Origin of the sequence: Rheinheimera hassiensis (assembly GCF_022436675.1) — a bacterium.
GTDB classification, from domain to species: Bacteria; Pseudomonadota; Gammaproteobacteria; order Enterobacterales; family Alteromonadaceae; genus Alishewanella; species Alishewanella hassiensis.
The window spans coordinates 115,344-173,014 of sequence record NZ_JAKUJZ010000001.1 but is presented as its reverse complement, the minus strand read 5'-3'; the positions used below and the strand labels follow the sequence as shown (position 1 = coordinate 173,014).

Below are 57,671 nucleotides of genomic sequence, written 5' to 3'. Positions count from 1 at the left end.
CACACAGTTTTCAGCTTGTTTTTTACCTTTGTTCATTGCTTCTACCGCAGCCTGCGCGCCGCTTTGCAGCACCTGGATCATCGCCTGAATTTCCTGGGTAGATGCCTGAGTTTTACTGGCCAGCGACCGAACTTCGTCTGCTACTACCGCAAAGCCGCGGCCTTGCTCACCTGCACGGGCTGCTTCAATAGCTGCATTTAATGCTAGCAGGTTAGTTTGCTCAGCAATGCCACGTATTACATCCAAAATGCTACCGATAGAGGCGCTGTCTTTGTGTAATTTGTTGATAACAACGGATGCCTGCTCAACTTCGTGTGACAACTGCAGAATAATAGTTTTATTTTCCAGAGAGATACCTTTAACGCGTTCAGCTTCATTGTCGGCGTTCTTAATTTCAGCTACCGCATCGTTAGAGCTCTGTAATACACCTTGTGCTGTGCTGCTCATCTCCGTTGTGGCGGTTGCAGCTTGGGTAACCTGGGATTTCTGCTCACGGATCGCTTGGGTGGTTTGTACAGTGATCGCTGACGTTTGCTCAGAAGCTGCTGCTAACTGAGTAGAGCGCGAGATAATGCCCTGAATTAGCTGCTGCAGGTTAGCAATAACCTTGTTGCAGTTACGGGCCAGTTCACCGAACTCGTCTTTGGCACTGTCATCCAGTTTTTGTGTCATATCACCGGAAGCCACCACACCAAGGATCTGATTTACCTTAGCCAGTGGAATAGAAATACTGCGCACCGTCACTGTTGCAATAACAACTGAAACAATAATTGAGATCAATACTACGGTAAAAATCAGTGTAATAGCATTAGATACACCTGAAGCTGAGTCTTGCTGGATAGTTTCTGCCGCTGTGCTGGCCTGGTTTAACAAGCCAGCAAGGCTGGCCATAGCACTGGCAGTTTGTTGTTCGGCTGAGGCAAGCAACGCTGTTGCTTCTGCAGTACTTTGTAGACGGCGGGTTTTTAGTTCTACAATGCTGCCACTACCAGCGAGCAGTTTGTTAATTTCAGCAAACTTTTCTGCCAAATCATCAATCAGGTTTACCTGGCCTGCTGTTTCTGTCTTAATTGTTTCGAACTGATCATTAAGCTCTTTCAGCCGAAACGCAATTTCGTTACTGATAGTATTGGCAGTGGTGTCTGATGTAGTACGGTTTAAATCAACCACATTGCTAATCAGGGTGTTTATACCCGTTTCAATGGAGGTTGCAGCTTGATAGGAACGTGGAAAACGGCGTTGAACATCGCGCACGTCGGTGAAATCCAGAATCAATGACGCCATATCATCCGCATGAGTTTCCAAGTCAGACAGGTTACTGTCAATATTGTCACGCAAGGTTAAATTATTTTCCAGCTGCTGAAATAACTGCGTGGTTACCGGCGTGAAATTACTATAGGCTTCGTTTACTGTTTCAGCCGCTCTTCTCAGCGTAGCCTCATTTTGTACTGCAGCACTCAAATTTTTTGCCGCTTGCCCATAACGCTGTTGTTCTTCAGAGAACAATTTACGTAAAGAAGATACTTCTTCCAGTGATGTAGAGTAAAACGCTTGCAGACTTTGTTTGCTCATTACCACGAAACCGCTTTGCATTAGCGCGCTTTGTTCCAGAGCAGGTATAGAAACTTCGTTTACTTCTGCAGTTGATGCGCTGATATTGTTCAAACTTACATAAGATGTTGTACCTATGATTAATAGGAGTAGCGAAATGATGCCAAACCCACCAATCACCCGTAATGCTACGGTTAACTTCATAATAACTCCCATTTTTTGTTTTTTTATGCAACGTAGTTCAAATTGCAAAACTTAACAATTCCGGACAACACCGTTAAATATACAGGTTCCGTGGAATGCCTGCCACACTATAACGTTGTTGCGTATCAATACAATATGCAGTCAATGCATTACCCCAGACACAACCGGTGTCAAGTGCATGAATATTTGCTACCGGACTATAACCATTTAATGCTGCCCAGTGGCCAAAGAACAGTTCAGGGTGGGTTTTTGTGCGCCAGAATTCATACCAGGGTACCAGTTGCGTCTGGTTCTTGGGGTGTCCTTTCTCTTTCAGTTCAAGCGAGCCATCTTGACGACAAAAGCGCATCCGGGTGCAGCTGTTAATAGTGAAGCGCCAACGCTGTTCGTCTGATATTGCCTCGCTGTAACGTTCGGGTTTGTTGCCGTACATACTGCTTAATAGTGCTAGCGGGTCGTTTTGCAGTATCTGTTGCACTGCTGTTGTGGCGATAATAGCATCGTCCAGTTGCCATTCCGGTGCCAGGCCGGCATGAACCATCATAAAACGCCGATCATCACTAAAGTGCAGCAACGGTTGCTGGCATAACCACTGCACCAGTTCATCCCGCTGCGGGCTGTCCAGTAATGACTGCAACTTATCCTGCGGTTTAACCGTGCTCAGGCCATAATGGCAGGCAATAAAATGCAGATCGTGGTTGCCGAGTACTGTAACGGCTTTGACGCCTAACCCTTTAACAAAAGTAAGGCATTCTAATGACTGCGGGCCTCTGGCAATCAGATCTCCACAAAACCAGAGCTGATCCTGCAGTGGGTTGTAACTGACATGTTCAAGCAAGCGCTGTAACGCATCATAGCAGCCTTGCAAATCGCCAATGACATAAGTGGCCATTAGTTAAGAATGTTTGGCATAGCCAGACGAAACAGTGGGATAGTGGCGTGAAAGCGCTCCTGCTGCGTTGTTATCATTTCATAGTGCCCCTGCATGGTGCCAACCGGAGTTTCCAGCACTGCACCGCTGGTATAACGATAACTGCCGCCCGGCGCCAGATGGGGCTGCTCACCAATAACACCTTCACCTTCTACTTCGGTTTGTTTGCCATTGGCGTCTGTAATTAGCCAGTAACGCCTTAGGAGTTGTATTGGTTCACTACTGTGATTGCGGATGGTAATGGTATAGGCGAACACATAACGTTCTGCTACCGGATCTGATTGTGCAGCGATATAGTAGGTTTCAACTTCTACCGGTACGTTAAAATGTGATGTCATACTGCGGTTTCCTGCTGTTGCAACCATTGGGCTACACTTACAAAATCGGCCACTGCAAGTTGTTCCGGGCGCAGGCCTGGATTCAGCCCTAACTGTTCTAATTGTTCTGCGCTGGCAAAATTACTAAAGCAATTACGAATTGTCTTGCGCCGCTGGTTAAATGCTTCCAGACAAACCCGGTTTAGCACCTCTGCGGGCACGGCTGCGCGTTCAGCTACTGCCCGGGGCAGCAAACGTACCACGGCAGAATCTACTTTAGGTGCCGGTTTAAATGCGCCTGGCCCTACTTCAACTACTGGCATAGCTTCACAGTAGTACTGAGTCATTACACTTAAACGACCAAATGCTTTGCTGCCATGCACGGCTGTCATACGCTGAACCACTTCTTTTTGCAGCATAAAGTGCATGTTTTCGATAAGGTCTGCGTATTGAAACAGATGAAATAGCAACGGCGTGGAGATGTTGTAAGGTAAATTACCGAAAATTTTCAGTTTTTTTCCTTCTTGCGCCAATGAAGTAAAATCAAATTTCATTGCATCAGCCTGATGTACGGTTAACTTACTGGCCAGCGTTGGGTGCTGAACCAGACGCTCAGCTAAGTCTCTGTCCAGTTCGATAACAGTCAGATGGCCAGCTGCTTCGGCGACGGGCTCTGTCAGTGCGCCCAAGCCAGGGCCAATCTCAACCAGCAGATCGTTGGGTTTAGGCGCGATGGCTTTAACAATGCGGCCAATTACCTGAGGGTCGTGCAGGAAGTTCTGGCCAAAACGCTTACGGGCGCGGTGGCCTAAATGTACATTATCAGTCATGTAGAGTCGTCGTTTTATTGGCCAGTGTAATAGCCTGATTAACTGCGTGAAATAAACTGCCGGCATCGGCTTTGCCGGTACCGGCTAAATCCAGTGCGGTACCGTGATCAACCGAAGTTCGGATTAACGGTAAGCCAAGACTGATATTAACAGAACGGCCAAAGCCCATATGTTTGAGTACCGGTAAGCCCTGGTCATGGTACATCGCCAGCACCGCATCGGCATGATCAAGATATTTACTCTGAAACAGTGTATCAGCCGGTAACGGCCCAATCAGCTGCATGCCTTCTGCCCGCAGTTCATTGAGGGTGGGGATAATAATGTCCAGTTCTTCTCTACCAAGGTGGCCATCCTCTCCGGCGTGGGGGTTAAGGCCACAGACGTAGATCCTGGGTTCAGCAATAGCAAATTTTTGCTGTAAATCCTGATGCAGTATTGTCAGAACTTTCAGTAAACGTTCTCTGGTAATGGCTTTTGCCACATAGGCTAACGGAATATGCGTGGTGGCCAGTGCAACGCGCAGGCCTTCGGTTGCCAGCATCATGACCACATAAGGGGTGTTAGATTGCAAAGCAAAGAACTCAGTATGGCCGCTAAAAGGAATGCCAGCCTGATTAATAATGCCTTTGTGCACCGGGCCGGTAACAATAGCAGCAAACTCACTACTTATGCATTTTTCGCCGGCGAAGGTTAACGTATTAACCACATAACGGCCATTAACAACGTTAAGCGTGCCGGGAATAACCGGCTCTGACAGCGCAAAGTCCACGACTGTTAGTGTGCCAGCCTGTTGTGGCCTGGGAGCCGCTGAAGCGTCGTAAGGTATGATACTCAGCGCCAGCCCGAGTTGGGCGGCGCGTTCGCTTAACAATGCTGCATTGGCACACACAACCAGCTCTACCGGCCACGCCTGCTGGGCAAGGGTGATAACTAAATCTGGCCCTATACCGGCCGGCTCACCCGGTGTAATGCCAATTCGCAGTGTCATCAGCCCTCTGACCTTACTTCAATATGTGCATCTGAACGAAGTTCGCGCAAAAAGTTAGCCGACTCTTCGTTGTAGCGGCGGTTGAAAATCATCCGGTATACCTGCTGGCGCTTTTTATCGGCGGTGGCGTCTACAGTACGTTTCTCAAGTACCTGGGCAATATGCCAGCCGTGTTCGGTTCTGAAGGGTTCGCTTATTTCATTAACCTGCAAACGGTTTAACGTATCGCGAAATGCCGGTACAAACACATCCGGTTCGCTCCAGCCCAGATCGCCACCATTGAGTTTTGAACCTGGATCTTCAGAGTGCTGTTTGGCTAATTCGGCAAAGTCTGCTTCGCCGGTGCGCAGCTTAGCAGCAAACTCGGTTAGCATAGTGCGGGCACGATCTTCGCTCAGAATAATTGATGGTTTAATTAAGATGTGCCGTGATTTAACTTCGCTAATTTCTGCAACATTTTCGCCGCGTATGTCAAAAATAGTCAGGATATGAAAGCCTGCACCCGAGCGTAACGGGCCAACAACATCGGTTTTTTTGCGGCCACGAATAGCTTCTGAGAACAAGGTGGGCATTTCATTAATATTCATCCAGCCTAAATCGCCACCTTCAAGGGCATTGGCTCCTGATGATGAAGCAATGGCTATACGTTTGAAATCACTGCCAGTGCGCAGCAACTCCATGACTTTGTCTGCCCGCTCTTTAGCGTCGTTAATGTCGTCTGAGGTAGCCTGGCTTGGAATTGCAATCAGGATATGCCCCAAATTGTATTGCTCATTGCTGGCGCCTTGTTCTTCCATCAGTTTAAGCAGGCTATCTACTTCCTGCGGGCTGATGTAAACCCGGCGCTGTACGTTGGCTCTGACTACTTCGCCGGTAATCATTTCTTCACGCAAACGCTCACGAAAACGCTCGTAGTTACCTTCTTCTGCAATCACCTGTTGGCGAAAAGCATCAAGCGACAGGTTTTCGCCTTGTGCGATGTTTCGAATGGTGTCGTCAAGTTGGGCATCACTTATCTGTAAACCCATACGCTGAGCCATCTGCAATTGCAGGTTGGTCATAATTAAACGTTCTGATGCCTGGGTACGCAGCGCTGCATCAGATGGCAGGGTTTGCCCCTGGCTGGCGGCATTACGCTTTACCCGCTCAACGATATCTGTAATGTCGCTTTCAAGCACCACGCTGTTATCAACAATAACGGCTACCCGGTCTATTTCACGCTCAGCAGCCATGCTGCTGCAGCTGAAACCGCATAATAAGGCGGTACAGATAAGTTGTGATAACTTCATAAATTCCTACATCAATTAGTTAATAAGTATGGCTTGCGGTAACTGAAAATACCGTTAGACAGCATGTCGGTTACACCGAAGCCAGCACTGTCACCAAAGCCTTTAAGGACGAATTGTAATCCAATGCTGCTATCCAGCCTGCTGGTGCCATTAATAGCATCAACCGGTAGTTCAAGATCAGTCAGTACCTGACGTCGGGCAACTAAACGCACAGCCCAGCAGCATGATTCGTATTGCACACCAAAACTGGCGTCTATCATACGATTATTTGTCACATCCCGATAGTAAGTACCTACCAGTTGCCAGTTGTCACTTACTGGCATAGTTCCCAGCACGCCCATTTGTTGGATTTCCTGACCTGAGACTGCCCGACTGTACCTATGGTTCAACTGGAACAGGCTTTTACCACTGCCACGGTAATCCAGCGAGGCATTGCTTTTAATTAACTGATCGCTGTCGATATCGTACTGCACGGCTGTGCTGAAATACCATTTACTGAACCAGTGCCAAATCATCTCGGCAGCCAGCATAGATTCTGTTGATGTCAGATCGTCAACGGTTTCTGTTTTGTCAGGTTGTGGTTTGGGATCTGACAGAAAGAAAATCTGGCCCAGGCTAAAACGAAATAACTCGTTATCGATATTATCGTAAAAACGGGTAGTCCAGCCTACTGTAAGCTGGTTTGCTTCGTTAATCCGATCCAGGCCAGAATAGCGGTTTTCCCGGAATAAGCCGTAGTAGTCATCCTGCAGACGGGTAGTGTCATACAAACCGATATTACTCTGATCGCGGTAGGGGATATACAGATACTGGATCTGTGGTTCAAACGTATGCAGGGCCGGTTCGCCAAACCATTCGTATTCGCGCTCAAAATTTACGCGGGAATGCAAACGTACCTTAGGTATGGTACGGGTGACGCTACTGCTGATGTAATCGATATTGTTATCATCAAAGTCTTGCTGGTAATAGGTATACATCAGACTGGCTTGAGCCGTAAGCTCCAGTGCTGGTGTGATAAACGGAATTTCAATACCAGGCTCGATATGCAGGCGATCGGCATTGCTGATTTGCGCTGTACTGTTTTCAAAATGAGCGTATTGCGCCTGCCAGTTAAAATTAACATTGGGTAACAGGCTGTAAGGCTTGGCTGAACTCAGGCTGAGTTCGGGCAAGGTACTGTAAGCATTACTATAATTACCCAGCACCTCAAAGCCCTGCACTTTAAGGTGCGAATGCACCTGAGTACCGTAATAACTTAACGCGGCCTGGCGCAGCAACTGGGTATCGCTTTGGTTGCTGTAGTCTGAGCCCAGTTCGGTTAAATAGGCATCGTCGCTGACGTCGGTAAAGTCAATGTAGCCTCTGATCTCTGATGTAAAATCGCTTAAATGGCTAAGGTGTCCCAGATAACGGCTGCCAAAGTCGGATGGCTTGTCATTGTCAGAGTGTAAATATTCCAGCTGTAAATTACCGCGGTGTTGCTCGGTCAGATAACGAAACTCTGATTTGAGCTGAGTGCCGCGTTTACTCATATAACGCGGTGTCAGCGTCATATCATAGTTTTCAGCCAGATTAATATAATACGGCTGCTCAAGATCCAAACCTAAGCGCTGCGAGTTACCGATTTTGGGTAGTAAAAGGCCGCTACGTCTGTTCTCGTTGACCGGGAAGGTCAGATAAGGCAGATAAAATACCGGAATATCTTTAATTTTAAACACGGCATTGCGGGCTTCGCCCCAGCCTTCGCTTTCTTCAATGCGGATCTCGCTGGCATGCAATGCCCAGCTATTATCGTCAACCGGGCAGGTAGTAAATAATGCGCTGTCTAATGTCAGCACCTGCTCTGTTGCAGTAAGCTCAGCAGCATAGCCGCGGCCAGCCTGTTCTAAAAACCGGTAGTTGGCATCATTAAGGCTGGCTTTATCATTAATAAGATCGGCGCTAAATTCTGAGCCGCTTACCTGAATGGAACTGTTAAAGTACTCGATTCCCCCTGCAGCTAACACCGTTTGTTGGCTGCTACTAAAATTCGCTTTGGGAGCAATTAACAAGGTATCACGATAACTTATTTCAACATTGCCGATAAACTCAGCAGTTTGATTGCCAGATAGATTGACAGTTTCAGAACTGATGCGGATTGCCGGGTCCTTCGCATTTAGCTGGTTAAATGCTACCGGGGGCTGGACTGGCAAATAACACATAGCCGCTTGCGAAGTCTGAGCATGGCTGTCAAAGCAGGCAGCACCAACCGGAACGAAAAAAAACAGCGCTAAACCATGCTTCATGCAGCTACTCTTGCCTTACGTAAAGGTTAACATTATCAGGTGTACAAAGGACTTGCTATGATAAATCAATTTTAGAAATCCTGCTAATCCGATATAGTGCAATCAGTCGATAATCTCGTTGTGACAAAAGGGTTTGATTGTGTGGGGTAAAATTCTCGGGGCCTTGTTTGGTTTGGCATTACTGAAACTGCCTGGCCTGTTGATTGGTGTGATTATTGGCCATTGGTTTGATCGTGCTTTTAAACAGCAATTTGAGAAAAATGGCGGCTTTAGCGGGCTGTTTAACGACAATCTCGACGAACAGGCATTATTTCGCTATACCACTTTTGCGACTATGGGGCACGTTGCTAAAGCCACCGGAGTTGTGACGTCTGCTCATATCAGCCAGGCCACGCAGTTTATGAATCAGCTTGGTTTAACGCCAGCACAACAAAAAGAAGCTCAGGCTGCATTTCGTGACGGTAAGGCGGTGAGTTTTCCATTGCAACCGCAGCTAAACAGTTTTTATCAGGCGTACCGGCGTCGCCGGGATGTATTACAACTTTTTGTCGAAATTCAGATTAACACAGCCTGTGTCAACGGCCAGATGACCGCAGAGCAATATGCTTTACTGCAACAGGTTGCCGGACATTTAAACTTTAGCAGTGTGCAGCTGGATGCATTAATTATGGCATTTCAGGCGCAGAGCCGTTTTGCCGGACGTAATCAACCTGCCAACAGCACAAGGCACAGCCTGGCAGATGCCTATAAAGTGCTTGATGTAGTTGAGTCAGCCAGTGATGCTGTATTAAAGAAAGCCTACCGTAAGCTCATGGCACAGCACCATCCGGATAAGCTAATGGCACAGGGGGTGCCAGCAGATATGCTGGAAGTAGCAAAACGCAGAACACAGGATATTCAGGCGGCTTATGAATTGATCAAGCAACAACGAAACCGCAATAAACTATAAGCCGACTGATGTAAGCCAACCATATATTTCCTGCAATACCCACTCTTGCTCATCGTTGTGATAGCCTGAACCGACAATTTGGCGTTGGCGGTAAATGGCTTTGAGCTGCTTTTTCGCCAGTTGCTGGCGCAGTTTTAACTGGCTGCTAACATAGTCGTTGTCGTATTGATGATTAATATCCAGAGTCGGGATCTGGTGAGAGGCCATAGCTTTGGCCAACTGTCGGTTCAGTTCCTGATCAGGCAAGTAGGCACCCAGCATAATAAATGCGGCAGGTTCTTGCAGTTGTTTGTCGGCATATAAACGATTGAGTACCGCAGCGCTGCTGCCTTGTGCTATCACTATACTAACACCAGGCTGTTGCTCGGCTGTACGTTGCACCGCTTCCATTCTGTCTTTCAGGCTCAGCTGATACTGTTGCAGGCTGTCTTCAGTCAGTGGGTGCTCAGGGTAAGAAGGGGGCATAACTGCCAACGTGTGCCAGCCGTAGTCCGTTAGTTGCTGGCGCAAATGGTCAATATGTTTTGGGCTTGCAGCATGCTGTGACCAGTCAGGAATTAATATTGCAGTACCTTTGGTAAAGCTGGTCATACTCTCACGTTGCAGCAATAAAAAAGTGCTGCCATTTACTGTTTGCTCTATCTGCTCATAAGCGGGTAACTGTCGGTTTAAATCTGCTGTTAGGGCCTGTTCGGGCGTTATTGTACTGGCATAACCGCTAGCTGCCATGCCAAACATTGCAATCCGTAGTCCAAAAAGTAGGTAAGGCATAGCCTGATCTTATTTGCGGCGAATAATCCGTTATCGGCTGTTCGCGATAACTCTTTAACAGCTTCACTCTTGTTAGTAGGTTGGTTCCTGCGCGAGGGTGTGAGTTTGAGCCTGTACATATTTGGCGAAGGTATAAAGAATTTGCGATTTATAGTCGAACTTTATATAAGTTGCATGCTGTTCCAGCACCTGCACAGCCGCTGCTGAAGGCAGAATAAAACAGAATTTTGTCGCTTTAAACTCTACCAGCGCCCGGGCCATTTCCTGCAGTTGTTCATTCTCTGCCAGCCGGGCAGTCTCTGTCTCTGAATTACAGACGTGCGAGTTTTCCATCAGGTTAACAATAACAGGAGCTTGTTCCGCGAATGTGGCAAAACAGCTGAAGATACTGACACAACACCACACACGAAGTGGCCGATAATACTTTGACATAACAGACTCCAGACCTTAAAAAGCGGTACTTCACTCCCTGTTGCAGCTTTTAGGCAATAAAGACAGACTGGCTGTCATATCACTGTGGCATTACCAGCGCACGGCGACATGCTAGCACAGCTTTTTTACAAGGTGCAGCCTGTTTTTTACTAAGTGGGCGACAAAATAAAAAAGCCGCTGATTTACAGCGGCTTTTTTCTGAAAAAATTTAAATTAACGCAGTACTGGCTCTTTAATCGTTGCCGTTACTTTAGCTTCAATGCGCTGGTTAGCGGCATGTGCAGCAGGTGTATTACCTTCAACGCGTGGTCTGGTTTCACCGTAGCCTACTGAAGTAATACGTGAAGGCGCAATGTTAAATTTACTTTTCAGCATATCAGCTACAGATTTAGCACGACGCTCAGATAAACGCATGTTGTAATCGTCCTGACCGATGCTGGAAGCGTGGCCTTCAATCATCACTGTTGATTCTGGGAAACGTTGCATAAATGCACCCAGGCCTTCTACATCAGAGATCTGGTTTGCTGGAATAGCGGCAGAATCGAATGCGAAGCGAACTTCGATGTCAACGTCGCCAACAGCAGCCATTTTCTCTTCGAAAATGCTACAACCAGTTGCATCTACTTTATGGTTAGCAGGAGTGTTTGCACACTTGTCTGCAGTATCTGGCACGCCGTCACCATCAGAATCTACTGGTGCAGCCTGAACTGGTGCAACTGGTGCAGGAGCCGGAGTTGGTGCCGCTTTTGCTGCCGCAGAACCAAATGCGTAAGTCATACCCAGTTTGATACCCGCATCGCCGTATGTTTCGTCAATGCCCTGATAACGGTTAGCTTCAGCATATAAAGCGAAGTTTTGATTGAAGAAATGTTTGTAGCCTAAACCCACATTAAATGCAGTGGTATTTTGAGCTGCATCAAAACGCTTTAAACCACCTACCAGATAAACAGAAGACCACTGTGGCAAATGATACATTACATCTAAACCATAACGGTTACCGTTAACATCTGAACCGTCCAGCTTTGATTGCATTTCCATGCGGGCATATTCTGCACGGATGGCCCACTGTTCAGTCAGGTAATAACCTAACTCAACACCGTAGCCCCAATCTTTCTCCATGTAATTCCAATCTGGAGATTCAGTTTTGTCAGTATCCGGCATGTAATACTCGCCGAATAAAGAACCAAATACGCGCTCTTTCAGATCAGCTGTCGTTACAGTATCTGCATTAACTGCAAAGCTGAACAATGGTAAAGCTGCTGCTACAGCCAGAAAAGTTTTATTAAGTTTCATCCATATCTCCTTAGACTACACTGACACTTTTAACAATTAAGTTATTATGCGTTGGTTTTTGATTTTTTGTAGATAGAAATTAATTTCTATTAACTAACAATCTTATTTGTATTTGCATATGATATACCACTTATATGAACCGTGGGTTAATAAATACAGTAATATCTTATTAAAAAGGACTTTTAGTAATAAAGTGTAACCTTCGCCCCGTTACAGGGTGGGTTAGTATCAATTTTTCGGCATGTAATTGCAGCCTGCCTTCTGCATCACCATAAAATTTATCGCCAAGAATAGGGTGTTGCAGCCATTGCAGGTGCACCCGTAACTGATGCGAACGACCGGTCACCGGGGTTAATTTTAGCCGGCTGCAATGCTCTTCACGCTGTAATACCTGATAATGTGTCAATGATGCCTTACCATGTTCAAAGCAGACTTTTTGCTTTGGCCTGTTTGGCCAGTCACAGATTAACGGCAGGTTTATACTGCCGCTGTCAGCTTCAACCTGCCCACTAACGCGCGCAATATAATGTTTTTCAGTTTCACGTTGTTGAAACTGGCGGTTAAGTTCGCGCTGGCTGTCGGCTGTCAGCGCCATAACAACAATACCTGATGTTGCCATATCCAGTCGGTGTACTATCCGCACCCCGGGCCAGACTAATCGTGCGCGGTATTCCAGGCTGTCTTTGTGCTCTGCTGCTTTGCCTGGCACTGTCAGCAAGCCGCTGGGCTTATTAAACACCACCAGCGCCTCATCCTGATACAAAATATCCAGATAAGGCGACATCGGTGGCTTGTACTCCAGCAACATAATTAATCGTGGCTGACAACAATAAGGCGGATGGCATCAAGCTTCAGCCGTGCTTTACTGATGTAATGTGTTAGTTGCTGTTGTTGCTGAGCCAAAGCATCAATTTCGTCTTGTCTTACAGACGGGTTGTATTTACGCAAGGCAGTGAGGCGCTGCTGTTGTTCGTTCAGTGCTTGCTCTGCAGTGTGTTGTGCAGCCTGCATAATATCTGCTAATTGTTGTTCTGCCATCGTTGAGGCATTGGCAATTAACGGATGAATTAAGCTTTGCAGCGCACCCGCCAGCTTGCTGCCGGTCTGGCGACCAACAGGTTTCAGTTGTTTATTTAATTGCTCGAAGCTGACTTTAGCCGACAGATTGTTGGCGCTTTTATCCAGCAATAAACGCAGCGGTGTTGCCGGTAAATAGCGGTTAAGTTGTAAAGCAGCTGGGGCACTGGCTTCAACAATAAAAATAAACTCCAGCAAATAACTGCCAACCGGCAGGGCTTTATTAGCCAGGAGCGCCACTGAGCTGCTGCCATGCATTTCGGTGGTTAAAATATCCAGCGTACCGCGCACCATCGGGTGATCCCAGCTTAGCAACTGGATATCTTCTTCGGCCAGTGCGGTAGCGCGATCAAAGGTAATGGTAATGCCGTCATCATTCAGCATCGGATAGCTGGCGCAGTGCATGTGCTCTGACTGAGTAAGAATAATACTGGTGTCGCTGCGATCTTCCTGGTTAATACCCAACATGTCCCAGGCTTTAAACATTAGCATCGGCAGGGCAGTGTCGTTGTCCTGCGCTGCCAGCGCTGTTACCAGTGTCTTGGCAGCAGCGCCGCCGCCGGAGTTTATTTCCAGCAGTTGATCCCGGCCTTGTTCCAGCTGTTGTTTTAGCTGTTGGTTAAACTGACTGGTTTGGGCGATAAGCTGGTGCAATGCATTGTCGTCTGCATTTTGTGTTGCCAGCAGCGGTAGTAGCTGTGGCGCAAACTGCTCAAATACCGTACGGCCGGTTTGGCATGTATGCTCCAGCGCATTTAGCCCCTGCTGATACCAATCGAGTAGTACCTGCTGGGCATGGCCGCTAAAATACGGCAGGTGGATCTGAATATCTTCCCGCTGGCCGATACGGTCCAGACGGCCAATGCGCTGCTCAAGTAAATCCGGATTTAGCGGCAGGTCAAACAACACCAGATGATGGGCAAACTGGAAGTTACGCCCTTCGCTGCCTATTTCTGAGCACAGCAGCAACTGGGCGCTGTATTCTTCCTGGGCAAAGTAGGCGGCAGCTTTATCACGCTCCAGTATGCTCATACCTTCATGAAATACTGCCGCACGGATACCTTCGCGTACCCGCACGGCCTCTTCGAGGGCAATGGCAGTTTGCGGCCTGGCACATATCAATAAAAATTTATCGTGTTTATGTTGTTTCAGTAATTGCAGCAGTTGCTCTACCCTGGGGTCAAACTGCCACCAGTTGCTCTGTGCATCTAACTGCTGAAACACTTGCTCCGGAAACAGGTTGGCATTAATCCGATCTGCCTCTGTCAGTGTCGGGTTCAGGCTGAAATGTACTTTTAAAGCATTCTGATATTGCTCCGGCAAGCTAAGCGGGTAAAGCCGTGCCTGGCGCTTGGGGAAGCCTTTTACACCGGCGCGGCTGTTACGGAATAAAATCCGGCCGGTACCGTGACGGTCCAGCAACTGGGCCAGTAATTGTTGCCGCGCTGTGTTTTGTTGTTCTGTATCGCTGCTGGCATCGGTTAGTGAGGCCAGTTCAGCAGTAATATCGCTTTCATTAAGCACCTGCTGCAGTGCCTGAGCTTCAGCCTGGCTCAGGTTGCGCTGCGCTAACAGTGGTTTGGCGACGGCAGCAATATGCTGATAGCTTTGTTCTTCCTGCAAAAATGTGTTGTAGCTGTGAAAACGTGCCGGGTCGAGTAATTTTAGCCGGGCAAAGTGGCTTTCATGGCCCAATTGATCAGGGGTGGCGGTAAGCAGAATTAGTCCTGCTGTATTGGCTGCCAGTTCACTTACGCGCTGATATTCTTCGCTTGGTGCCTGTTCATGCCATTGCAGGTGGTGAGCTTCGTCAACTACTAATAAATCCCACTGGCTTTGTGTGGCTAACTGATGCCAGCGCGGATGATTTTTCAGAAATGCCAGGCTGCATAATACCAGTTGTTCGGTATCAAACGGATTAGGGTTATCCAGCAGTGACTGCTCGCAGCGCTCCTGATCAAAAACAGCAAAGTGCAGATTAAAGCGGCGCAGCATTTCTACCAGCCACTGATGCTGCAATGAGTCGGGCACCACTATCATCACCCGGCTGGCTAAGCCGCTGATAATTTGCTGATGAATGATAAAACCGGCTTCAATGGTTTTGCCAAGGCCAACTTCGTCGGCCAGCAGTACCCTCGGTGCGTGGCGCTGTGCCACTTCGTTGGCAATATGCAGCTGATGCGCAATTAAGCTGACGCGTGGGCCGGATAAACCCCGTAACGGGTTCTTTTGCTGCAAATGCAGCTGTTGCCACGCCTGATAGCGCAGGGTAAACCAGTCAAAGCGGTCAATCTGGCCGGCGAACAGGCGGTCTTGTGGTTGGTTAAAGCTGATAAAGTGATCAAGAAAGGTTTCACGCAGCTCTGTGTAGCTGCCGTCATCCAGCCTGCTGCCGCAATATACCAGCGTGTCGTGCAACGGTTTGATAGCACTGATCTGCAGTTTAAAACCTTCAGCGCTGGCGACTTCGTCACCGATATTAAATTGTACCCGGGTTAATGGCGCTTCGGCCTGGGCATAAAGCCGGGTTTCTCCGCTGGCGGGAAACAGCAATGTTACATTACGGCCTTCCAGCGCGACTATGGTGCCTAACCCTAAATCGGATTCTGTGTCACTAATCCAGCGTTGTCCCAGAGCAAACTTCATCTTGTACCCTATCAGCTAAAACGGGGGCGCTATGGTACTAGGAATCGTGCTTTGCTGCATCTGTATTCGCATTAAATAGCACAGAGTATTTTGTCATCTATTTGACATACCATAACGGCACAGTAAGAGTGGCTAAAGTTACAGTAATTTTTTGCATAAGCTGCGGCAAAGTTTATCAGTTGCACTATGCTTGTTTTATGACAGTGGTAAGGACCAGTGTCAGGCGAAGAGGAGCCCCGTATGGCGCGAAGAAAAAGTAAAGAAAAAAAAATCTACGTTCTAGACACCAATATCCTGCTACACGAACCTTTTGCCTTCCTTAACTTCCAAGAACACGATGTTGTAATACCGATGACGGTGCTGGAAGAACTTGATCATATCAAAGACCGCAACAAAGACGTCAGCCGTGATGCCCGTGTCGCCATTCGTGCGCTGGAAGATGTGTTAAAAGATGCGTCGCCGGATCAGATGCTGCAAGGTGTGGCTATGCCGCGTCAGGGTGAACAAAAACAGGGCGGCCACCTGTTTATTGTTAATGATCACCACATCACTGATGAAATCCCCGGTTTACCCGGCGGCGAAAATGATCACTTAATTATAAATACTGCGCTCTACCTGCAGCGGGAAAAAAGCCCGACTAAGGTAATTTTGGTTACCAAAGACATCAATATGCGGCTCAAAGCCAAAGGAGCCGGTTTAAAACTGGTAGAAGATTATCGTACTGACCAGCTGATTGATGATGTCCGTTTTTTATATAAAGGCTATTACAAATTTCCCGGTGATTTCTGGAGTCAGGTAGGTGAGTGCCGAACCGAGAACGAAGGCCGTGAAACCTATCATTATGTTAGCCGCAGTATATTACCCAATGCTTATCTTAACGAATACCTGATTGATGAAGTGGAAGGCTTTGCCGGTAAGGTGGTTGCTATAACAGACAAAGAGATCCGTATTATTGATTTTGGTTATGAGCGCTTAATGCACCGTCATGCCTGGGGTATTCACCCAAAAAACATTTATCAGGCGATGGCCATGCAGGCTTTACTCGACCCACAGATGGATTTAGTCATTCTGACTGGCCCTGCCGGTTGCGGTAAAACCTTAATTGCGCTGGCAGCTGCGCTGGAGCTGGTAATAGAAAAAGGCATGTATGATAAGGTTATTGTTACGCGCAACACTCCGGAGATTGCCGAGTCTATCGGTTTTTTACCCGGTACAGAGGAGGAAAAAATGGCGCCCTGGCTGGCTGCGATTACCGACTCTCTGGAGGTGCTGCACAAAACCGACGAGCATCCGCATGCCAGCGTAAATTACATTATGGAAAAAGCCAACATTCAGTTTAAGTCAGTTAATTTTATGCGTGGGCGTAGTATTCAGAATGCGATCGTTATTCTGGATGAATGTCAGAATTTAAGCGCAGCACAATTAAAAACCATTATTACCCGTTGCGGTGAAGGAACAAAACTGATTTGTTCCGGTAATTTATCGCAGATTGACAGTAACTATTTAACGGCAGTAACATCAGGATTAACTTATATAGTTGAACGATTCAAGAACTTTGAAGGCAGTACCACCATTAACTTAAATGGTGTGGTACGCAGCCGTCTGGCGTCTTTTGCAGAAGCTAATTTGTAAGCTGGTTATGTTGTTTATGAAAAGCCTGGTTGACTAATTATGTAGTTCAACTAGGCTTTTTTTGTTCTTATTACCCTAAGGTCCATCCGGACATGCAAAGGAGTTGCATGAAAAACCCTGTTTACACCGAATATAAACGCAGTAGCCTGCTGGGAGGATTGCTGGTGCTGGCTCTGTCGCTATTGGGCGCCACCGGGCATTATTTGCTGACGATTGACAGCAAAGTCGTGCATAGCAAAAGTCTGCTGGATAATGCAGTACAGCAGTTAGACAGTACCTTGCTGCCGTTGATGGGGTTTGCTGAGGCACTGCGGCGCAATGCACAGATTAAACTGCAATTACCTGCCATACAAAGTGATGACAGCCTGCCGGTGTTATCGGTTAACACGACTGATACTGAGCAACTACCGCTTTACGGCGAAAATGCGGCGCTTAATCTGGAGCTACAGATGTTGTTGCGGTTACAGCCTTATTTTGAGCTGGCTGGTGAAACGCAGCCGGTTGTCAAAGGGCTGTATTATATTTCGGAGCAGGGTTTTGCTTACAACGGCGCCTCAAAATGGCCGGATTACCTGGCCGAGCAATTGTTAAAATGGCGGCAGGACACCGCACAAACTTTAAGCTTTGAACGTGACTTAGTGTTCTATTCGCATTTTTCGCCACAGCAGGCAGCAATGATGGTGCCACTGAGTTATCAGGATAAAAAGCTGGGCAGCTTTTTATACATAGTGGCAACCGACTCTTTGCTGGCACCGGTGCACAGCCAGTATCCGCAGTTGGATTTTATGTTGCTGGCTCAGTCTGGCGATCTGGTAGGCGGCGCGGGCAATATAAAACGTCCGCAGCGTGCCGATGAGCATATGTTGCAGATTCAGCGTTTAAGCAGTACTCCCTGGTCACTGGCAGTGCTGGAATATAAGACCAATGTGTTTGCAGCCGGCCTGCAGACCTTTTTCTGGCACTGGCTGGGGTATTTACTGCTGCTTGGGGCGCTGTTGGTGGCGTTACAACTGCGTTATAAAAAACGCACTTTGTCTGCTGTAGGTCGCTTAATCGTGCACATTGACCGGCTGGCTGCGGGCCAGCCCCATGGAGTGCGGCATATTCCACAAGGCTGGACAGAGGTATTCGATAAGGTGTACCAGCTACATGACAGCAAAAAGCCGGATTCAGAGTAAACGATAACCAAACTGACCACTGCGGGTATACATAATATAATCCTGGCTTATCGTACCGGGGGAGAACAGTGCCGGGCCGGTAGGGTCTACCAGTAAATACTCTTTGCCCTCTATGGTGGCTTTATCGTCAGTGCCGGTAACCGGCAATTGTACTGCCAGCATGGCGTGCTGTGGTAAGTACACAATAGCCAGTTTTACATCCGGTAACAGCATACGGATCAGTGCAGCAAGTAACACCGTTTTACTGTCGCAGTCACCACGGTTATCCTGCAACACTCTTAGCGGTGGGCTAAAAGTATTGCCGGTGGAATTTCGGCGATCAGATAAATCCTGATAAGGCAGTTGCTGTAACCAACTACTAATGTATGCCACCGTATCCCGGCTGGCCGTGTTAACCAGTTTCTCATGCAAGGCTTTGGCGACGGGCAACAGGTCTTTCAGGCTGTCCTGCATCAGCCGCTGGTGGTCGGGCACAATAACAGGGCCGCTCCAGGGCAGGCTCAGCTGATAATAATAAGCTTGCTGCAGATAAAACTGGCTGCGCTCAGTAGTAAGTTGGCTTAGCTCCTGCTGCAGCTGTGGCAATAGTGTGTTATCGGCACTGGCGATCTGATAACTCAGCGCATTTCTGTCTGGCTGGCGTATCAGGCGGGCGTTTGGATATTTTGCCATATGCATTTGCAGATCCCGCCATAAATACTGCTGCATAACGCTGGTTTGGAAACGGCGAAACTGGCGGAAGTGGTTGCTTAACGTAGGTTGTGCGATGCTAAAGTTCAGTTGCTGTGCCTGCCCGGCCACACTGAAACGGTAATTAAAATGTGCCTGTCCGTCATCCTGTTGCAGTGAAAAACGTAACGTATCTGCCGCCAGTAGTGGCGGCAGCAGCATAAAAAACAACAGGATAAATTTCATTTAGCTCCGCTGACGTAATGCCCGATAACGTTGCCCAGACAACAAGCATAATACCAGCAGCAACAAGATACCAGTGGCACCGCCTGATGCTTCAACCGTTGTGCTGCTGCCGATGTAGCTGTCTCTGTTGTAATCTTCCAGTGGAATGTAATCAAGGTTTGCGTCATCAAAACCAGAAATCTCTGCCAGCAGGTAACCGGTTGCGGCGTCAAACAGACGGACAGTCAGGAAATAGTCGTCTGGTGCAAAGCGGGTCTCCAGCACGGTATCAATTGCCAGCCAGTCGTCAGGGCTTTGGCCGTACAATTCAAATATACTGCTGGTGTAATATACCCGCTCATCGCCATAGGTGGGCAGCAGGGTAAATTCAGCAAATACCTGTTGATACGACACTGAAGTATCAGCATCCAGTTCAACTTCCAGTCTATGGTAATAACCGTTGTCATTAAGATCGCCGCTGATAAACACATCAACACTGTGAAACCAGACATGGCTTTGGTAAGCCTGGGTCGTTACTTTGGTCTCTTTCATGCTTTTTAACAGCGGTTTGTGTTCACTACGCCGTTCAGTGGTAGTGCTGTCAGCACTGCTGGCTTCGATTGGTACAGCAAACCACAACAGCAGGCAACTTAGCAGGCTTAAGCTGATATTTTTCATAACGGTATCTCCTTATGCTTTGTTACTATTACAAGCTGGCGGGATGAATTTTGGCTGAACTTCAACGTAAAGGATGTGTAAAGCAATGAGACTGGTTCGCACTGTAGTGGCCGAGGGCAGCATAAATGCAATTGATTTACTTAGCCTTCGTGTGCCTGAGTTGTCAAAAGGCCGTCTGAAAGATGCAATGGCCAAAGGCGCGGTACTGCTAAGCGGCAAACCACAAAAACGGCTGCGCCGGGCCCAAACTGCCTTACAAACAGGGCAACAATTACAACTGCACTATGATGACGAGTTATTGCAACGCAGTTGTGAACCAGCGCAGCTAATCAGCGATCAGCAGCAGTACAGTGTATGGTTTAAGCCTGCAGGGATGTTGTCGCAGGGTAACGAGTGGGGCGACCATTTGTCGCTGCTACGTGCTGTTGAGCAACATTTTGCCGCGAAACGCCAGGTGTTTTTACTGCACCGGCTGGACCGCGAAGCCAGTGGTCTGGTTATTGTTGCCCATAGTAAAAATGCAGCGGCGGCATTTAGCAAGCTGATTGCCGGGCATAAAATCAGCAAACAATATGTTATCCGGGTGAAGGGGCAGCTGTCTGACAGCTTATTGCAGCAGGGCGAAATCAGTTTGCCGCTGGACGACAAAGCTTGCCTTACCCGGTTCCAGTTATTGCAGTTTGAAGCGCTGACGCAACAAAGTTGGCTGGAGGTTGATCTTATCAGCGGTCGTAAGCATCAGATCCGCCGGCACTTTGCCGCGGTTGGCCATCCGGTAATGGGCGATCCGCAATACGGCCAGGGTAATAAAGATGCCACTGGTTTAGCATTACAGGCGGTTACGCTTAGCTTTAGCTGCCCGTTGCGGCACAAAAGCCAACGTTTTGGTGTGCCGCCAGAGCTCAGGTTGCACCGTTCAGCAACGCAATAACCGTTTAGCTCTTCAGATGAGCTCGTCGGCAACACTGGCAGGCAGTAGCGTGTTATTGCAGCTAAGTTCAATACTTCCCAGCCGGATAGCATTGAGTAAGTCTTGCCTTACCATATTGCTGTGCCATTCACAGGCTCTGGCTGCTTTACCGTGTAGTGCCAGTAACCACAGTTGTTGCTGTGGCGGCGAAGTAGCCGCCAGGGCCCAGCTTAGCCAGAAGGCTTCCGGCAGGGCGTTAAGTTCTGCCAGTTGCCAGGGTGTATCTGACAACTGCGGTAAAGCCAGGCGTAAACTGATAAAAGCCTGGTTGGCAAAACGCTCCGGCAGTAAAGCCTGCAGCTGTGCCGACAGCTGTTGTTGCAACGCTTTGGCGGTATCGTCGTCGGTATGCAAAGCAAGCCATAGCACATCGTCGTTAACGCAGCTGGCGGTTAGCTGCGCGCAATCCAATTGCTGCATGAAGGTGTGCACTGCCTGCTGCAAACGTTGTGCACCAAATTGTAATTTAAGCTCTGTTACTGCTGCTGGCGCAAACGCTAAGAGGTGTAGTGTTGTTTTTGCCGACTGATGTTGTGTACGCTGACAAAAGTTGTGCCAGTCGGCAGAGGCCAGGCTTACTGTGCTTTGGCTGACAGGTTTGCGCCACTTACGCCACACTAACGCTGGTATCGCTGCCAGAACCAGCAGCAGTACAGCCAGCATCAGGAAATGGTTATAGCGCTGTTGTTGCTGCAATTGCTGTTGCAGTTGTGCCAGTTCAGTCTGGTGCTGGCTTGCCGCAGCAACCTGGCTTAAGCCGTTATTAATTAAATCCAGCTGCAGTTTATTTTGCTCGGCAAATTGCTCGAAGCGCTGGGTACTGGCTTGCTGCATGCTGGTGTAGGCCAGTTGCCAGTTACCCTGTTGTGCCGCCAGTTTAGACGCGAGCTCGTTGTAGCGGTATTGCAGGTAAGCTGCCAACTGTGAAATATGTGGTAGCAGCTCTGCCAGCAACGCGTTTGCCTCTGCATATTGGTGACGCTGAAATAATAACTCGGCCAGAGCTAAGCTGCTCTCATGTAGGTAAGTTTGCAGGTTTTGCTGGCGAAATAACTGTAAGGCATCATTAAAAAACTGTAGAGCCTGCTCATCTTCTTTTTGCAACACCGCCAGCCGGCCAAGACCCTGCATGGCCATACCCACCCGGAGTAAATCATCTTGCTGTCTGGCCAGTGTCAGCGCTTCGTGCAAATATTGGCTGGCTTGCTCTGCGGTATTAATATCTTCCAGATAGGTTTCGCCGATAAACAACAGGGTATAGGTATAGCTGGAATGCTGCTGCAGTTGCTGGTAGCGCTGTTTTGCCTGCAATAAGTGAGATAGCGCATTTTTGTGGTCTTCAATTTTGCGGTACGCCATACCAAGACGAAAGTGAATGGAGGCCAGCGCTTCGTTATCCTGCAGCACAGTGGCCAGTTGCAGCGCCAGATTAAGATTCTGGTAAGCCTGATTATAGGCATTGTTCTGCAGCGCCAGCCGGCCCAGCATAATGCGGGCTTTTAGTTCAGCTTCAGGCTGTTGTCCGGTTAATGCCAGTGTCAGGCTGCGCTCGGCATAAGGAATGGCTTTTTGCACATGACCCAGCTGGTTGTAAGCCTGAGCAAAATTTTGCAGCACATCGCTGTACAGTTGCAGGCTGAAAGGATCGGTTTCGTCTTGCAGTATTAGTTCTGCCCGTTCCAGCTGGGTAATTGCGATGGCTGTGTCGCGGTATAAAATGCCATAAATTTGCGCTTTTAATAAGTATGCCTGAGCCTGCAAATATGCAGGAGCTGAGCTTTGCAGTACGTGTTCTGCAGCGTCCATGGCAGCTTCTTTATTACGCAACCGCAACTGTGTCAAACCCAGCACCAGCCAGTCTTCACTACTGAAAGACGCAGTTGGCTGCGACAGTAGCTTATTGCTGACGTGTTCGGCATTGCTGCTGGCTTCATTCAGGCGCAACTGTAAGTGCTCAGAAGCCTGTGCTGTAGAGGGCAGCGCTAGGGATAGCAGAGCTACAGACAGCAGGGCGTTACGTATTAGCATAATAATAACTGTTTTTATTTTTATCGCAGTTTAGCCTTATTTCACCCTGGCAGCTACACCTGATGCCGTGGGCTGCCTTGTGTAAATGCCTTTATGTTATCGGCAAGTTGTAACACCATGCGCTGGCGTGCTTCGGCGCTGGCCCAGGCCATATGTGGTGTAATCAACAGGTTGGGTAAATTGGCGCGGATCAGTATATTGTCTGGCGCAGGTGGCTCTAGTGTCACCACATCCAGCGCAGCGCCGCCCAGAGTACCGTTTTGCAGGGCATCAAGCAGGGCGGCCTCATCAATCAGGCCGCCACGGGCGGTATTGATCAGCAGCGCTCTGGGTTTAACTGCGGCAAAAACCTCAGCGTTAAACAGTTTTGTGGTGGCAGTTGTCAGCGGGCAGTGCAGCGATATTACATCGGCCAGCGCCAGCGCGTCGGTAAATGGTACTCTGCCCGGGCGGCAAGACACTGCGCCTGGCTGCTCGGCAATAATCAGCTGCATACCAAATGCTTGTGCCAGGGCTGCACTGGCCAGGCCCAGAGCGCCGTAGCCCACTACGACAAAGTTTTTATTCGCTAATTCAGTTACCGGGTAATCCAGCAGGCAAAAGTGTTTACTCTGGCTCCATTTACCGTCAAGCACAGCCTGATGGTATTGCTGAACTTTGTTGGTAAGTTGGAGTAACAGCGCAAAAACATGTTGTGGCACAGCAGTGTCGGCATAGCCCCGCACGTTACAGACGGTAATGCCCAGCTGGCGGGCCGCTGCAACATCGACATTATTTACCCCGGTGGCGGCTACGCAAATCAGTTTTAAGCCGGGTAACGCCTGCAGCATGGTGGCGGTCAGCTCTACTTTATTGACGATGGCAATACTGGCTTGCTGCAACCTGCTGACTACCTGCTGCGGCGTGGTGTACGGATAGCACTGCAGGGCTGTGGTGCTGCTGCGTAACGGCGATAAGTCGGCATCGCCCATAGAGTCTGCATCAAGAAAAACCATATTATGCATAATATTGTCCTGTTAAAGCGGCCGGTGTTATTGTTCCGCCGCGTTATACCAGCGCTTGGGCGAGCGGTAAACTGTTATGGTTCTGAATTATGCTAAAGTCGCATACCAACAAAACCTTTCTTATAGTGTGGGTCGAGCATGTTTCCAATGCGTTTTCAGCCGTTTATTTTTGCTTTTATTATGTCTGGCTTTATGGCGTTCCTGATGTCAGGCATTTTGACATTTATTAATCTGGGCTGGTTTGACGCTTTTATCGGTGCCTGGCTTAAAGCCTATTTATATGCCCATACCTGTGCTTTTCCGCTGGTATTTATTTTTGCACCGCTAAGCCGCAAGATCACTGCAAAGCTGGTTAAAGCGGATACCCGCGCTGTTTAACAGTATGCAGCATTATTTAACGGTTTGAGCATTAAGCCAGTGCGGATGGTGGCTACTATATTGCTGTAGCCAGGTAGCAAAGGCGTCGGCATGCAGTGGGCGGGAAAAATAATAACCCTGCACTTTATCGCAACCACATTGTTGCAGTTTTGCCAGCCCGGCCTGATTCTCCAGACCTTCAGCTGTAACAACAAAGCCCAGGCTATGTGCCAGCTGGGTTGTCGCTGCAACAATCAGAGCATCATTGCTATTGTGTTCAATATCTTTAACAAAAGCGCGGTCAATTTTAATTTCATGCACCGGTAATTGTTTCAGATAAGCCAAAGACGACTGCCCGGTACCAAAGTCGTCAATCGCCAGCGTAATGCCCAGGCTACGGATGCGCTGTAACTGCGCTATTACCGTTGCTGCATCCTGCATAATGGCGCTTTCGGTAACTTCCAGCGCTAATGCTGCAGCGCTTAACTTGTATTGCTGCAGTTGAGCATTGATATTGTCAGCTAAAGCCGGGTTTAGCAGATCCTGTACCGACAGATTTACGGCTATTTGCAGCCGTAGCCCTTGCTGCCACCATTTTGCTGTTTGCGCTATGACGTGCTGTAACATCCAATCCGAAATCAGCCTGATATTGCCGGAATGCTCCGCCAGCCGGATAAACTCATCCGGAGCAATAGGGCCCAGTTTGGGGTGTTGCCAGCGGATCAATGCCTCTGCACTGTGGCATTGCTGTGAGGCAAGATCCATTTTGGGCTGATATACGGCATAAAACTGGCCATTGTGCAGGGCTTCAGGCAGGTCGCGGATCAGCATCAGCTCTCGCTGGTGGCTTTCATCCTGGCCTTGCAGATATATAGCAGTGCGTTGTGGTGCCAGCCGGGCATTATCCAGCGCAATATCGACTCTGCGCAGGGCGTCATTAACACTGCTTTGCTGGCTAAAGAAATGATAAATACCAATGCAAATTTTCAGGTTGATTTGAGAGTTATCTAACTGATAACCCTCTCCCAAAGCCGCCAGCTTGGCCCGCACCTGGCCTTCGGTTAGTAAGGTATTATATACCAGTAAAAACTCATCGCCGCCCAGCCGTGCCAGCATTGCCGGTGTTTCAGGACCCAGTTGTAGCCGCCGGGCCAGCTGCTGCAACAAAATATCGCCGTTGCTAAACCCCAGCACGTCATTAATATGCTTAAACTGCTTAATGTTAATTTGTAGCAGGCTACCGTCGCTGCTGGCCAGCAGGTTTGGCAGTAAACGCTCGACAGCGTTGCGGTTATATAAGCCCGTCAGTGAGTCATGCTCGGCATTAAACTGCAATTGTTGTTCACGCTGGCGGATATCGTGCTGCATGGCACTGAGCGTGCGGCTAAGCAACGCTACTTCGTCTTTACCGCGCACCGGAATAGTTTCGTCAAACCCTTGGCCTATACGTCTGGCAAAGTAGCTTAGCGCTTTTAGTGGCTGGGTAATGCTGCGGGCAAAAATAATACCTGCCAGTAAGGTTAGCGACAACGCCGCACCGAAAATAAGCAGCAACTGGTGCCGGAACTGCTGATAGCTGCTAAGCCAGCGCTGGTTAGATAAATGCTGCACAGCCCATAACTGCTGTTGTTGATCCAGCGGCAGCGCCAGCGAAATGTAATCTTGCTGTGGGTTGCTGTGCGCCACACCCGCATCGTCTATCAGTTTATCAAGTAATGCAGGTAGCTGCTGTTGATAAGTGGCATCAAGCGTAGAAGTATATAACTGATAACCTTGCGCCTGTTCGGCCACAAAGCTGATATCCAGATCAGTTATGCCGCGGATCTGTTTGGCTAAGGTACTATCAAGCGGAAAACCCATGCCAACCCAGGCAATTAACGCTGGCGCTCTTACCGGGGCCAATACCAGTTGATAGGGTTGGCCAGCCAGATGCAAAATATCGTTTACCGGCGCAGTGCTATTGCCCTGTGTTTGTTGAAACAGTGGCGCTATATCGGCGGCCGTAATTGCGGTATCCGAGCTGGCCAGCAAAGCACCGTCGGGCGACAACAGTAAGGTAAGGCTGGCATTAATGCGGCTGCCATGGTTAGCCAGCACCGATTTTATGGTTTCCTGCTCTGCAGTGGCAACAGCACGACGAAAGCCAAAATCGGTAGCCAGAATTTGCACGCTGCTGCTTAACTGGCCAGCTCTGTTATTCAGTGCTTCACGTAGTACTTTACTGGCCACGCTCAGAATTTGCATGGCCTGTAACTCACTGTCGCGTTTCATGGCGCTAAGCGTAGCCAACCCGGTTGCTGTTGCCAGCAGGCTTAACAATACCAACAAAATGAGTATAAGTTTGGTGCGTAAAGAGCTGAATGTCATCAGGGCTTAACTATGTTTATTAAAACAACAATAAAGCTTAGCAAAGCAGCACGCCGAACAGGGGCGCGAAAAGGCAAGAATAAGGCATAATGCTGGATACCAAATTGGAAATTTTATCAACAATAGCAATAAGCCAGAGCAGGCTCAAATAAAAACTGGTAGCAAAGTAATGCTAATGAGACGGACAGATATTAAATGAAGACAGGATTAGGCATTCAACTGGCGTTGTTACTGCCGGTTATTATATTACTTTATAGCCCTGCCGCCACAGCTGCTGATATTTGCCAGCAAGCCAGGCAGCAGCAACGGCCTTGTGTGGCACTGGTGCTGGGCGGCGGTGGTGCCCGTGGTGGCGCGCATCTGGGGGTGATCGAACAACTGGAGCGCCAGCAAATACCGGTTGATCTGGTAGTAGGCACCAGTATTGGTGCCTTTATTGGTGGCTTGTATGCCAGCGGCCATAGTGCCAGCGAAATTGCTGCCCGGCTGGAAAACACCCCCTGGGCTGATGGCTTTCGTGACCGCGTATATCGCGATGAAATGCCGCTGCGGCGTAAACATAAAAGCGACGACTTACCGGTAAATCTGGATTTGGGGGTATCAGAAGAGGGGGTGCGCTTGCCCAAGGGTATTTTAAGCGGTCAGGCGCTGGCAGAAATTCTTAACGGCACCTTTGGCCCCTTTGCTAACCTGAAGCATTTTGATGACTTACCGGTACCTTTTCGCGCAGTGGCAACAGATTTACTTACCCAGGAAGAAGTTATTCTCAGCGATGGCAGCCTGGTGCAAGCCGTTCAGGCTTCAATGAGTCTGCCCGGTGTGGTGCGGCCGCTGGAGCTTAACGGTAAGTTGCTGGTAGATGGTGGTGTGGTAAACAACCTGCCAATCAGTGTGGCGCGGCAACTGGGGGTAGACCGAATTATTGCTGTAAGTATCGATTCGCCGCTGTTGCGCCGCGAGCAGATGGAATCTGCATTTAGCGTGACTGAACAGCTAACCAGTTTTTTGGTGCGGGCCGGGGTGCAGCAGCAAATGCAATTGCTGACCGAGCGTGATCTGCTGTTGCAACCGGATCTGGTCAATATCAGCATGCTGGATTTTGGCAATATTGCCCAGGCTGTGCAGTCGGGGCGGCAAAGTGCTATCCGCTTTGTGCAGGCACTGGCCGATTTTAGCCAGCCGCAAAAAGTCTATCGCGAATGGTTCAGCCGGTTTGACCAGGCCGACGCCGCCGCCATTAAAATTGACAATATTGCCCTGCAAAATGATTCCCGCCTCAGTGACGAGCTGTTGCTGGCGCGGCTGGAGTTACAACCGGGCGATTTTTATACTGAGCGCAGTATCCGCCGTGGCTTGCGCCAGATGTATGGCCTGGACACTTTTGAGCGTATTACCCAGCAGCTTACCGTCGATGATAACGGTGAAACCCTGTTAACAGTGCGGGCCGAAGAGAAAAGCTGGGGGCCGGGATATATGAACTTTCGTCTGATGTTTGAAGATGATTTTCGCAATAACCATCAATACCAGCTGGCCGCAGGTTATACCCGCAGTAATTTGTCACCCTGGGGGGCAGAGTGGCACTCTGAACTGGCGCTTGGCAGCAATAAATACCTGCATACCGAACTATACTGGCCGCTGGCAGACAGCGGGTTTTATACAGAAGCCAGTTATCACCACCGGCGAGATACTCAGTCACTGCAGGATACGCGGTCGTTATCTGCCGGTGAGCTGAAAAACACAGAAAACCGCCTGCTGCTAAGTACCGGCTGGAATATATCGGATCACGCCCGTCTGCAACTGGGCTGGACCTTACGCGATGGCAAATACTTATTGCCCAGTTTGTATGCCAGCCAAATAGGCACTGACACTGTTAGCTACCAGCGCAACGGGCCTGAGATGCAGTTTATCTGGGATACGCTAAACAGCCGCAGTTTTCCCACCCGCGGTATTCGTTTGGCCAGTAACTACCGCTTTCTGAATGACGATGCTCTGGGCACTGAAGTGTCCAGCAAAAGCAGCAGTACTGAGGTGTTGGCGGCTAAAACCTGGCAACAGCACACACTGCGCACCCGCTGGCGCTTTGACCATTACAACGTCGACGAGGACAGCTTTGCGCTGGAGCAGTTTAATCTGGGCGGTTTTCTGAATTTGTCCGGTTATCCGGCCGATTCACTGTTTGGCAGCCAAATTCAGTTTGGCAGCCTGGTGTATCTATACCGGCTTACCGAGCAGAAAATCTCATTTTTTAATGCGCCGCTGTATTTTGGTACCTCACTTGAGCGCGGCCGGGTGCGTAAAGATCTGTTCGGAGCCTCAGGTGGTGCTGACGCCACCAACTGGTTGTGGGCAGGCAGTGTATTTCTGGGCTGGGATACGCCGCTGGGACCTTTGTATTTTGGCGTAGGCATGGCTGAGCAGGGCGAGTCTGATTACTCTGATGCGGTGTATCTGTCGTTTGGCAAACATTATTAATACAACGGCTAGTATCAGGGTTTACATATTTGCTCACACTTTGGCGTTGGAATAAAACGCTTTGCCGGTGATAAGCTTGGCGCCATATTATTAACAGGAAACCTACATGCAGTTAATTGTTACCGCCATTAATAAAGCTTACAGCTCAGTACAGGCTGTTAAAAATGCCAGCTTTCATATTAACAGCGGCGAAATTTTTGCCTTGTTAGGCCCAAATGGCGCCGGTAAATCGTCCATTATCCGTATGCTGGTTGGCATGACCAAGCCTGACAGTGGCAGCATTATGATCAGCTATCAGGACCAACACTACGACCATGTGCCGCGCCGTCTGCTGGGTTATCTGCCAGAAGACAGAGGGCTTTACCCCGACAAAAGCATAGAAAAAAACCTGCTGTATCTGGCGCAGTTACATGGTTTAAGCAAAAGCAAAGCCCTCAGTGAAATGGACTACTGGCTGGATGTATTTGAGCTGACACAGCGGCGCCACGACGAGTTAAAACAGTTGTCGAAGGGCAATCAGCAAAAGGTACAACTGATTGCAGCCGTATTGCACCAGCCCGCGCTGGTTATTCTGGATGAACCCTTCTCCGGGCTGGATCCGATAAACCAGGAAAAAGTTGTGCTGTTTTTACAGCAACTGAAAGCCAAAGGCATGACGGTGATCTTAAGCGCCCACCAGATGGCCATGGTAGAAAAACTGGCCGACCATATGCTGCTGATGGCACAAGGCCAGGTTGTGCTGGCCGGCACCCTGCAGCAAATTCAGCAACAAAGCCAGAATCAGCGTCAGATGAAAGTGGGCTTTAGCAGTGAGGTAAATGCGGCACAGTTAGAGCAACTGGCAGCCGTTGTCACGGTACAGCAACTGCAGGCGCGGCATTATCTGCTAACGCTGGCAGAGCAGGCTAGTGTGTCAGATTGCCTGAAGCAGCTACTGCAATATGGTGAGCTGACCCAGGTTGAAATGCAGTCGGCCGATTTACATCAGCTTTATCTGGCGGCAATGGCCAGGCATAAACCGGAGGCAGCAGCATGATATCGCGGCAAAGTTTAATTGTGGCCAGGTGGGAGTTTTTACGTTTTTTTAAATGGAAACAGCAACTGGTGTCGTATTTACTGATGCTGGCCGTGATTGCGGCTATAGCGTTATGGAGTTTTTTCACCGATGAGAGCCAGCAGCAATATCGCATTGCGGTGCCGGCCGAGCTGCAAATAACTAACACAGAGCAATTTCAGTTTCAGCGCCCCGGTATAGCGCTGGAAACACAACTTATGCAGATGCAAAGTGATGACTCCTGGCATGCCGTAATCAGCCTGCAAGACGGCCAGTTGGTTGTGCATACCCTGACCGGTAAAAAATGGTTACAGCAACTGGACGAAGTGCTGCAAAAACATTACCGACATCTGGCAGCGCAACAAATGGGGTTAAATACGACGCAACTGGCTGCGTTGGAGCAACCGGTAGAGATTGAAACCCGTTACCTGGACCAATCCTACAAAGGCAAAGATACCCCGGAGAAGATAATTGCCATCGGCGCGTTAATTTTGCTGTTTGTCGGCTTAAGCACAGCTTTTGGTCAGGTGCTGGTAAGCATTACCGGTGAAAAACAGCAGCGCGTAACCGAGCAGCTTTACGCCATAGTAACACCACAGCAATGGATGGATGGCAAAGTGCTGGGCCATAGTTTCAGTGCGCTTAAGGCTATGCTTACCTCAGCTTTGGTAATGCTGCTGTCTTTTGCTGTGGTGAGTGTGTTTACGAAAAAAGCCGTCGACTTAAGCTGGCTGGATATCAGTGTGGTGCTGTGGCTGATTCCGTTTGCGCTACTGGGCGTAGTGTTATGTGCCAGCTTTATGGGCGCGATAGCGGCATCAATTGACGATCCGAACAACAGCGGTAAAAGTGCGGTAATGATGATCACCTGGTTGCCAATGGTGTTTACGTTCATAGTGATTGATAGCCCGGCAGGTATCGGCATGACAATACTGAGCTTTGTACCGCTAACGTCTTTTGCTGCTATGCCGGTAAAAATGGCCATGGTAACGGTGCCCTGGTGGCAGCCGCTGCTTTCGCTACTGCTACTGCTGGCCACCGTGTACTGGATGCGCCGCGTTGCCGGCCGGGTGTTTTTACGCGGTATGCAAATGTACGGTAAAGAGCCGTCATGGGGCGATATAGTGCGCTGAGCGCTGAGTAATAAAGCCGACTAATCGTTTGCCGACAAAGCGCGCTCAACATCAATACCGATGCTGAGTGCGCCGCTATGGCTGCCCTGTGCATCCGCTACCGGCACACTGAGCTTTACCTGAAAACGCCGGGTAGACTGATCATATTCCACCACATCGATAAAATAGTCACTTTGCTGGCCAAATACACTGAGAAATGGCGTTTCATCCCCCTGCCAGTAGTCTGTGGTTATTTCGCTGATCGCAACATTAGCGCCCTGATTGTCCATTAGGATCACTTCTGTTACCAGGCCGCTGTAGTTTGCCTGCCAGTTGCGCAGCAGGGCCGAAGCTTTGCTTTCCAGCAGCTTATATGCCAGGCTGCCGTCGTTTTGGCCTTGCAGTAATTGCTGCTGCCACAGGGTGTCTTGCCGGCGAATTTCTGCCAGTGTTGTTGCTGCAAGGTTGTGCTGTTGCACGGCCTCCAGCAAGGTGTTGCTGCGGGCCAGTTGTTGTACGTTGCTAAGCAATAAGGTCAGAATTTGTTGTTGCTCGCTCTGGGCCAGTGCAAAAGGCGCTGAAGCACATAAATGCACGGCGGCATTAAAGTGGCGCATAAAGCCGGGTTTTTGCTGTAAGCGCAACTGCGAAAAATACACGCCCAGCGGCACGTAACGAAAAAAGCGTTGTTCAAACTGATCTGCCGGTAGTTTTAACCGGCTGGCGGTGTGGGTAAATTCTTCCAGATCGGCCAGCACAGCATCGATGCGCCCTATCGCTAATAACTGCACCAACTGGGCAATGTCACTGACTTCCACTTCCAGCTTGTAGTTCTGGCTGTTAAACCAGTCGGCCTGATGGCTGCCTAAAATAGCGCCATAACGCACTTTACCGCCGCTGTCTGGCCCGCTGTGGCGCGGATGCCAGAACCAATACCAGTTTTCCAGAAACAACGGCGCCGACAGCTTGGCGTAATCGTTCATTTCATCGTTGGGAATAGCGGTAAAGTAGCCGTCAATGCGGCCCATTTTTACTTCTTGCTTGGCCCGGCGCCAGGGCATCGGCAATAACTTATAAGGTTGCTGGGTTTGTTGCATAATGCAGTTAATTTGCTGATGGCTGGTGTTGCCGCTGTTGGCAGGCACATTGGTGCCCAGCAGCACTGCGCCGCCTACGTCAGAAATAACCATTAAGGTGCTGAGCGACAAAGCTAAGAACATATCGATGATCCACAGTGTCTTGTAGCTGGCACCAAGTATAGCAGCCAGTAAGCCGGGTGGGGTTGAACTTCAGCGCAGTCACCCACACTAAGGCTGTATACTTGTGGCCAAAGGCCTGAATTGAGGTAATTATGTTTTCATCGTTTAAACAGCAGGGTAGTCAGTGGCAACAAATGTTTGCCCGGCGCCAAAGTGCGGGCCCGCTGCAGCGCTTACTGGCCTGGTTAATACTGGGGCTGATGTTGCTGGCCGGGGCGGCTATTTTGGTGTTTATGCTGTTACTAAGCTGGATTTTAATTCCAATACTGCTGTTTCGCCACCGCGCTAAAATTAAAGCCTGGCAGCAACGCCAGCAAGCTGGCGCGGGTAGCACAGGGCAATCGGCAGAGCAGCCACGCAGTGTAATTGAAGGCGAAGTGCTGCGTAAGCGTGAAGATTAACCGGCTGAAGTTGTTAAGTCTCGCGAACCGGTTCTTCTTAATCAGGTATTAAAGCAGGTTATTCGCCACACACAGCCAGCTTGGCCTGAATATAGTCACCGTGGCGGATAAACAATAAGTCAGCAATTTTACGCAGCATCGCCTCTTCATTCGGGTCCAGCACACCGTCGGCATACGCCTGCTGCCATAAGCTATCGAGCAGCGCCAGTCTGGCGTCATAACTAAGTTGCTTTAACTGCGCGGTAAACTGGTGCAGCGAGGTTGCATCGGTTGCCTGTTGCTCTGCCAGTGCCACTACCGCTTTAGCATCCACTGCCGACAGCTCAAATTCATCTTTTACATACTGCTCTGCCAGTGCCAGCTCTTCGTTGCTGCTGGTAAAATCGGCGTGTGCCACCATCAGCATTAACGACACACAAGCCAGTTCGGCTTCTGTCAGACCATAGGTTGTTTTGCTAGCTGCCGGAGCAGACAAACCATCATTTACTTTATCAAGTAAGGTTTTAAATAACTGAAACATTGCATGTCCTTTATTGATTACCGCCATTAGAGGCCAGTGCCGGTGCAAAGTTCTGCTAAGGCTGTTAACAGGCTAAAGCATACCGAACTTGAAAAACAAGCCAAAACACCGCATTAAGCTTTTAGCAATAAACTTGCAGCATAGTGCTGGCAGCATACCGTTGCCTTAGTCTGAGGTGAAGCTTGGCTATCCTGATTACAGTGTTACTTGGCGCAGCGATCATTGCGCTGGTGTTATTATCGCCGCTGTGGCAGCGTTATAAACGCAAACAATTGATGGCAAAACCCTTTCCGGCGGTCTGGCGCGATATTTTAAAACGCCGCCTGCCTTATTTTCGCGCCTTACCAGCCGATTTACAGCTACAGCTGAAAAAACATATTCAGGTGTTTGTCGCCGAAAAGCAATTTATTGGCTGCGACGGTTTAACCGTTACCGATGAAATGCGTATAACCATCGCAGCGCAGGCTTGCCTGTTGCTGCTAAACCGGCCGGATTATTACTACCCGAAACTAAAACAAATTCTGCTATACCCTGCTGCTTTTGTGGTTAGTGGTAACAGCCCTGACAGCGCCGGGGTAATGCATGAGCAGCGCCGGGTGCTGTCGGGAGAATCCTGGGGCCTGGGCAAGGTTATTTTAAGCTGGGCTGACACCTTAAATGGTGCCGCCAACCCTTGTGATGGCCGCAATGTGGTGATCCATGAGTTTGCTCATCAGTTGGATCAGGAAAAGGGCATTGCCAATGGCGCGCCGCTGCTTGAGCGCAGCAGTGACTATCAGCAGTGGTCTGGCATTATGGCAACTGAATTCAATACTTTGCAATTACAGGCTACAAGGGGAGAGGGCAGTTTATTTGACCATTACGGCGCGACTAACCCGGCCGAGTTTTTTGCGGTAATAAGCGAAGTGTTTTTTGAACAACCAAAGCAGTTATCTGCGCAGCACCCGCAACTGTATCAGCAGTTAAGCCGGTTTTACCGGCTGAATCCGCTTAGCTGGCACTAACGTTATAACTAACAAAAAAGTGATCTGAAACCCGCTTTACGGCATACTCTTTAGCTTATTAAGAACAGTTCTTATTTAGTTAGGGATGCGTTATGCGTTGGTTGATAGTAGCAGCTTTGCTTTGTAATACCTTGCCGGTGATGGTGCATGCTCAGGAACAAGTGCCGGTACGGGTAGCCATGCCACAGGAAAAAGGCCTGTCAGAACAACTGGTACTTAGCGGTAGTTTAACTGCGCAGCAGGATGCCAGTTTATCCAGCCGCACTGCCGGTTTAGTGGCCGAATTACTGGTTGATGCCGGTAGCACAGTAAAAAAAGGTCAGCCGCTGCTGAAACTGGATACCGCCCTGGCGCAGCACGAGCTGGCACAGCGACAGGCAGCACTAAGTGCCGCGCAGGTGCTGCAAGCTGAACGCCTGCGATTGGTGACTGAAGCTGAACAACTTACCGCGCAAAAATTATTTCCGCAAACCGAATTAAGCCTGCGCCGGGCTGCACTGGCCGAGGCCGACGCTATGTTGCAACAGGCTAAAGCTGAGCAGCAGCAACAGCAGGAAATAGTTGCCCGCCATATTCTTACCGCACCTTTTGCCGGTGTTATTGCCCAGCGAACTGCTGATGTGGGGGAATGGGTGGCGTTGGGTACGCCGGTGTTGCAACTGGTAAGCCTTACGCCGCTATTGCTGGATGTACAGGTACCGCAGGAGTATTTTGCTGCGCTGTCGGCACTGCGCCGTATTGAAGTGCGTGCCGATATGCTGCCCGCTGAAAAACTCAGTGCTAAGCTGCTGGCCACGGTGCCGGTGGGTAGCAGCAGTGCGCGCAGTTTTCTGGCCCGGCTGGAAGTGACTGACGGGCAACAGGCGTTGCTACCCGGCACTTCTGCCAGTGCTACTTTTTATTTTGAGCGCGAGGATGCCACGGTGCTGGTGGTGCCGCCAGACGCTTTACTGCGCCACCCCGACGGCAATTTCAGCCTGTTTGCTATCAGCGATAATAAAGCCTGGCGCCACAACGTTACGCTGGGCCGTAGCAGTGAGCAGGGCGTGGAAATTTTGTCCGGCCTGCCTAAAGGGCAAGCGGTGGTGGTGCGCGGCAATGAAACACTGCGTGACGGCCAGGCTGTGCGCGTGCTTAGCGACGATAAGGAGTAAGCCATGCTGGAAGCCGGTATTCGCCGTGGCACTATTCTTACCGTAGCGGTATTAATTATATGTGTACTGGGCATTGTGGCAGCACTGCGTATCCCGGTGCAGATGATCCCTGATCTTGAAGTGCGCACCATCAGTGTGGTTACCGGCTGGCCCGGTGCCACGCCCCAGGATGTAGAAAAAGAAATTCTGATTGAGCAGGAGCGCTATTTACGCACCCTGCCGAATTTAAAGCGCATGGTATCGCGTGCCAGTACAGGCTCGGCTGAGGTAGAACTGGAATTTCCGTTTGGTGTTGATGTAAACGAAGCTCTGATCCGCGTCAGCAATGCGCTAAGCCAGGTATCGGCTTATCCGGAAAACGTTGACCAGCCGCGTTTATTTAGCAGTTCCTATTCCAGCAATGCCTTTATGTATTTTCGCCTGATGCCTCTAAGCGGTAACCCGCTGAAGCTGGATATGGATATGTTGCGCGATTACGCCGACGACTATGTGCGGCCGCAAATGGAGCGGGTGCCGGGCGTGTCAGAAGTGGGCGTTAGCGGCGGCGCCGAGCGACAAGTTCAAATCCTTGTCGACCCGGCCAAATTAGCACAGCGCGGCATTAGCCTGACTGATGTGCGAGACGTAATCCGCGCACGTAACCGTGACAGCTCAGCAGGCGATATCGACAGCGGTAAGCGGCGCTATTTGCTTAGGATGGTGGGCCGGTTTGATCGTATCGATGAGCTGGAAAACCTTATTCTTACCCAGCAGGGCGATAATCAGGTGCGGCTGAAAGATGTGGCCACCATAGTGCTGGACCACTTTGAAGTGCGCGATTTATCATTTGCCGATGGCGAACAGTCATTGGGTTTATCTGTGCGGCGCGAGCCCGGCTCTAATGTTATCAATATTAAGCAAGGCATACTGGAAGTAGTCAGCCAGGTTAACCGCGATATGCTGGCGGCCAATGGCCTGCAACTGATGCTGATCGGCGATGATGTGCGCTATGTTGAAGACTCCATCGCCAATGTCTGGACTAATCTGGCGCTGGGTGCTTCGCTGGCAACTTTTGTCATGTATCTGTTTTTACGCTCCGGCCGCGCTACGCTGGTAGGGGTGATTGGCATACCCATTTGCACCATAGCGGCGTTTTTAGGTTTGCTGGCGTTTGGCCGCACCATCAATGTTATTTCTCTGGCAGGTGTCGCTTTTGCTATCGGTATGACAGTAGATAACACCATAGTGGTGCTGGAAAGTATCGAACAAGCGCGAAGGCGCGGCCTGGACCGAATTGAAGGGGCTATTGCCGGTGTGCGCGATGTTTGGCCTGCTGTACTGGCTTCAACCCTGACCACAGTGCTGGTGTTTATGCCGATTTTATTTGTCGAACAGGAAGCCGGCCAGCTGTATTCCGATATCGCCATTGCTATTGCAGCAGCAATTATTGCTTCTATGCTGGTAGCGGTGTTTGTAGTGCCAGCCGCCATTGCCCGGCTGGGCTTTGGTAAAAACGCAGTTATACACCAAGACGGTATACACCAGGACAGCGCACAAGAAGACAGCCAGAGCCTGGCCCCCGGCGCCATTTTGCGCCTGGTGCAGGCAGTTATCCGCACCAGAGTACGGCGGGGTTTAGTGCTTTCGCTTACTGCACTGCTCACACTGGGCGCTGCCTGGTATTTACTGCCACCGGCAGAATATTTACCCGAGGGCGAAGAGCCAAAAGCCTTTTCGTCAATGATTGCGCCGCCTGGTTATAATCTGTCGGAAATGGCAGAAATAGCGAAGGAGGTTCGCACTTATCTTACGGAGCAGGTTAATGCCGATCCGGCATTGTTTGACCGCGGTGAAACTAGCATGCCTTCGCTGCAGTATTATGCGCTTAGTGTGTCAGTCGGGCGTATTTGGGTAATGAGCGAGCCCACCCGCGCAGAAGACATTAATGCCATGATGGACGCGATAACGAAGAAATTTCGCGAATATCCCGGTATGCGGGCATTTTCGTCGCGCGGTTCTATTATCAGTAGCAATGACGGCGGCACCCGGGCGGTTGCGCTGGATATTTCCGGGCCGGATTTAGCCAGTTTATATAGCACCGCAGATGCTGCTTATGTGGCGGCAGGCCAGCTGTTTGATAACCCGCAGCTAAGCTCAGAGCCCTCGTCGTTATCTCTGGATCAGCCGTTAGTCGAAATCCGCCCGCGCTGGCAGCGTTTGGCCGAGCTTAATTTTAGCGCCGCCGATTTTGGCTTTGCCGTATCGGCCCTCAGTGACGGCGCTTTTGTGGATGAGTTTTTTCTGGCAGACGATAAAGTCGATATTTTCCTGTTCAGCAGTGCCGGGGCAGAGCAAAGCTTGTCCAGGTTGTCGCAAACACCGGTATTAACGCCACAGGGCGCTGTATTGCCATTAAACAGCCTGGCTGATCTGGTTGAAGTGGCCGACAGCGACACGCTGCGCCGGGTTGATGGCCGCCGCACCGTAACACTGTATATAGTGCCGCCGCGTGAGGTAGCGCTGGAGACCGCAGTAGCCATAGTGCAGCAGCAACTGGTACCGCAATTGCAACGTGACGGGGCTATAGCCACCGGTGTGACACTGGATATCTCCGGCGCTTCTGATCAGCTTGATGAAACCCAAGCTGCACTGGGCAGCAACTTTGTGATAGCCATTGTATTAATTTATCTGCTGCTGGTGGCCATTTTCACCCATTGGGGGTACCCGCTGTTTATTCTGGCTACTGTGCCACTGGGGCTGGCCGGTGCTTTGGTTGGCCTGGCCGCGGTAAACGGTGTCAGCAGTGCGTTAGCGCTGGTAGGGTTGGGCGGTTTTCATCAGCCGTTTGATATGATCACCATGCTGGGCTTTTTAATTCTGTTGGGTACTGTGGTGAATAACCCGATTTTAATTGTCGATCAAAGCCGCAATAACCTGCGCAGTGGCCAGATGGCAGTAACCGAAGCCGTGCTGCAAGCCGTGGCAACACGGCTTAGGCCGATATTAATGTCTACCGCTACCACGGTGTTTGGTTTGGCGCCGCTGGTGTTAATTCCGGGCGAGGGCACTGAACTATATCGCGGCGTGGGGATTATTGTGCTGTGTGGTTTGTTGTTTTCTACGCTGATCAGCCTGACATTTTTACCAGCGTTGCTGGTAACGGTGCTTAGCCGTGTTCAGGGAAAAACACAAAACGGATAACCTGTGCCGCCACCAGCGCAATCATCAACGGAATAATATAACGGCTGAGTTTGGCGGTTTTTTCTGTGTCGCGGCTGCCAAACTTTTCTGCCAGCGTAACCAGAATAAACAACGCGGCAAACAGCAGGGCTAAAATAGTAATTAAGGTGGTCATGATGTGCTCCGTAGCAATGTTGCGGCCAGCTTAACCTGTTTAAACTTTAGTTTCAAAAAGGCCTTGCCACCGCTTCGCGCTAAAATAACTGCATGCTATGCTGCGCGCAATTATCAGCTAAGTTAAGGACAAAACAATGTTATTGGCAGTAGTCGCGTTAATTGCCGGTTTGGCGCTTCTGGTATGGAGTGCCGACCGCTTTGTAGATGGTGCAGCCGCCACCGCCCGTTATGCCGGTATGCCACCGTTACTAATTGGTATGATTATTGTGGGCTTTGGCACCTCTGCGCCGGAAATGGTGGTATCTGCCATGGCTGCCAGCGATGGTAATCCGGCTCTGGCGCTGGGTAATGCTTATGGCTCTAATATTACCAATATCGCGCTGATTTTGGGCTTAGTTGCTCTGCTTAGCCCCATTGCTGTGCACTCGCAGGTGCTGCGCAAAGAGCTGCCCATTTTAATGCTGGTAACCTTATTCGCCGGTTGGTTACTGTTTGATCATCAGCTAAACAGCTTCGACGCCTGGTGTTTGCTGGGCGTATTCTTTGTATTAATGGGCTGGTCAATCTGGCAGGGCATGCGTAACCCGCAGGATGCCCTGGCTACTGAAATGAACGACGAGCTGACCGACAGCAGCAAAATGACATTAAAGCAGGCCATTATCTGGTTACTGGTAGGCCTGGTGTTGTTAATTGTTGCTTCGCGCATGCTGGTTTACGGTGCGGTGTTTATTGCGCAGGGCCTGGGCGTTAGCGATTTGGTAATTGGTTTAACAGTAGTTGCCGTAGGCACCTCATTGCCAGAGCTGGCCTCGTCGTTAATTGCCATTAAAAAAGGTGAGCATGATATTGCGCTGGGTAATATTATCGGTTCAAACCTGTTTAATACGCTGGCCGTGGTAGGTATAGCGGCAGCTATAGAGCCAATGGCAGTTGATGCTGTGGTATTAACCCGTGACTGGACCTTAATGGCCGTATTAACCGCAGCAGTGTTTGTAATGGGCTACGGCTATAAAAAGCAGGGCCGGATAAACCGGGTAGAAGGCGGTATTTTGCTGGCAGTGTTTATCGGCTATACCGGTTATCTGGTTAGTACTGTTATTGCTTAACAGATAAAACAGAGTAATGGCCGCGCCGCGCAAAGAACTCGACAGTGGATATTACCTGCAGCACTTTAACGAGCTGCTGCATTTTGTCGCGGCGCACTATCAGGGCGTATTAACCGCCGATAGCCAGGCCTTACTACAGGATTTTGCCGCCTTAAGCGCAGCAGCGCAGCAACTGCTGGTGCGTATGCTAAACCGCAAAGGCAGCGTATTTGCCGATACCGAGCTTAGCTACAGCGAAATTGGCCCAACCGCACCGGTGCTGGACGAGTTAACCCAGGCCGGTTTTATTGCAGCGTTAACTGAACCTGATCTCGCCGATTTTTGGCTGCGTTTATCTAAAGACACCTTATGGCAATTACTGCAACTGGCAAAAGCCGAGCTGACTAACGCTGAGCACGCTCCCACTAAGCAGACACACACAGCGCAGGCCGATACCAGTAGCATTAAAAAAAGCCAAACCAAACCGCAGTTGCTGGGCGCAGCCTTAAAACTGCCGGTTAACTGGCTGGCGCTGATTGCCAGGCTGCCACAGCGCTATGTAGTGCTGCAACGGCAGGACGCACTTAACTATATTTATTTCCTCTATTTTGGCCGTATCGAAGCCAATTTGGCGCTATTTACGCTGCGCGATTTAGGTATTCGCCAAACCGGGCAGTTTAAACAGCAGTTTACCCCGCGCTTTACCGATGCTGCGCAGGCGCAACTGGCGTATCAGTTGGCTAAAGCTAAACCGGCCATTATCGAACTTGGCAAGCAGCTAAAAAAACAGCCGGATAACGCTACAGCGCTGCTCAGTCAGTGGCTGGCGGAGGTGGTGCAGTGGCCACTGCCAGACGATAACGCCTTACTGCTAAAGCGCAGCGATCGCAGTTATCAGCTGGGTAAGCTGGCCGAGCAATATAAACTGAACGATATCGCCATCGCGTTTTATCAGCAAAGTAATGGCTTTCCGGCCAGTGAACGGCTGGCCCGGCTTTACGCCCAAACAGGCGACGAGCAACTGTGCCGGCAATATTTACAGCAGCTGTTAGACGACCCCAGCTGCGACGAAGAATGGTTGTTTGCCGAAGATTTTTACCAGCGTAAATTTGGTGAAGCCACCATTGGCCGCAAACGTTCGCAGCTTACGCAATTACTGCACGATGCGCCGCTGGTAGGTATCGACGAGCTGTATCTGGGTAAAGCCGAGCAGGGCTTAATGGCGCATTATACCGCGCAGGGGTATACGGTATTTCACGCCGAGAATAACCTCTGGCTGGCATTGTTTGGCCTGTGGTTCTGGTATGAATTATTCGAGCATAGCGACAGCGCGCTACATAACCCGTTTGAACGCCGGCCGCGTAACTTAGCCGCCGGCGGCTTTTATCAGCAGTTTGAACACGACATAGAGCACAAGCTAAGCCAACTGGCACAGCCAGCTGCAGCTACCACGCTGCTTAGCGGCTTAACCGCGCATTACGGCAAAGCCAATAGCCTGTTTTACTGGCATAGCGATTTAGCAGAGCAGTTACTGCCACTACTGCAACACGCCCCCAAAGTGCAGGGCGTTAGCAGCTTAGCGGCAATACTACGCGCCATGGCGCAGGATTTCTCCCGCCACAGCAGTGGTTACCCGGATCTGTTTTTGCTCAAAGATAACCAGTTGCAGTTTATCGAAGTAAAGGCGCCGGGCGATAAAATACAGCGCCACCAGTTAGCGCGGCTGTTAGCACTGCAAAATGCCGGTTTTAGCGCGCGGATAGAAAAACTACAATGGATAGTCGATCCGAATCGTTTATACGTAGTGCTGGACGTAGAAACCACCGGCGGCAAAGCGGGTACCGATCGTATTACCGAAATTGGCGCAGTAAAAGTGCAGGCCGGTGAAGTGCTGGATACCTTTAACAGCCTGATCAACCCTGAGCGGCATATTCCGTCTTTTATCAGCCGCTTAACCGGTATCAGCAACGCCATGGTAGCCGGAGCGCCCAGGTTTGCTGATATTGCCATACAGCTAAGTGAATTTCTACAGGGCGCGGTGTTTGTTGCCCATAACGCTAAGTTCGATTACGGCTTTCTCCGCAGTGAGTTTGCCCGCTGTGAATTGCCGTTCGATATGCCGCAGCTGTGTACCGTAGTGAATATGCGTCGCTATTATCCCGGACTGGCGTCTTACAGCCTGGGCAAGCTGTGCGCAGAGCTCGACATTAAACTCACCAACCACCACCGCGCGCTGGCAGATGCCACCGCCACGGTGGAATTGTTGAAGTTGATAAATGCCAGACGCTGTACGCCAGAGCTCGCTACAAAATAAAACTGGTGGAACATGAAAATACATTCCAGATCTTTGAATGACGATGATTTCAAACAAATGAGAGAGCTTCTGCGGCCCGATTTCCGGTAGCATACTTCGCTTCAGGGATAAATAGGTGGTTTATAGTTCCTATAACCCCACTACAACAGATATAGTGTCACCGGCAACTATGGCCGCGCCATTTGATAATGCATTGATGACAACACAACTGCTTTTCTTTTTCAGCGCCTTGGGCGTATTTAATGCTTTGTTGCTGATAGGCTATCTGCTGAGCAAAGCCCCGCGCAGCCTGAGTGACGTGCTGCTGGCTTGTTTGCTGACGATGCTGACCATAAGGGTGGGCAAATCGGTATTTTTCTATTTCTCGCCTGACCTGGCAAAAATCTTCCTGCAGCTGGGCTTATCTGCCTGTTTGCTGATTGGGCCATTTTTGTATCTGTACTGTCTTTCGGTAGTGCGCCCGGCTCGGGTACACAAATACGCCTGGGCCAATGTGCTGCTGCCAATGTTGGCTATCATTGTTATTGGCGTGATTTATCCTTATCAAAGCCATGCAGCGCTGTGGGGCCATATTCTGTATAAGGTGGTCAACTATGTCTGGCTGCTTTATCTGGTGCTCAGCCTGCTACAGATACTACCGCTGTTGCATCAGGCCAGAACAAAAGCCCTGCAAAAGGCCTTCAGTTTACCTGTTGCACACACCCTTTGCCTGAGCGTATGGCTGGGCTGCGCGGTGATTTGGATTGCATATTTTACCGGTCCTTATACCTCCTATATTAGCGGCGCACTAAGCTTTTCGCTGATACTTTACCTGAGCATAATGATGGTTATGCTGGCCCGCCGCGAACGCCGGCAAAACCGGTATCAGGATAAGAAGATCCCGGAGGATGACGCTGCAGCCATAATGGCCAGGCTAACCCCATTGATGACCGGGGAGCAGTTATTTCTAAATCCCAATCTTACGCTGGCACAGTTAGCCAAACGCTTGGGCATTAATACGTCCAGGCTGTCTCAGTTTATAAATGACAACCTGAATATGTCCTTTACCCACTACCTGAATGAAAAACGTATTGAGCATGCCAAGTCATTATTGTTGTCTGACGAATCCTTAAGCGCCGAATACGTAGCCGATATATCCGGCTACAACAGCCTTTCCACCTTTTATTCTGCATTTAAGAAATTTACCGGCACCACCCCGGCTAAGTTTCGCCAGCAGGCATCAGACAAGATTTCTGAAGCATAATCCGACACTACGAAATTATCATTTCGTAGTGTTTTTCCATACCCCTTCGCTAAGCTGGCCATCCACTTTAACGGAGGGTAAAACGATGAAAAATTGGTTATTCGGACTTGTAACCTTGCTTATTTCACAGGCCTTTGTGCAGGCCAGTACGGCCTTTTCAGACGCCAATGTGATTAAAACAGAAGAAACTATCGCCATAGAGGCGGCCATCAATCATTATTTCCATGGCAGTGCCTACAGCGATAAAACCAGGCTACAGCAAGCCTTTCACCGTCAGGCACGGCTGTATCTGGAAAAAGCTGATATGGCCTATTGGGAATTACCGGCCAGCGATTATATCAATTTGTATAAAGCGGAAAATCAGGGCAAGTTTAACGGTCGCATCGGCCGTATTCTAAATATAGATATAGAAGGCACCCTGGCTACGGTGAAAGCAGAAATCTTAATGCCGGCCAGGCAGCAGCGATATATCGATATGTTGTTACTGAAAAAGCTCGACGGGGTCTGGCAGATCTTAAGCAAGAGCGCCGTTGGCAAGGCCAGCCATTACAACGGCAAGCGCATTTTGTTTATTCTTTCCAGCGCGCACTTTCATGGGGATTCCGCCCTGCCCGCCGGCGTCAGCTTCTCTGAAATCGTTAATGCTTACGATGAATTCAGCAAGGCGGGATTCAGTGTTGACTTTGTCAGCCCGCAAGGGGGCGCTCTGCCGCTGGCTTATATCGATACCTCTGAGCAAAAACATAAGCAGTATTTATACGACCGCGATTTTATGTATGCCATTGGTCATACCATGAAGCCTGAGCAGATTGTCGCTAAAGACTACCGGGCTGTGCATTATGTGGGAGGCTCCAATGCTATGTATGGGGTGGCCGATCACCCGCAACTGCAAAAAATCAGCATGGAGATTTATGAACAGCACGGTGGCCTTATCTCCGCTGTTTGTCATGGCACGGCCGGCATTGCCCACCTTCGCCTGAAAAACGGCGAGTATTTGGTAAAAGGGCGGCGTATCAGCGGTTCTCCCGACGAGTATGAGCTGCAGGACAGGCCCTATTTTAAGCAGTTCCCGTTTTTAATTACCAAAACCATTGAAGAGCGTGGCGGTACTTTTCTATACAGCCCACGTAATACGCCACATATTGAGATAGATGGACGTATCATCACAGGCCAGAATCAGCTTTCCTCTGCCGGTGTGGCAAAAGCCATGGTGGCACTGCTGAATCAGGAAGCGACCAAGCAGCCTTAACAGCCTGCAAATGGGTTCGGAAACATTTAGCCTGATTTTACTTAAAACAGAATTTTGTATGAGTTTAATCTGGCAATTGTTTCCGTCACATAACACCAATAAGGTCAGAGCAAAACTAAATTATGTTGAGGTATCAGGTTTAATTTTTATCTGCCCCTAATATTAGAATTTTGCATGAGTTTAATCAGGCAATTGTTTCCGTCATAAATACCAAACGACAGATGTTATAGTGCAAAATAGCGATATCGATGGCCGGTTGATCGTGGGCCATTATCAGTAAAGTAAAAGGAGAACATGTGAACCCGGAATTCTGGCAGGAAAAATGGCAAAAAAGAGAAATTGCCTTTCATCAGGCGGCGGTCAATCCTTTGCTGGTAAGTTGGTTTAATCAGCTGGCCCTCGCGCCCGGCGCTACTGTTTTTCTGCCGCTGTGCGGTAAAAGCCTCGATATACACTGGCTATTGGCGCAGGGTTATTCGGTGGTTGGCGCTGAGTTAAACGAAATGGCGGTGCAAGAACTGTTTGCTGAGCTGGGGCTAACACCCAGCGTGAGTAGCGCGGGTAACTTGCAGCATTATCAAGCTGACAAGCTGCAGGTGTTTGTCGGCGATATTTTTCAGTTATCAAAACACACCCTCGGCCCGGTTGCCGCCATATACGACCGCGCCGCGCTGGTAGCCTTGCCTGACGCTATGCGACAGCGCTATGCACAACACCTGATAACCATCAGCCAAAGTGCGCCGCAACTGGTTATTTGCTTTGAGTACGACCAAACGCAACTGCCAGGCCCACCGTTTTCTGTTGATAGCGCTGAGATGCATAAACTCTATAGCAAGGTTTACAGTCTTAACTGCCTGGAAAAGCTTGACGTGCCGGGTGGGCTAAAACGTAAGTGCCAGGCTACTGAGCTTGGTTGGCTTTTGAGAGCAATAGGGGCTGAAAAAAATAAATGAAGACAAAGGGTGTCAGATAAAACTGAAATTACTGTGAGGTATCAGGTTTAGTTCTTATCTGATCCTAATAATTCCGTGCAGTGCGAGAGCATTCGAGGATCGAAAATCAGGTACACAGGTTGCTGGATGTGAGCTTAGGTAAGGATGTGTGCCAGATTTACCGTGGTAATCCTGCAGCCAATCTTGCCTCGATGCGACACTTTAGCTTGACTATGTTACGCGCTGAGAAGCGAAAAATGAGTATCAGAAGAAAGCAACGTCAGGCTTTAATGAATGCAGACTATCTTAATGCGGTGTTGGAAGCTGGCATGAGTGTGGTGACTAAATGAACACTCGTAATCTCACCATGATCCAGAATCCCAGCGGAACCTCTCTAGAGATCTGATAAGGGCATGTAAATAAATAACAAAACACAATAGCAATAAGCATCTACCACGCAAACATAAACATCGCAATTTGTTCCTAAAATAGCTTTAATATTTTCCTTTAATATGCTAAAGTGAAATTGTTGCATTTTTTATTATATTTATGCAACTTACTTGACTCTATTGTTATCGAGAATAATTAATTTATGAAAAATTTATTTATAACCATTTCATCATTAGCATTTATAGCCTGCTCTTTTTCATTTCAAACTCAAGCTGCTGTTAGTCTAAAAGACTCAGAGCACACTGAATGCGCCAGTTGTATAACAGATGCTCAATTTTACGAAGAAGCAAAAAGGAAATCTAATATAATCGATCGCTACATAAGAATCATGAACTTTGATAGTCTTCAAATGAAGAAATTCAGGGCATCAAAAAAATCAAATTTAGTTTGTGATCCTAAATCTAGAGAACCAGATGGGCGCGGTGGATTTATTCAAGATTGCCATTGGAATTACACTTACTCAATAAGTGAGGTTAATCTAACTAGTGAAGAATACAATGACTTCATTGATTTAGCTAACGCAACAAACGATATGAGAAAATTAGTACATCAACGAGCAATATCAATACCATCTACCGTCGTGAGCTCAGGATATGAAATAATCGGAGCATCCTTTGTTGAAACAAAGATTATAAATCATTTTAATAAATCAGATCTTAGGCAGACTTTCTTAGAAAAAAGCATTGTTCTATTAAGTGCGGGAATGAAGATAGCAAATAACTCGAATTTAAATATGGTTATGCCATCTTTAGTATTTTTATTCGCTGATGGCTCCAGTGTTTACGCTGACATTGACTTTTATGACATGGATGACAACGTACATTTTAAATTTACAAAATTAATTGATGCAAATGGTAATCAATTTGATTTGGAAAGTGCAAATCCTTTTGTAAGTAAAACCTATAATGTTTCAAATATGTCCCTTTCATCTTGGAATGCATTTCGTTCAGCATTGAGAACGTTTGGACTGATTGTACCAAATACTAACAATACTCAAGTACCAAAAGGGACAGTAACAATAACAGACTGTTCGAATAGTACTGAAACAGTTTGTAGAAACCCACTTTAACCAAACTATCGTAAGCGCCCCGCAGGGTAATGGAGCGCTTACGATTTTTTGAATCAATCAATAGGGTCAGTGACATTGATTCGGCAAAGGCATATTTTTTTGGCGGAAATATCAATGACACCAGTCCTTTCCATTTCTCTCGATTTCTTTAAATCCAAGCAATCCGCATAAAAACTAGGAGGTAATTAGTTGGCACTAACGCCCAAAGAGCTAAGTAGCCCGCCGTCTATTTGCTCTGAATCCATCAAGTAATGCTCTGCCCGATATTTTTTAATACTGCTTCTTAATTGAGGGCCCATTATGCCGTCTATCGCGCCTAAATAATGGCCACTGGAATATAAAGCCAATTGCACCCGCATTATCAGTAACTTACGTTTCTGTTGGTCGGTCAGTGTATCCGCAGCTTGCTTAGTATTTATTGTAGTTGAGGCATTAGGCGATGCACTGCTTGGTGGTGTTGATTTCGCAGGTGTTGGCTTTTTCGGCTCTGGAGCAGATGGCTTCGGCGTGGGTGGCGTATAGGGAGTATAAGAACCACCAGCTGAGGAGCGATGAGAGCTATGGCTTCGGTGACTGCTATGAGAGCGATGACTGCGATGCCCGGCAATATAAATGGGTGTTTCGTTGCTTAAAGGCGATAGCTCCAGGCTATCTAAGCCAAAATCACGATAATTATCTGCTGCCGGCCCTGCATCAAAATCAGAGGCGTTGCTATTGAGACTTAAAAAGCCTGGTAAGAAAGCAGCTAAATTCAACAAGCGTTTCATATATACCTCTGAGGTGATTGAAGAAATTTTCCTTTGGCTGATGCGAAAAAACCACCGCATTGGCTTTTCATCGAACATGAAGAGCATTCTTCCGGATAATAGTTTTTCCAGTCAGAAATGGATTGAACTGACAACTCGTGCAAGTGTTCAGGTAACTGGCATAACGGATAATTAAACAAGTACAGCGGGGTACTGTTTTGCCGTGTTATTTTTGCTGCATACTCAAGTATTAAAGGGTACTCCAAGGGATGCAAATACAGCTCATCCCAGTTTTTACGTGCCCACCCCATAGGCTCCATATTCATCACTGAAATCTGATTAATGTTGGTAAAAACTCTATTGGCGTATTCGGCAACGAATGGCAATTCTTGCGCATTTTCGCTGGTAGGGATGAATCGAAGTTCGATATTTATTCCTGAGTTGCCGGCGTTTATTATGCCTTTTACTGTCTCATTAAAAGCACCTTCTGCGCCGACGAGCTTATCGTGAACCGCACTGTTGGCAGCATAAAGGGGAATGCCGAAACTCATTGATAGATGTTCTGTACGTTGTGCTACTGATTTGGTAAATGACAGATCTGCAAATGCCCGACCATTAGTGAGTATGTGCAGTCTGGTGCGAGGTGCGTGCTCTATTGTGGTATCAAGTAGCCTTATAAAATCATCACGATAAAGTAATGGCTCGCCCCCACTAAGACCAATTTCCCCGTCTAAGTTAAATGCACATATTGCCAGAATTGCTTGTTCCAGCAGCCAGCTGTCATCGCCGTCTTTAGGCGGTTGAGAGCAGAATTGACATCGATTATCGCAGCGTTCAGTTAACAATAATGTATTGTGATTAGCTCTTCTTGAGAGAATAACTCTGATTTTGCCATTGGGATTAATGTTGGCAATGTCGCCATCTTCAATGGCACGGAACAGTTCAGAGTTGATAAGAGCAGGAGTCTCGGGATTTATTACGGTGCTGCTATTCTCATAAACAATTACTTGAGGTAGAAAGCCAGGTATCAGTGGTTGACATTTTCGAAGTACATAAAACCCACTTAGCTTACTTTCGCCTGCAGCGCGTTCAAATAAATCATTTCTGAGCACCTCAGGCATGGATCCAGTCCTCAATCAAAGATTTGTCGTCTGCAGAGGTGTTGTACTTGTTGACCAAGAACTTAAACATACTTTTGTGATATTCACAGAATGTGGACAGGCTTTTGTCACCGATGGGCTCGCCTTGCATGCTGATATTCTGACAAGGGTCAGATCCACAGAACGGTAAAAATGCGCAATTTTCGCAACCTGGATGCAGGAAATTAAAGGACGCCGACGTTAGGTTTTTATAGTAATCGCTGTCTGCGAATGAAATTTCTCCCACAGTACCTGCACTGAAATCAAGCTGAGGGTTAACCTTCTGCAGCATACGACTTTCGTCACTGCCATACACATGCCCATCATAATTGAACAGAACACAGTTCAGTACTACACCACTTGGTGACTTTAAATCTGCATAGCTGGAGAAGCCGGGAACGAAGAGCTTTTTTATATGGATAGCTGCTGAATGTTCGACAAAAGGGAGTCCCTGAGCCCGGTATTGTTTGATGCCATCCCACAGCTGAGCGTAAAACTGCATATATTCCTGCATGGAGTAGTTCACGGAAGAGCGGGTAGTGGCGAAACCATATGGACTTACAGGCCTGACGAACAGGTCCAAAAGGCCCAGTGCTTTGTGGGTATCCAACAGTGATAGGGGATTCTTAATAAGTTCATCTGTAACCGTAGTGACAGTTGAGATCCGATGCATCCCAAGCTGTGATTGGATCTTTTTAATCCCATTAATAGCCAGCTGATAAGCGTTCCCCGAAGGATGGATTCGGTTTTTATCATGTACCAACTGATTGCCATCCAGCGAGACTGAAAATACCACATTACGACTGCGAGCCCAGTCAATTATTTCATCGCTTACCAGCGATAAACTGGTAGCAATCACCATCTCTATAGAATCGCCTCCGAGCTTTTCTTCCGCGAGTTGGTAAATGAGTTCTACCAAATCAAACCTTAGAAGTGGTTCACCGCCTTGCAGTTCTAATTTATATGGTGGCGTAGAAAGAAGAGCGATAGTGTCAATTATTTTCGGAATTAGCTTTTTGTCTAAGTCGAAGCCACTAGCATTAATTGACGCACGACTGACCTGGCAATACTTACAGCTATGATCACACCGCAGCGTCGGTACGATCATAAATATGGGTTTAAATTCCAGCCCTATAGTTACTCGCTTGCCAAGAGCAGAGGCTAAAGAAGCTATTGCAGTATTAACGGAGGAGGGGGCGCTTATAAATAGTTTATTTTCCAGAAGCCGATCGAGCTCCGGATTAAACGTTTGGCCAAAATCAATAATGCTTTCTAACTGTTTGAGATTAACAAACGAGCTAAAGCCTGCAATATTACTAATAAAATAGGATTCTTCGTCTAATGGCTCAAAATTAAACGGCATCAATTTCATTGTGATTTCAATCTGCTATCAATGCTGGTCAACACATTCACAGCAATCGAGTCGGTTATGCGCTGTGTTTTATTTGCGATTATTTCACGCAATTTATAATCGTTAAGCAGGCGATGCAGCTGACTTACAACTTGATCATTATTCTCTTTCAGCGATATTGTCCAAAAGCTATCAGAGTCGGATAATTGCCAATTAGTTACTGAAGTCAACCAGTACAAGCTATTTCGAATGACCCACTCAGAATAATTCGATTTAGAGAGAGAAATTTTATCCATGAAATACTTCTTTATTCCCTTTATAGACCCAATCTATCCCTGAGAACAAAGCAAATCAAGTTATATTATTGTCGGGCCAAATGAGGTTAGTTTCATTCATTTTAAAAGCGGGAGGAATTGGCGAATCTGTAATCAATAGAGCAGTGACATTGATTTAGTGACAGAAATATCAACGCCGGCGACCCCCCAGCCACCCCCGCACGCCATTAGTTCACCGGCGTTTCTCTCACCGGCACTCTGACATTACAGACTTCAATATAACCGGCGGGGTGTTGGTACCAATCGCCGCCGCGGTTGCGCTGTGCTTCTACTACGCCTTTAAAGGTTGCTGTGTCGGTGCGCAGCACTTGCAATGCGGTACGCTGTGCTGGCGGCATGTCTGCGGCGAGGGTAATGTCTTTAATAACAGTGTACTGGTCGGCTGAAGAATAAAAGCCCATAGCGCCCTGTCCTCTGGGCAGGGTTGATAACAACTCCATGCCCTGGCGCACGGTGCCTACCAGCGTAATATTGCGATCCAGATGCCGTGGCGCATGGCCTGTTACCACATACATAGAAGTGCCGGAACCACTGTCAGCGTCGTTATCCCGGCCTATACCCACGGCGCCGTAGCAATGAGTTAACCAGCCGCTGTTATTACCGGGGTCCATTGCCATGGCAAAGCCATTAACATGGCCGGTTTGTGGCGCGTAGCCGTCACGATCGCTTAACGGAGTAAAAGCGAAATTCGCCGGCAGCTTAACGCTAAACTCTGCCGCTATGTTGCGCTTGGCCTGCTTTAGCGCTTTTGCCGTAGCACCGTCGGGTTCATTCCATTGCACGACATAGTTATCCTGCACCCGCACTATAGGTATGTTCCGGTAAAAGCCTTCGCGCACCAGTGCCTTAATATTACTGATGTGCTTGGGTGCAAAATCGCGGGCTAGTTCGATAACTACCCGGCCGCCGGGCAGTTGCAGATATAAGGTATTTTCGGCGTCGAGCTCGCGCCAATCGGTAGCGCTACTTTGTGCCAGCCAGTCGGCCACTGTCACCGCTGTGGTGGCTGTTTCGCTGGCTACTGCACCGGTACTGGCCGCTGTTTCTTCTGTTAAACGCTTTTGCAGCCGCTGCTTTACTGCCTGTGAATACATCACACAGCCGTTGGCATCGGTTAAACCGGTGCTGCTTTGTAGCCGCGTGCGCATATCACTGGCCGACGGGTGGGGTGTAAGCAGAATTTGGCACTCCAGCGCCGCCAGTTTATCCAGCCCGGCGCGGTAGGCTTTTAAGTAACTAAGATGCTGGCTAAAACGATAACTGTCGCTGCTAACCGGCGATAAGCTGTCGGCATACACCAACACCTGACACTGCTGCGCTTCACAACTGGTCCACTGCCAGCTTAATGCACCAGGAGTATGCCCTGGTGTTGCCACCGGCAGCAGGCTTAACTTGCCCAGGGTAACCTGCTGGCCGGCTGTAACCAAGCCATCTACCCTGGCGGCCGGGAATGGCTGGTGCATGCCGGCTTGCGGATCGGCTGCATCTACCACGCCACTACTTAACACAGATGCCGCTGCAGGCGATGCTAACAGCTTTGCACCGCTGAGCTGTTGCAGCTTTGCTAAACCGGCAACGTGGTCGAAGTGCTCGTGGCTTTGCAGCAGCAGTTTCACGTCCTGCAGTGAAAAGCCAAGCGTACGGATATTGGCAGCGATGACCTCTGCGCCCGCTTTTGTGGCGCCATCAATCAGAATATGGCCGTCAGCACTGGTAATCAGGATAGCGCTGATACCACAGGTACCCACATAGTAAGTGTTGGCATAAATTTGATACGGCGGCCCGGCTTTATCCCAGTCGTCCCAGTCGGTACAGCTGTTAACCCAGTCACTTGCCGGTGGGCTAGGTGGTGTTACCGGCGTTGTGCTGCAACCGGCCAGTACGGCAGCAAAACTTAATGTGCTGAGCCTTAATGTATAGGGTAATGAAAAATAGCGAAAACGTTTAGCCAGGGTCATAACCAGCGCCTTACTAGTTGGCGGTACATTGAAGAGACTCCGCCGTGGCAAATTTGATGCGGCAAACATTAGCGGGCTTTAATCCGCTTTACAACCACGTGCAGGGCGGAAGTTGAAATCAACAGGATCAGTGTCATTGATTTGGCATAGAGAACGTTAGCGGCGGAAGTATCAATGTCACTGGCCACATCGATTGGGAACAGCTTATCGCCGGCACAGTCATTGAGACACAGGCCGCTTTTGTGCCGGTCAGCGCTCATGCGGCAGTGGTTGTTATATTTTGTTACAAGCCAATCGATGTTTTTCTAAACAAATCGCTTGATTTATTGATACCCTTAGGTATCATGTGGTAGCTCTGGGTTTCAAATGAGGCGGCAGGGTATCATTAATGTGTACTTTAGGAGTCTGTCCATGACAACAACAAAATTAACAGCCGCAGAAAGCGAGCTGTCGTACTTAAAACACAATGCGGTTTTTTGTTTGATTTTCGGTTTGGTGATTTCCGGTGAATTTTTATACGCGTTGCTAAAATCACTTAGTGTTGCTGGCTGGGTTATATCGCTGGTGGCGTCGCTCTATGCGGTGGCGATACTGCTGCTGGTGTTTACGCTATCTAAAGTTAGCCGATACAGTGCTGGTTCTACTAAAAGGGCGTTCTGGTATGGCGATTTTAACGATGAGTTTAGTGCTTTTTTAAACAACAAAGGTTACAAGTACAGTTTTTGTACCTTGTTCTTTGTGCTGGTTGCTACCTGGGCATTTGCCGGTATTGATGACTTTTCTGCCTGGTTTAGTGCTGTGCCGTTAAAGCAATATGCTGCGGTGCTGGCCTGTATCGGCATGTGGGCCTATGCGTTGCCGGTGTTGCTGGGGTTGAGGGCAGATTATGAATGAGGTGTTGGATAATCATATTGCTAAGCTGCGCAGCAAGCGTAAGTTATCGCAGCAAGAGCTGGCCGATGCAATAGGAGTGTCCCGTAAAACCATCAGTACCGTGGAAACCGGCCGTTTTACACCTTCAGTGGTGATAGCGTTAAAGCTGGCGCAGTTTTTTGCCGTACCCGTGGAAGCAGTATTTGCCTTGCTGCCGGCTGATGAATAACAGCCGGCCATGTGTTGTTTTTTAATGTGCCAGACAGCGAAATTAGCCGGGTTTCTGCCGGTTGTTTCTGACAAAATGAAGCCGGTGTACAACGCGCCCGTTGAGCTGTTCTTTCGCATAGATGCGCAGTATAAAGCCCAAGTGGTGGCACAGAATTTAAGTAAGTCATTGGCGTAGTGAAAGAACATGATGCCATTTTGAAGTAGCCAGTCAGGCGTGCCTAATGTCTTTTTAGAGCCTTGTCGTAGCAGAGCAGTGTTATGTGGTATCAGCCATCAATACCAGCGTAACAGCAATAGTAACATTTTCGCTGCAGATTTCTTGCTATCATATAACGCTTGTTTTGGCTGTAATAGGCGATATTCGCTGCAACGCTAAGGTACGATCGAGCATGGTTATCAAGATTTACAACAAACTCCCCGCTGTGGTGCGCTACTGGCTTAGTATTTTGGCTGCCGCGGTCAATAACTGGCTGGCCAGTCAGGCCTTTATTTATGCTGCAGCACTGGCATTTTTTACTGTTTTTTCTATTGCGCCAATTCTGGTTGTGGTTGTTGGCTTGGTTGGGTTGGTTCTGGGCGAGAGTGCGGTACAGGGGGAACTGTTTGCACAGCTTGAGGCAACGCTTGGGCAGGACGTTGCCGGTGTGGTGCAAACGGCAGTGATCAATTCGCAGATCGACCAGAGTGGTATCTGGCCGGCGTTAATCGGCATTATTGCTACCATAGTGGGTGCCACCACGGTTTTTGCGCAAATGCAGCAATCGCTGAATCAGATCTGGGATGTTGCTCCCCGCCCTAAAAGAAACAACCTGTGGGTTTTTATTAAAAGCCGGTTGCTGTCGCTGACTATTATCCTGTCTATCGGTTTTATTATGTTGGTTTCGCTGCTGCTGTCGGTGGCGTTACGCAGCATTATGGCGTTTGCTGAAGGGTGGCTGCCGGTTCCGGCTTGGGCAATGGTGGGTATGGAGCTTGTGCTGTCGCTGCTGGTGATCACGCTGCTGTTCGCGGCGATGTTTAAGATTTTGCCCGATGTGCGGCTATCCTGGCGCGATGTGCTGCTTGGTGCTTTTATCACCGCCATTTTGTTTACGGCAGGCCGCTCGCTTATCTCAATTTATCTGGCCTATACTGCCACGGCATCGGCCTATGGCGCTGCTGGTTCTCTGGCACTGCTGCTACTGTGGGTAAACTACTCTTCAATGATTCTGCTGTTCGGTGCGTCCTTTACGCGGGCGCACCTTGAGGGCAGAGGCAAGCCCATTCGTCCTAAGAGTACGGCGGTGTGTGTGCACAGAGAATTGATCGAGGAAGTGCAGCAGAGCTGAATTAAGGTGGTAATTGTATCCCGGCGTTTTAGCGGCATTGCCGGGACTGATTGACACTGATATGCATCACCACGGCTTGGTACCTGGCCGTGGTGTGTTGTTACGATATTATGTCGCAGGGTAACAGGCCGTGTAGTTAAGGCAAGCCCATACAGTTTGCGTAGTAGCTGACGCTGGCTGGCCAGTCTGAAAACACGCCTATTACGCCGACGTCTTGTGCCATGACGTGCAATACTTCCATCATATCGCCATCATTGTTGATCACCGGATTTACCGTTTGATAATACCAGCCACCCCCGTTTTTTAGCGGGCCGGAACGTTCAAAAGACCAGGCAATAATGTTTAATCCGGCAGTTTTGGCATTGCGGGCATAAATGGAAGGTACAATCGTATTGTTTTCGTCCAGTTGTAGCAGGGCCCACATTGGTGGCGCCACGATATTAAAACCTTCAGCAGCGTAGCCTTGCAGTTCTGCAGCAGCTGGCAGCTCTGACGGATTATCTGCATCATCCAGATAAACCGCCTGGCGGCCGAAAGACGGCTCGTTGGCTATCCAGTAACGAATGTCGGCAATATCAAACGACTGTGGCCACACATCTTGGGCTTTCACGCCTGCATTGCGGTATTCATTAATAAGCTGCTGGGCATAGTCGGCCTGGCTGTATGTCCCTTCAAACGGCATTGGCACTTCTGCCGATTTTAATTCAGGGGTAAATTTCACGCCCAGTTGTTTAAATAAACTAATGCTCTGTGCATGCGTCATCAGGGTGCCTTTTGTGGCATAAAGATCAGTGCGCCATGACGGTGTGGCCTGCATATATTCATCAACGGTGGTTGCCTGCGGATTATAGGCATCCATTTTGCCCTCCAGCATTTTAAATTCTTCCAGCGTTATGTCGCTGGTACAACACCGGGCAGTGGCAGCCGTGCCGGAAAGTGGGTCGGCGGGGGTAAATGGCTGGCTGCACTTGGCGGCCAGCTCTGGTATCGCCAGAATATTGGTGGTGGTATGCAGGTCGCACTGTGAGTGGCGGCAAACCAGCTCTTTATCTTTGGTAAAAGTTACATCACATTCCATAATGCCAGCACCCATTGTGGCTGCCGCTTCATAAGATTCTTTGGTGTGCTCCGGAAACTGCAGCGGAGCACCACGGTGACCAATAGAAAACTGGGTCTTTTTCAGCTTACGGCCGGTATTGCAGCTTTGCAGGTGCTGTTTCAGCGGGCTGTGGTCCATATCTTCAATCAGGAATGCAGGGCGGGGGCCAAGCTGCACTGCATATTTTCCGCGTGGTTTCAGCTGAGGGCTACTGATATTTTTGCGACTATCCTGGTGGCTGAGACGCGATTCTGTTTCGCTAATATGAGCACAAGCTATAACAGGAGTAAGCAATACTACCAATGGTAATGTGAATATGCTCAGGCCGCGTAATATGGGTAAACGAAGCATAAAGTTCTCCCTGATGGTTAATTTTAGGACGAAAAAATGTGCTTTAAAAGCCGACTTACTACACGGCAGCCTCACATTAGCAATGAAGTGTGAATGGAAGTTGTTATTTTAATGACTTAATTGTGACGTTGAAGGGCAGCGGCAACCTGAGTATTGACCCGGACTATGCTTCTGGTTATTTATGATATTAATTTTGCCGCCGCTTACGCAGATCGTATTTTAGCGATGAAAAACAGCCGTCTGCTACATGACGGTAGACCTGTCAATATTATGCAAACCACAGTATTACAACAGAATACTACCGATAACGTAGCTGAATTAGTGCTCAATATCCTATACTCTTGCCCGATACAGGCAGCAATGCCTCAGGCCCGTTAAATCTGACAAGAGAGGGGAAATGGCACAGCGTGAACGCGGCTTTTTCAGTTGGACATGGTTTGTTATCTGGCGCTCTGTGCTGGTACTGTTGTTGTTGCTGGTAGCACTTTTACTGACGTTACGTTTTGTGCCGCCGCCGACATCAGCTTTTATGCTGCAAAGCCCTTATCCGGTAAAACAGCAATGGGTAAGCATTGATAAGCTGCCGGCACATGTGCCGCTGGCGCTGGTCGCCTCAGAAGATCAGCGTTTTCCTGAGCATTTTGGTGTGGATATGGCTGAGATAAAAAACGCCCTCGAGCGCTTTGACGATGGAGATGGCCTGCGTGGTGCCAGTACTATTACCCAGCAAACGGCGAAAAACCTGTTGCTGTGGCCGGGCCGCAGCCTGATGCGTAAGGGCCTGGAAGCCACATTAGCGCTAAGCCTGGAGGCGGTTTGGGGTAAAAAGCGCATACTTGAAGTGTATTTAAATATCGCCGAATTTGGTAAAGGTATATACGGCGTAGAAGCGGCCAGCCAGCACTATTTTGGCAAACCAGCCAGCAGGCTAAGTG

Annotated in this window: 49 protein-coding genes (2 of these 49 cut by a window edge); 23 read left to right on the top strand and 26 right to left on the bottom strand. The window is 48.9% G+C overall.

Going from position 1 to position 57,671, the window contains the following annotated elements:
* The 7 genes from MJX74_RS00720 to lptD all read right to left on the bottom strand — a co-directional run.
* Positions 1–1,755 carry the 5' portion of a methyl-accepting chemotaxis protein gene (locus tag MJX74_RS00720; RefSeq protein WP_240219999.1) on the bottom strand. 258 nt of this gene lie to the left of the window's left edge, so 1,755 of the gene's 2,013 nt are visible here — the first part of the coding sequence; the start codon lies at positions 1,753–1,755; the stop codon falls past the left edge of the window.
* 73 nt (positions 1,756–1,828) lie between these two features.
* Positions 1,829–2,647 (bottom strand): symmetrical bis(5'-nucleosyl)-tetraphosphatase, encoded by an 819-nt coding sequence (locus tag MJX74_RS00715; RefSeq protein ID WP_240219997.1) that lies wholly within the window; start codon positions 2,645–2,647, stop codon positions 1,829–1,831.
* Positions 2,647–3,024, bottom strand: coding sequence for a Co2+/Mg2+ efflux protein ApaG (apaG, locus tag MJX74_RS00710; RefSeq protein WP_240219995.1), 378 nt, complete (start codon positions 3,022–3,024; stop codon positions 2,647–2,649). Before apaG ends, MJX74_RS00715 begins: the two co-directional genes overlap by 1 nt.
* Complete coding sequence (gene rsmA, locus MJX74_RS00705) at positions 3,021–3,833, bottom strand: 16S rRNA (adenine(1518)-N(6)/adenine(1519)-N(6))-dimethyltransferase RsmA (RefSeq protein ID WP_240219993.1); 813 nt, start codon at positions 3,831–3,833, stop codon at positions 3,021–3,023. Before rsmA ends, apaG begins: the two co-directional genes overlap by 4 nt.
* Complete coding sequence (gene pdxA, locus MJX74_RS00700; protein WP_240219991.1) at positions 3,826–4,821, bottom strand: 4-hydroxythreonine-4-phosphate dehydrogenase PdxA; 996 nt, start codon at positions 4,819–4,821, stop codon at positions 3,826–3,828. Before pdxA ends, rsmA begins: the two co-directional genes overlap by 8 nt.
* Positions 4,821–6,110, bottom strand: coding sequence for a peptidylprolyl isomerase SurA (gene surA / locus MJX74_RS00695; protein WP_240219989.1), 1,290 nt, complete (start codon positions 6,108–6,110; stop codon positions 4,821–4,823). The genes pdxA and surA overlap by 1 nt, the downstream gene beginning before the upstream one ends.
* A gap of 11 nt (positions 6,111–6,121) precedes the next feature.
* Entirely contained in the window at positions 6,122–8,395 is a 2,274-nt protein-coding gene (gene lptD / locus MJX74_RS00690; RefSeq protein ID WP_240219987.1) for an LPS assembly protein LptD, read from the bottom strand.
* Between the two features lie 139 nt (positions 8,396–8,534).
* Here lptD and djlA point away from each other — a divergent pair, with 139 nt between their 5' ends.
* Positions 8,535–9,344, top strand: coding sequence for a co-chaperone DjlA (djlA, locus tag MJX74_RS00685; RefSeq protein WP_240219985.1), 810 nt, complete (start codon positions 8,535–8,537; stop codon positions 9,342–9,344).
* Here djlA and MJX74_RS00680 read toward each other — a convergent pair.
* The 5 genes from MJX74_RS00680 to rapA form a co-directional block, all read right to left on the bottom strand.
* Positions 9,339–10,082 (bottom strand): DUF3530 family protein, encoded by a 744-nt coding sequence (locus MJX74_RS00680; protein ID WP_240219983.1) that lies wholly within the window; start codon positions 10,080–10,082, stop codon positions 9,339–9,341. The two genes, djlA and MJX74_RS00680, sit on opposite strands and share 6 nt — an antisense overlap.
* Positions 10,083–10,187: 105 nt before the next feature.
* Positions 10,188–10,547 (bottom strand): hypothetical protein, encoded by a 360-nt coding sequence (locus MJX74_RS00675; RefSeq protein ID WP_240219981.1) that lies wholly within the window; start codon positions 10,545–10,547, stop codon positions 10,188–10,190.
* A 213-nt stretch (positions 10,548–10,760) separates the two neighbouring features.
* The gene (locus tag MJX74_RS00670) at positions 10,761–11,840 is read right to left on the bottom strand and encodes an OmpA family protein (protein WP_240219979.1); all 1,080 of its coding nucleotides are present in this window, start codon (positions 11,838–11,840) and stop codon (positions 10,761–10,763) included.
* A gap of 169 nt (positions 11,841–12,009) precedes the next feature.
* Complete coding sequence (locus MJX74_RS00665; protein WP_275692629.1) at positions 12,010–12,648, bottom strand: pseudouridine synthase; 639 nt, start codon at positions 12,646–12,648, stop codon at positions 12,010–12,012.
* Between the two features lie 2 nt (positions 12,649–12,650).
* Positions 12,651–15,563 carry an RNA polymerase-associated protein RapA gene (gene rapA / locus MJX74_RS00660; RefSeq protein WP_240219977.1) on the bottom strand — a complete coding sequence of 971 codons (2,913 nt, stop codon included), beginning with the start codon at positions 15,561–15,563 and terminating at the stop codon, positions 12,651–12,653.
* Positions 15,564–15,803: 240 nt separating this feature from the next.
* On the opposite strand from rapA, the gene MJX74_RS00655 reads away from it, so the two are divergent.
* Together MJX74_RS00655 and MJX74_RS00650 are read left to right on the top strand one after the other, a co-directional pair.
* On the top strand, positions 15,804–17,195 hold the full coding sequence (locus tag MJX74_RS00655; RefSeq protein ID WP_240219975.1) for a PhoH family protein: 1,392 nt from the start codon (positions 15,804–15,806) through the stop codon (positions 17,193–17,195).
* 107 nt (positions 17,196–17,302) lie between these two features.
* Complete coding sequence (locus MJX74_RS00650) at positions 17,303–18,373, top strand: hypothetical protein (RefSeq protein ID WP_240219973.1); 1,071 nt, start codon at positions 17,303–17,305, stop codon at positions 18,371–18,373.
* On the opposite strand, the gene MJX74_RS00645 is transcribed toward MJX74_RS00650, so the two are convergent.
* Together MJX74_RS00645 and MJX74_RS00640 are read right to left on the bottom strand one after the other, a co-directional pair.
* A complete protein-coding gene (locus MJX74_RS00645) occupies positions 18,365–19,288 on the bottom strand; it encodes a hypothetical protein (RefSeq protein ID WP_240219971.1) in 924 nt (307 codons plus the stop codon). The genes MJX74_RS00650 and MJX74_RS00645 overlap by 9 nt on opposite strands.
* Positions 19,289–19,945 (bottom strand): choice-of-anchor H family protein, encoded by a 657-nt coding sequence (locus MJX74_RS00640; RefSeq protein ID WP_240219969.1) that lies wholly within the window; start codon positions 19,943–19,945, stop codon positions 19,289–19,291.
* 85 nt (positions 19,946–20,030) lie between these two features.
* Here MJX74_RS00640 and MJX74_RS00635 point away from each other — a divergent pair, with 85 nt between their 5' ends.
* A complete protein-coding gene (locus MJX74_RS00635; RefSeq protein ID WP_240219967.1) occupies positions 20,031–20,876 on the top strand; it encodes an RluA family pseudouridine synthase in 846 nt (281 codons plus the stop codon).
* Between the two features lie 12 nt (positions 20,877–20,888).
* Here MJX74_RS00635 and MJX74_RS00630 read toward each other — a convergent pair whose 3' ends face one another.
* Positions 20,889–22,943, bottom strand: a complete 2,055-nt coding sequence (locus MJX74_RS00630) for a tetratricopeptide repeat protein (protein ID WP_240219965.1) — start codon at positions 22,941–22,943, stop codon at positions 20,889–20,891.
* 53 nt (positions 22,944–22,996) lie between these two features.
* The gene (locus MJX74_RS00625; protein WP_240219963.1) at positions 22,997–23,947 is read right to left on the bottom strand and encodes a D-2-hydroxyacid dehydrogenase; all 951 of its coding nucleotides are present in this window, start codon (positions 23,945–23,947) and stop codon (positions 22,997–22,999) included.
* 147 nt (positions 23,948–24,094) lie between these two features.
* On the opposite strand from MJX74_RS00625, the gene MJX74_RS00620 reads away from it, so the two are divergent.
* Positions 24,095–24,325: a DUF2798 domain-containing protein gene (locus tag MJX74_RS00620; protein WP_240219962.1), complete on the top strand. Its 231-nt coding sequence runs from the start codon at positions 24,095–24,097 to the stop codon at positions 24,323–24,325.
* 12 nt (positions 24,326–24,337) lie between these two features.
* On the opposite strand, the gene MJX74_RS00615 is transcribed toward MJX74_RS00620, so the two are convergent.
* Entirely contained in the window at positions 24,338–26,671 is a 2,334-nt protein-coding gene (locus MJX74_RS00615) for a putative bifunctional diguanylate cyclase/phosphodiesterase (RefSeq protein ID WP_240219961.1), read from the bottom strand.
* A 195-nt stretch (positions 26,672–26,866) separates the two neighbouring features.
* Here MJX74_RS00615 and MJX74_RS00610 point away from each other — a divergent pair, with 195 nt between their 5' ends.
* The 3 genes from MJX74_RS00610 (at position 26,867) to MJX74_RS00600 (ending at position 31,330) form a co-directional block, all read left to right on the top strand.
* Complete coding sequence (locus MJX74_RS00610; RefSeq protein WP_240219960.1) at positions 26,867–29,143, top strand: patatin-like phospholipase family protein; 2,277 nt, start codon at positions 26,867–26,869, stop codon at positions 29,141–29,143.
* 106 nt (positions 29,144–29,249) lie between these two features.
* Entirely contained in the window at positions 29,250–30,179 is a 930-nt protein-coding gene (locus MJX74_RS00605) for an ABC transporter ATP-binding protein (RefSeq protein ID WP_240219959.1), read from the top strand.
* Positions 30,176–31,330, top strand: coding sequence for an ABC transporter permease (locus MJX74_RS00600; RefSeq protein WP_240219958.1), 1,155 nt, complete (start codon positions 30,176–30,178; stop codon positions 31,328–31,330). The genes MJX74_RS00605 and MJX74_RS00600 overlap by 4 nt, the downstream gene beginning before the upstream one ends.
* Positions 31,331–31,350: 20 nt before the next feature.
* Here MJX74_RS00600 and MJX74_RS00595 read toward each other — a convergent pair whose 3' ends face one another.
* A complete protein-coding gene (locus MJX74_RS00595; protein ID WP_240219957.1) occupies positions 31,351–32,529 on the bottom strand; it encodes a substrate-binding periplasmic protein in 1,179 nt (392 codons plus the stop codon).
* 131 nt (positions 32,530–32,660) lie between these two features.
* On the opposite strand from MJX74_RS00595, the gene MJX74_RS00590 reads away from it, so the two are divergent.
* Positions 32,661–32,969: a hypothetical protein gene (locus MJX74_RS00590; protein ID WP_197412213.1), complete on the top strand. Its 309-nt coding sequence runs from the start codon at positions 32,661–32,663 to the stop codon at positions 32,967–32,969.
* Between the two features lie 58 nt (positions 32,970–33,027).
* Here MJX74_RS00590 and MJX74_RS00585 read toward each other — a convergent pair whose 3' ends face one another.
* Entirely contained in the window at positions 33,028–33,489 is a 462-nt protein-coding gene (locus MJX74_RS00585) for a tellurite resistance TerB family protein (protein WP_240219955.1), read from the bottom strand.
* Between the two features lie 182 nt (positions 33,490–33,671).
* Here MJX74_RS00585 and MJX74_RS00580 point away from each other — a divergent pair, with 182 nt between their 5' ends.
* The 3 genes from MJX74_RS00580 to MJX74_RS00570 all read left to right on the top strand — a co-directional run bounded on the left by MJX74_RS00580 (position 33,672) and on the right by MJX74_RS00570 (position 38,827).
* Positions 33,672–34,493, top strand: a complete 822-nt coding sequence (locus MJX74_RS00580) for a M90 family metallopeptidase (protein WP_240219952.1) — start codon at positions 33,672–33,674, stop codon at positions 34,491–34,493.
* A gap of 92 nt (positions 34,494–34,585) precedes the next feature.
* Positions 34,586–35,647, top strand: a complete 1,062-nt coding sequence (locus MJX74_RS00575) for an efflux RND transporter periplasmic adaptor subunit (RefSeq protein WP_240219951.1) — start codon at positions 34,586–34,588, stop codon at positions 35,645–35,647.
* 3 nt (positions 35,648–35,650) lie between these two features.
* Entirely contained in the window at positions 35,651–38,827 is a 3,177-nt protein-coding gene (locus tag MJX74_RS00570) for an efflux RND transporter permease subunit (RefSeq protein WP_240219950.1), read from the top strand.
* Here MJX74_RS00570 and MJX74_RS00565 read toward each other — a convergent pair.
* A complete protein-coding gene (locus MJX74_RS00565; protein ID WP_068233764.1) occupies positions 38,793–38,981 on the bottom strand; it encodes a hypothetical protein in 189 nt (62 codons plus the stop codon). The two genes, MJX74_RS00570 and MJX74_RS00565, sit on opposite strands and share 35 nt — an antisense overlap.
* A gap of 136 nt (positions 38,982–39,117) precedes the next feature.
* On the opposite strand from MJX74_RS00565, the gene MJX74_RS00560 reads away from it, so the two are divergent.
* The 6 genes from MJX74_RS00560 (at position 39,118) to MJX74_RS00535 (ending at position 47,325) form a co-directional block, all read left to right on the top strand.
* Positions 39,118–40,089: a calcium/sodium antiporter gene (locus MJX74_RS00560; protein ID WP_240219949.1), complete on the top strand. Its 972-nt coding sequence runs from the start codon at positions 39,118–39,120 to the stop codon at positions 40,087–40,089.
* A 16-nt stretch (positions 40,090–40,105) separates the two neighbouring features.
* Positions 40,106–42,382 carry an exonuclease domain-containing protein gene (locus MJX74_RS00555; RefSeq protein ID WP_240219948.1) on the top strand — a complete coding sequence of 759 codons (2,277 nt, stop codon included), beginning with the start codon at positions 40,106–40,108 and terminating at the stop codon, positions 42,380–42,382.
* A gap of 115 nt (positions 42,383–42,497) precedes the next feature.
* The gene (locus MJX74_RS21860) at positions 42,498–43,625 is read left to right on the top strand and encodes a helix-turn-helix domain-containing protein (RefSeq protein ID WP_240219947.1); all 1,128 of its coding nucleotides are present in this window, start codon (positions 42,498–42,500) and stop codon (positions 43,623–43,625) included.
* A gap of 85 nt (positions 43,626–43,710) precedes the next feature.
* The gene (locus MJX74_RS00545; RefSeq protein WP_240219945.1) at positions 43,711–44,874 is read left to right on the top strand and encodes a nuclear transport factor 2 family protein; all 1,164 of its coding nucleotides are present in this window, start codon (positions 43,711–43,713) and stop codon (positions 44,872–44,874) included.
* Between the two features lie 296 nt (positions 44,875–45,170).
* A complete protein-coding gene (tmpT, locus tag MJX74_RS00540) occupies positions 45,171–45,827 on the top strand; it encodes a thiopurine S-methyltransferase (RefSeq protein ID WP_240219942.1) in 657 nt (218 codons plus the stop codon).
* Between the two features lie 571 nt (positions 45,828–46,398).
* Entirely contained in the window at positions 46,399–47,325 is a 927-nt protein-coding gene (locus tag MJX74_RS00535; RefSeq protein WP_240219940.1) for a hypothetical protein, read from the top strand.
* A 185-nt stretch (positions 47,326–47,510) separates the two neighbouring features.
* Here the strand turns inward: MJX74_RS00535 and hxsA are convergent, their stop codons facing one another.
* The 5 genes from hxsA to bla all read right to left on the bottom strand — a co-directional run bounded on the left by hxsA (position 47,511) and on the right by bla (position 52,854).
* Entirely contained in the window at positions 47,511–48,092 is a 582-nt protein-coding gene (gene hxsA, locus MJX74_RS00530; RefSeq protein WP_240219938.1) for a His-Xaa-Ser repeat protein HxsA, read from the bottom strand.
* Complete coding sequence (gene hxsC / locus MJX74_RS00525) at positions 48,089–49,192, bottom strand: His-Xaa-Ser system radical SAM maturase HxsC (RefSeq protein WP_240219936.1); 1,104 nt, start codon at positions 49,190–49,192, stop codon at positions 48,089–48,091. The genes hxsA and hxsC overlap by 4 nt, the downstream gene beginning before the upstream one ends.
* Positions 49,185–50,582 (bottom strand): His-Xaa-Ser system radical SAM maturase HxsB, encoded by a 1,398-nt coding sequence (gene hxsB, locus MJX74_RS00520; RefSeq protein WP_240219935.1) that lies wholly within the window; start codon positions 50,580–50,582, stop codon positions 49,185–49,187. The genes hxsC and hxsB overlap by 8 nt, the downstream gene beginning before the upstream one ends.
* On the bottom strand, positions 50,579–50,857 hold the full coding sequence (gene hxsD, locus MJX74_RS00515) for a His-Xaa-Ser system protein HxsD (RefSeq protein WP_240219934.1): 279 nt from the start codon (positions 50,855–50,857) through the stop codon (positions 50,579–50,581). Before hxsD ends, hxsB begins: the two co-directional genes overlap by 4 nt.
* Before the next feature lie 206 nt (positions 50,858–51,063).
* Entirely contained in the window at positions 51,064–52,854 is a 1,791-nt protein-coding gene (bla, locus tag MJX74_RS00510) for a subclass B3 metallo-beta-lactamase (protein WP_240219933.1), read from the bottom strand.
* Positions 52,855–53,265: 411 nt separating this feature from the next.
* Here bla and MJX74_RS00505 point away from each other — a divergent pair, with 411 nt between their 5' ends.
* The 3 genes from MJX74_RS00505 to MJX74_RS00495 all read left to right on the top strand — a co-directional run bounded on the left by MJX74_RS00505 (position 53,266) and on the right by MJX74_RS00495 (position 55,286).
* Complete coding sequence (locus MJX74_RS00505) at positions 53,266–53,748, top strand: hypothetical protein (RefSeq protein WP_240219932.1); 483 nt, start codon at positions 53,266–53,268, stop codon at positions 53,746–53,748.
* Positions 53,741–53,956, top strand: coding sequence for a helix-turn-helix transcriptional regulator (locus tag MJX74_RS00500; protein ID WP_240219931.1), 216 nt, complete (start codon positions 53,741–53,743; stop codon positions 53,954–53,956). The genes MJX74_RS00505 and MJX74_RS00500 overlap by 8 nt, the downstream gene beginning before the upstream one ends.
* 391 nt (positions 53,957–54,347) lie before the next feature.
* Positions 54,348–55,286 (top strand): YihY/virulence factor BrkB family protein, encoded by a 939-nt coding sequence (locus MJX74_RS00495; RefSeq protein ID WP_240219930.1) that lies wholly within the window; start codon positions 54,348–54,350, stop codon positions 55,284–55,286.
* 136 nt (positions 55,287–55,422) lie between these two features.
* On the opposite strand, the gene MJX74_RS00490 is transcribed toward MJX74_RS00495, so the two are convergent.
* A complete protein-coding gene (locus tag MJX74_RS00490; RefSeq protein ID WP_338052261.1) occupies positions 55,423–56,562 on the bottom strand; it encodes a glycerophosphodiester phosphodiesterase family protein in 1,140 nt (379 codons plus the stop codon).
* Between the two features lie 339 nt (positions 56,563–56,901).
* Between MJX74_RS00490 and MJX74_RS00485 the strand changes: the two genes are divergently transcribed.
* Positions 56,902–57,114 (top strand): hypothetical protein, encoded by a 213-nt coding sequence (locus MJX74_RS00485; protein WP_240219926.1) that lies wholly within the window; start codon positions 56,902–56,904, stop codon positions 57,112–57,114.
* Between the two features lie 19 nt (positions 57,115–57,133).
* Positions 57,134–57,671, top strand: the 5' portion of a protein-coding gene (mtgA, locus tag MJX74_RS00480; protein ID WP_240219923.1) for a monofunctional biosynthetic peptidoglycan transglycosylase. Its footprint extends 152 nt past the window's final position; the window shows 538 of its 690 coding nt (coding positions 1–538); it begins with the start codon at positions 57,134–57,136; the stop codon falls past the right edge of the window.

What these genes read in the sequence shown, in the direction of transcription:
- MJX74_RS00495 (WP_240219930.1), top strand. Translation starts at nt 54,348, where the DNA reads ATGGTTATCAAGATTTACAACAAACTCCCCGCTGTGGTGCGCTACTGG.
- MJX74_RS00500 (WP_240219931.1), top strand. Translation starts at nt 53,741, where the DNA reads ATGAATGAGGTGTTGGATAATCATATTGCTAAGCTGCGCAGCAAGCGT.
- MJX74_RS00625 (WP_240219963.1), bottom strand. Translation starts at nt 23,947, where the DNA reads ATGCATAATATGGTTTTTCTTGATGCAGACTCTATGGGCGATGCCGAC.
- MJX74_RS00485 (WP_240219926.1), top strand. Translation starts at nt 56,902, where the DNA reads ATGCTTCTGGTTATTTATGATATTAATTTTGCCGCCGCTTACGCAGAT.
- MJX74_RS00615 (WP_240219961.1), bottom strand. Translation starts at nt 26,671, where the DNA reads ATGACATTCAGCTCTTTACGCACCAAACTTATACTCATTTTGTTGGTA.
- MJX74_RS00670 (WP_240219979.1), bottom strand. Translation starts at nt 11,840, where the DNA reads ATGAAACTTAATAAAACTTTTCTGGCTGTAGCAGCAGCTTTACCATTG.
- bla (WP_240219933.1), bottom strand. Translation starts at nt 52,854, where the DNA reads ATGACCCTGGCTAAACGTTTTCGCTATTTTTCATTACCCTATACATTA.
- MJX74_RS00505 (WP_240219932.1), top strand. Translation starts at nt 53,266, where the DNA reads ATGACAACAACAAAATTAACAGCCGCAGAAAGCGAGCTGTCGTACTTA.
- MJX74_RS00565 (WP_068233764.1), bottom strand. Translation starts at nt 38,981, where the DNA reads ATGACCACCTTAATTACTATTTTAGCCCTGCTGTTTGCCGCGTTGTTT.
- rapA (WP_240219977.1), bottom strand. Translation starts at nt 15,563, where the DNA reads ATGAAGTTTGCTCTGGGACAACGCTGGATTAGTGACACAGAATCCGAT.
- MJX74_RS00555 (WP_240219948.1), top strand. Translation starts at nt 40,106, where the DNA reads ATGGCCGCGCCGCGCAAAGAACTCGACAGTGGATATTACCTGCAGCAC.
- MJX74_RS00605 (WP_240219959.1), top strand. Translation starts at nt 29,250, where the DNA reads ATGCAGTTAATTGTTACCGCCATTAATAAAGCTTACAGCTCAGTACAG.
- MJX74_RS00620 (WP_240219962.1), top strand. Translation starts at nt 24,095, where the DNA reads ATGCGTTTTCAGCCGTTTATTTTTGCTTTTATTATGTCTGGCTTTATG.
- MJX74_RS00665 (WP_275692629.1), bottom strand. Translation starts at nt 12,648, where the DNA reads ATGTTGCTGGAGTACAAGCCACCGATGTCGCCTTATCTGGATATTTTG.
- MJX74_RS00575 (WP_240219951.1), top strand. Translation starts at nt 34,586, where the DNA reads ATGCGTTGGTTGATAGTAGCAGCTTTGCTTTGTAATACCTTGCCGGTG.
- MJX74_RS00640 (WP_240219969.1), bottom strand. Translation starts at nt 19,945, where the DNA reads ATGAAAAATATCAGCTTAAGCCTGCTAAGTTGCCTGCTGTTGTGGTTT.
- MJX74_RS00570 (WP_240219950.1), top strand. Translation starts at nt 35,651, where the DNA reads ATGCTGGAAGCCGGTATTCGCCGTGGCACTATTCTTACCGTAGCGGTA.
- surA (WP_240219989.1), bottom strand. Translation starts at nt 6,110, where the DNA reads ATGAAGTTATCACAACTTATCTGTACCGCCTTATTATGCGGTTTCAGC.
- pdxA (WP_240219991.1), bottom strand. Translation starts at nt 4,821, where the DNA reads ATGACACTGCGAATTGGCATTACACCGGGTGAGCCGGCCGGTATAGGG.
- MJX74_RS00595 (WP_240219957.1), bottom strand. Translation starts at nt 32,529, where the DNA reads ATGTTCTTAGCTTTGTCGCTCAGCACCTTAATGGTTATTTCTGACGTA.
- MJX74_RS00585 (WP_240219955.1), bottom strand. Translation starts at nt 33,489, where the DNA reads ATGTTTCAGTTATTTAAAACCTTACTTGATAAAGTAAATGATGGTTTG.
- MJX74_RS00715 (WP_240219997.1), bottom strand. Translation starts at nt 2,647, where the DNA reads ATGGCCACTTATGTCATTGGCGATTTGCAAGGCTGCTATGATGCGTTA.
- hxsC (WP_240219936.1), bottom strand. Translation starts at nt 49,192, where the DNA reads ATGCCTGAGGTGCTCAGAAATGATTTATTTGAACGCGCTGCAGGCGAA.
- MJX74_RS00610 (WP_240219960.1), top strand. Translation starts at nt 26,867, where the DNA reads ATGAAGACAGGATTAGGCATTCAACTGGCGTTGTTACTGCCGGTTATT.
- hxsD (WP_240219934.1), bottom strand. Translation starts at nt 50,857, where the DNA reads ATGGATAAAATTTCTCTCTCTAAATCGAATTATTCTGAGTGGGTCATT.
- MJX74_RS00545 (WP_240219945.1), top strand. Translation starts at nt 43,711, where the DNA reads ATGAAAAATTGGTTATTCGGACTTGTAACCTTGCTTATTTCACAGGCC.
- MJX74_RS00650 (WP_240219973.1), top strand. Translation starts at nt 17,303, where the DNA reads ATGAAAAACCCTGTTTACACCGAATATAAACGCAGTAGCCTGCTGGGA.
- hxsB (WP_240219935.1), bottom strand. Translation starts at nt 50,582, where the DNA reads ATGAAATTGATGCCGTTTAATTTTGAGCCATTAGACGAAGAATCCTAT.
- MJX74_RS00535 (WP_240219940.1), top strand. Translation starts at nt 46,399, where the DNA reads ATGAAAAATTTATTTATAACCATTTCATCATTAGCATTTATAGCCTGC.
- MJX74_RS00645 (WP_240219971.1), bottom strand. Translation starts at nt 19,288, where the DNA reads ATGAAATTTATCCTGTTGTTTTTTATGCTGCTGCCGCCACTACTGGCG.
- MJX74_RS00655 (WP_240219975.1), top strand. Translation starts at nt 15,804, where the DNA reads ATGGCGCGAAGAAAAAGTAAAGAAAAAAAAATCTACGTTCTAGACACC.
- MJX74_RS00560 (WP_240219949.1), top strand. Translation starts at nt 39,118, where the DNA reads ATGTTATTGGCAGTAGTCGCGTTAATTGCCGGTTTGGCGCTTCTGGTA.
- MJX74_RS00635 (WP_240219967.1), top strand. Translation starts at nt 20,031, where the DNA reads ATGAGACTGGTTCGCACTGTAGTGGCCGAGGGCAGCATAAATGCAATT.
- lptD (WP_240219987.1), bottom strand. Translation starts at nt 8,395, where the DNA reads ATGAAGCATGGTTTAGCGCTGTTTTTTTTCGTTCCGGTTGGTGCTGCC.
- MJX74_RS00630 (WP_240219965.1), bottom strand. Translation starts at nt 22,943, where the DNA reads ATGCTAATACGTAACGCCCTGCTGTCTGTAGCTCTGCTATCCCTAGCG.
- MJX74_RS00590 (WP_197412213.1), top strand. Translation starts at nt 32,661, where the DNA reads ATGTTTTCATCGTTTAAACAGCAGGGTAGTCAGTGGCAACAAATGTTT.
- hxsA (WP_240219938.1), bottom strand. Translation starts at nt 48,092, where the DNA reads ATGAAACGCTTGTTGAATTTAGCTGCTTTCTTACCAGGCTTTTTAAGT.
- rsmA (WP_240219993.1), bottom strand. Translation starts at nt 3,833, where the DNA reads ATGACTGATAATGTACATTTAGGCCACCGCGCCCGTAAGCGTTTTGGC.
- apaG (WP_240219995.1), bottom strand. Translation starts at nt 3,024, where the DNA reads ATGACATCACATTTTAACGTACCGGTAGAAGTTGAAACCTACTATATC.
- MJX74_RS00675 (WP_240219981.1), bottom strand. Translation starts at nt 10,547, where the DNA reads ATGTCAAAGTATTATCGGCCACTTCGTGTGTGGTGTTGTGTCAGTATC.
- MJX74_RS00680 (WP_240219983.1), bottom strand. Translation starts at nt 10,082, where the DNA reads ATGTTTGGCATGGCAGCTAGCGGTTATGCCAGTACAATAACGCCCGAA.
- MJX74_RS00600 (WP_240219958.1), top strand. Translation starts at nt 30,176, where the DNA reads ATGATATCGCGGCAAAGTTTAATTGTGGCCAGGTGGGAGTTTTTACGT.